Below are 57,671 nucleotides of genomic sequence, written 5' to 3' on the forward strand. Positions count from 1 at the left end.
CTAGCAGGAGAGCCTTTACAACGCTATGCGCTTGCTCCCGCTCAACATTATCATTTGGAGCATCCGCAACCCTCAGGAGGTGTCGTTCCTTTTGATAGTTACCTGCTGGATGTAGAACGGTTATCTGCAGTCATGCAACGCCTGATAGAGCGCCATGAACTCTTTAGAAGTGTGTTGGTCCAAACGCATATCGGATGTGAATGGGAAACGTTGTCCATGAAGGAGCGCATGGACATTCCAATGATAGATTTATCGAACTACGATGCAGAGATGCAAAATCGTATACTCTCACATATATTGCCTGCATTCTTTATGAACCCTTATGAAACAACCGGAGACTTGTTATATCGTATTGCGCTTGTTCGCCTCAATTTACGGGATCATTTGCTGCTGCTCCCTTGTTCACATCTCATCTATGATAACATGAGCGGAGAGGTCGTTAAGAGTGAGTTGTACCGTGCATATGATGACATAAGCAATGTAAAAGGGCAGCTAGCAGGAAGCTACCGTGATTATGTGAGTCAGGTCCGCAAAGGACCTCAGGGCATGGGCGATCAAGAGATTGTTGACAAATTTCGCTTGTCCGCATTCGCTACTGCTTCGGATGCTATATTCCTCGCAGTCGATGGGCGCAGCTACACAACGGGCACAGATGTGACAGTTGAATTTGCGAATTGGAATGATTCCGACGCGGTCGAATACATGTGGGACTTGGCTATACGACTGGCCAATCGCTTTTTCCGCAGATATTTGCAAGTGGACGAAGTTCCTGTTCTTCTCGTCAATTATGGCCGGGCATATGAGGACAAGCAATATTTTGATATTATAGGTGAATTTATTGACCAAATTCCAGTACTGCTTACAGATGCGGATGAACAGGGGGATGAGATCAGGAAAACTATACAGTTGGCCGTGTCCCATAATCTGAATTTTTTAAATCTCATATACAATGGCGAAATGACATCGTTGTATCCGCAGTCCAATCGGTATCTAAAGCATAGCCTGAATAAACTGCCTATTGTCTTCAATTACCTTGGCGAAGCGTCGGAAACATATCAACTGTTTAAAAATGTGCTGCCAGAAGAGAGGGACTTTCATCGGGATTCGATCATTTTCTTCACTGTTCAGCATCTAGAGAACGTACTGCAAATATCACTTGAACTTCCTTTTGAAGAAAATCCAGAAACCGTTAAAGCGATGTTGGAAACTGAGCTAGCGAACTTACTAGTAACAGACGGAAGTGGAATAATGTTCACCTGATTCTCACTTTAGGCATTAAAACAAGCTCCGAGTTCAAAATACGGAAACTGCCCCAAAGCTTTCAAATGGCTTTGGGGCAATCTAAACAAACCACAAAAGCCGCAAGTCTCCAATAACCCCGGAGATTTACGGCTTTTGTGGTTTGAGATATGAACTCGGTGAACCTATGACTCATGCAATTGCGCTGACTTCTGGTGCCGCCGACTTATGAACACCAAAGACAATGCAATTACCGTGAGGATAATCCCAAGCATTTGAAATCCCTTGAAGCTAAATGTACCTCCCATTACGATAGCTATCAATAATGAAGAGATAATGGTTCCCAGATATCTTGATGTGTTAAATAATCCGGATGCTACACCGATTATTTCTTTTGGAGAACTTTGGAACAGAGCTGCTTGCATACCTACATTGTTCAAACCGTTGCTAATACCGAATGCAGCTAAAGCCAAACACACGCTGATAACCGGTGAAGTTGGATTCAATGTCACGAGCCACACTGACCCCAATGTCATCAGAATTGCGGACACCAGCAATGCCGGTCTGGGTCCTGATTTATCGATCCATTGTCCTGCAATTGGAGAAGTAATTAGCGAGCACAAGCCTAAGCTTAGCATGAGAATGCCTGTTTGGAACTCACTGACATGACGTACCATTTGCAAGTAGGACGGAAGCCCGAAAAAGAGCGAGTAATATAGTACATTAACGAGCATGAATTCGACATTAACCCAAGTCATCGCAGGGTACTTGGCAAATGTACGTAAAGGAATGAAGGGTGATGTCGCCTTTAACTCATTTCGTACGAATATCCCCAGCGCAACGAGACCTATCAGCCCGACAATGACATTCCCTAATGAGATATGTCCAGATGATTTTGCTGAGAGTAATCCAACGAGCAGGGCAACCAGACCCAATGTGAAGAGCAGAATCCCTGTTGCATCAATCAAATCAAACCATTTACGAAAAGACATGTTGCGTGCTACGGATATTGGCAGTTCGTCCTTAGGAATATTCCTCCAAGCCAATACAAAGCTTGCCACCACAAACGGAATATTGATGAAAAAGATAGCAGGCCAATTCCACCAATGAATCAAGACCCCGCCAATAAAGGGGCCAATTGCTGCCGCTCCAGATAGGAATATGGACAAAACAGACAACGCAGTTGCTTGTTTCTCTGTAATATGAATTCGAACAATAGCCATTCCAACTCCAACCATCATGCTTGTTCCGATGGATTGCACAATGCGGAACATGATGAGCCACCCGAAATTTGGTGATAATGGAGCTAATAATGATGCAATGAAGGCTACAACAAGCCCGGTAAGAAATATTTTCCTACGACCGAATAAATCGCTGGCTTTTCCCATAACAGGTTGAGCGATGCTACTTGCAATGTAGAAAGAAAAAATAATCCAGGAAACACCTGTAAAGTCAAGATGGAACACATTTTGTAGACTTGGAATAGCAACAGAAACCATCGAAGAATTTAATGGGTTCAATAGTATCCCTAGACCAACTGAAATCATTAACCACCAGCTGCGAACGCTCATTTCTGGTCCCCCCATAGCGAATTAATGTCATCGTACTTGAAATCGATTATTTATTCCAACGCATTTGATGTTATAATCTCATTGACTTGAGGGAATGAATGGAGGGCATAATGGAACTTCTTCAACTGCAATATTTTCTGACGGTAGCTCGTTTGGAACATGTGACCGAGGCTGCACGAAGTCTACACGTTACTCAATCGTCGCTGAGCAAAACGATTCAGCGTCTGGAGGAAGATCTGGGGGTTCCTCTATTCGATCGAACAGGGAGGAAACTGCGATTAAATGAGTTCGGAAGCAGATTCCTTCACCGTGCAGAGAGGGCTTTATTTGAATTGGAGCAGGGGAAGCAGGAGCTTAGCGATTTATCCAGCCCGGAATATGGCACTCTCGAATTGGCGGTGACCACCGCGAGCACATTACCCAATATCCTGCGAGAGTTTCGGAAAAAGCGACCCTATATTCAGTTTCATGTGCAAATGCTGACCACACAGGAAATGGTAACGCTTCTTCATAGAGGCGAGGTCGATTTTTGCTTGTCCTCACCTCCAATAGAGGGGGATAACATCGAATGCCAGATCGTGTTTATCGACCCAATCCTTGTAGCTGTTCCAAAGGGGCATCGGCTGGCAGAACGAAGCAGTGTAACGTTGACAGATCTAAGGGATGAATGGTTTGTCGGTGTAAAGAAAGGCTACGGTACTCGCGATTTAGTGGACTCTGTATGCAAATCGGAAGGATTTGTACCTAAATATGTGTATGAGGGGGATGAACCTGCAAGGCTTAGTACGCTTGTGGAAGCTGAAATTGGCATAGCCTTCATACCAAGCACGGCAAGGAATTCACGGGAACATCTTAGATATCTCCAAGTAGAAAATCACGAATTGGTACGGGAGATCGCTTTATTATGGCACAGGAGTCGGTATATTTCGCGGGCTGCTCTGGAATTCCGTGAGGTAGTTGTAGAATATTTCGGAGCGATATCCCAACAGACAATTTAATCCCAAATATAAGCGAAATAAAAACATTAACAGAAGCGGTAGCGTAGGACATGTTAACCAAACGTCCTAAGCGACCGCTTATTCTTTTATTCAACTGCAAAATTTGTAATTTCGATTTGTACGCTGCCATACACACGCCCAGCTATAGAAGGAGTTCTTGGATTGTACTAACCCATTTTTCTCAGCTGGCGAAACTGCTCCGGTGTGATGCCGGTATGCTCCCGAAACCTCTTGATAAAATAGCTGCTTTGATGAAAACCAGATTCCAGTGCAATCTGCTTTACAGTGAGTGCCGTGGATACAAGGAGCTGTTTAGCCAGCGTTATTCGGCATTGGAGCAAATATTGAGCTGGGGTGCTGCCCATGATCTGATGGAAGAGCCGGCTAAAATGAAAGGAGCTATAACCTGACGTCGCAGCCATTGTCTTCAAATCGAGCAAGTTCTGACAATGCATACGAATATATTCCGCCGTATGACGAATCCTCTCGTGGACGGTACCGCCGGGAGAGGTACCAAAAATTTGGTGGGAATGGTGGATGATCTCCAGCAGAATTTCATAAAGCAGGGAAGAGATCCGTACATCATAGTCGTGACGGTAAGCTTGAGCAAGTTGCAACATTTCTTCCATCAGCGGTTTTAAACGTTCTGGCCGGTGGAGCGAGAACAGATACGGTTCGTGGATGCTTCGACCTTGTAATAGCGAATCTACATCTTGCCCGTCAAAATGAATCCATCGGACATCCCAGGGATCCTCGGGTTTAGTTCGATATTGCTGCGTCGTGTGCTTGCCGAAAAGAAAGCCCATTCCTGGGGTAAGCTCGATTTCCTTCCCATCATGCACAATAGCGCCTTTGCCTGCAAAAATGATATGTAAATTGTATTCTTTCAGTAATCCTGCATTCCTTTGCTCCCCATGATTGGGGAAGTTCTTGTAACGCCCTAACGATTCGGGAAACAGCATACCTTTATTTAGAATGGGCGAAGGAAGATAACAATCTATTTTAATCATGTATCTATCTCCTTGAGTAAGTTAGCAAAAAAGTAATTTAATTAGCAAAATCGAGTTATTCTAATCCTTTTATTCCTATATTACAATAGATACAATTATCAGAGAATCACATTTTTGTACTATTACTTCTACTGAAGGAGAATTGGAGCATGCCGAAATCCTTATCTTTAGATCGCTTTCATTTGGGAGCTTGTTATTATCCTGAACACTGGGACGAATCGTTGTGGTCGGACGATCTTATAAGAATGAAGGAACTGGGATTCAGCATCATTCGGATTGGAGAATTTGCTTGGTCGATCTTCGAGCCGGAGGAAGGAAAGTTCGAATTCACGCTGTTTGACCGTTTCTTGGAGCAGGCAGACGCGAACGGGATTCAAGTGATCATGGGCACACCAACAGCTACGCCACCAGCATGGCTTACTTATAAGTATCCCGAGGTGCTGAACGTATCTATGGAGGGGGTCACGTTCCAACATGGTCAGCGTCGGCATTATAACTACAGTAGTCCCATTTATTTAGAGCTTTGCGCACGTATTACAAGAGAGATGGCACAACATTACAAAGATCATCCGGCCATCATTGGGTGGCAAATTGATAATGAGCTGAACTGCGAGATAAACGTCTTCTATGCCGAGGCAGATCATCAGGCTTTCCGGCGCTGGCTAGAGGCAAAATACGGTACATTGGAGCAGCTCAACAAGGCCTGGGGTGCTGTATTCTGGAATCAAACTTATGACAGCTGGAAGCAGGTTCATCTAACTCGTCCAACCGTATCCGGGTCAACAAATCCTCATCAGGCTTTGGACGAGAAACGATTTATATCCGATAACACCATTTCGTTTGCCAAGCTACAAGTGGACATACTTCGGTCAGTGGCGCCTAATCAGTGGGTGACAACCAACGGTGTATTCGGGCATTTGGATAGCCATAGGATGACGGATCAACTACTTGATTTTTTCTCGTACGATTCTTACCCTCAATTCAGTACCATTTATCCAGACCAAGGGGAGAAGCCATTGCTGGATCGCAAGTGGGGACTTTCTTTAAGTAACGTCAGAGGGATGTCACCAAATTTCTGCGTGATGGAGCAGCAATCAGGTCCGGGAGGATGGGTGAACAGAATGGAGATGCCATCTCCACGCCCGGGGCAGATGCGATTGTGGACCTACCAAAGCATTGCACACGGGGCAGACATGATTTTGTATTTCCGCTGGAGAACGGCAACATTTGGTACGGAAATGTACTGGCATGGAATTAATGATTATCACAATCAGCCGAATCGTCGGGTCGCAGAAGCAGGCCGCGTCGGAAAGGAGCTGCAAAAGGTTGGAGGGCGGATTCTTGGCAAACGCTACGTGGCAGAGGTTGCTCTACTTCGCGATTATGATAACGAGTGGGATGGCGAGTTGGATAAATGGTATGGTCCCTTGACAAAGCAAAGTGAGCTCGGCTGGTACAAGGCACTGCAGTATGAACATATACCTTCGGATATGGTCACAATCCGTCCGGGTATGGAATCAGAACAGCTGCGGGAACTGGCCAATTACAAGGTGCTGGTATACACGCATCCGGCGATCCTACGAAACAGTACGGCAACTATGTTACAGAAATATGTAGAGGATGGGGGCATCCTGATCTTCGGCTGCCGCACCGGTTATAAGAACGAGTTCGGTCACTGCCGTATACAGCCACTCCCAGGCCCTGCAGCCGCAATGAGCGGCGTTCACGTAGAGGACTTTACGATGATAAATGGGACGGCATCACCTGTATCGGTGCGATTTAAGGATCAAGCTCTTGATTTTTGTGCTCCAGGCTTCAACGATATAATGAGTGTTCATGCTGACACGGTAGAAGTACTCGCGGAGTACGCATCAAGCTACTATGAAGGGAAACCGGCCTTGACCGTCAACCGTGTCGGCGAGGGACTGGTCTACTATTGGGGCGCAGCTTTTGACTTACCGATAGCAGCTGAGCTTCTAAGACAGCTGCCGGTGGCATCTCCGCTTGCGGGCTGGTGTCAAGCTCCTTCGACGGTAGAAGTCGCTATTCGCGCGGATGTACAAGAAGAGCTGGTATTTCTACTGAATTACAGCGGAGAAACGGCTCAGATTAAACTGAGTGTTGAGACGGAGGAGCTCCTTTCCGGTAGCAGGCTTACGGGTACCGTACCTTTGGAGCCGTATGGAGTATGGTTATTAAAGAAAGTTTAAAATGAAGAGAGCATCAGCCGCTGGTTCTTAATCCGAAGATCAGTGGCTTTTTATTGCATAAAGCAAGGGAATAACGTGTGCTTTTTTGTACAGGGTTCGGCTCAATAATCGCTGTCTTTCCTATGGGTTCTTGAACCAGAGAAATCGAACATGATCGGTATTTAATACAAAATTAATAATTTAATACAATATTATTGACGCTTTTTATATTGGTGTGATGTGAAAGACATGCTCGTCTGGTCGGAAATGGCGTCGACCTTTGAGTTCAATGATTAGGCGGTTAGGCGCTTTACGAAGGAATGGCTGGAAATCGTACCGCAGCAGTACAATCATCCAAGTATCATAACTTGGGTCCCGTTCAATGAATCGTGTGGCATATCGACCATTGAACATGATGTAAGGCAGCAGCAGTTCACGCAAACCATTTATCATCTGACGAAGACGATTGATCCGTATCGTCCGGTGGTTACCAATGACGGTTGGGAGCATAGGGTCTCGGATATTTTTAACTCTTCATGATTATGTGGAAACGGGCGAAGAGTTTTTGGGGCGATATCAGGACAAGGAAAGCATCGTAAACAACAGCATTTCCTTTATTCAGTCGAAGCTTTTATCGAACGTTTCCGTGCAATCACCGGAGCAATTAAAGCGACCCCCTATCTCTCGGGCTATTGCTATACACAGGTAACCGATGTACAGCAGGAAGTCAACGGGTTGTTGACGGAAGACCGAAAACCGAAAACCGAAGGTTCCGCTTGAAGTGATTCGGGAAATAAATCTGGCTTGAAGCGATAATTAAGATAATAGAATTTGCAGAACGGCTGTATGCTGTCTCTTCCGTTGGAGAATAAGGAATACGGCATCTTCAGCATACTTTTCGCATATGGGCTTTTTAGTAGAAAACTGGATTTAACTATTTTGGTTTTTTGTTCCCCACTCACATAACCCTTCCAAAACAGGTAATAGCGTTTCTGCTTTATCAGTGAGACTGTACTCAACTTTAGGAGGAATTTGAGGATATTCTTTTCGATTTACCAGACCATCCGCTTCCAATTCTTTTAGTTGTGAACTCAATGTTTTATAAGTAATAGCCCCTATCTGTCTTTTCAGATCATTAAAGCGAACGGTCCGGTTTTCGGCTAGGAGATAAATAATAACCATTTTCCATTTACCACCAATCAATGAGACTGTATAACCAAAAGGTGTATCTTGAATATTTTTAACTTTACCTTTAAATTCAGCCATACTCATGGTTACAATATCCTTTCGGGTAGTACCTATCAAAATAGTGCGTACTACGTTTTTATTTGTGTTCAGTTTATACTAACCTTACTTTTGAAGTAAAGGAGAGAATAACATGACTAAAAAAACAATACGCCTGTTAATGCCACAATGGCAAGGGGGAAACAATCCTAATTACTCTTTTGGAGCCGAACTGCTTGCTTGGCTAGCTCCGGATAATGATCAACCCCTTATTCATGTTCCAGTTCAAGCTTATGATGGAACTCCACTTGAAAACGAAAACGGTATGAATGGGAGAACACAGCTACTTGAACAATTAGAGGCTGCTCAGCATATCATTGATGCTCATAAGCCAGATCGCATTGTAATGTTTGGTGGTGACTGCTTAGTGGAACAAGCTCCATTTGCCTATTTAAACGAACGATATGGTGGGGAATTAGGTTTAATTTGGATCGATGCTCACAGTGATTTAGTTAGATATGTAGGCTATGATAACGGACATACATTACCGCTCGGAAATCTGTTGGGAGAAGGAGATGAGGAATTCGCAAAGCATGTGAAAATCCCTCTAAAACCAGAAAATGTTTTTATCGCAGGATTAGCAACTCCTACAGAGCAAGAAATAGAAGTGATTTCAGAAGCGTTTCAAAGATTAGGTATAGCACCAACAGAACCAGATACAGAAGTGATTCAAAGACTAGGGATTAGAACTGCAGAAGCCCAAGAGTTAACGAACAGTACTGAATCTATAAAAGAGTGGATTAAAGAAAGTGGCATTAAGCATCTGGCTATTCACCTTGATTTAGATGTGCTTGACCCAAAAGCATTTCGTTCTTTATTATTCGCCAACCCTGAAGCACCTTATAATTATTCTCCTGCGGGAACAATGCAAATGCCCCAACTACTTAATCTGATTAGAGAACTATCTGAAGAAACAGATGTAGTTGGCTTAGGTATAACGGAGCATATGCCGTGGGATTCTATTAATTTAAAAAATCTGCTTGGAGAGATACCTATATTAAATAAGTAAGTTCATACACGGATTATAAGAGAACAATGATCTGCTTACAGTTTGTCTGGTTCTACTCCGCTTGTACTTTTCGGAAGCTGCACATTAGGCGAATATCCCCTATAATGGATCTTAAAAATAATTACAGAAGCGTCTTATTATGTAAAAGTACGTTGAAATCGGTTACCCAATATATGAAGAAATGCCTGTTTATCCAGGATTGCCAGAAGTGAGGTTAGAGCCTAGAGAGCGTTTGGACAAAGGGGATGACTGGAATGGAGTGTGTTAAGTATAGGCTATTTTGTTCACTATGGCTTGGTTAACATCATCAGCACTGCAAGGAGAGACAACAATATATACGCATAAGAAGTCGCCATTTTGGCGGCTTTTTTGTTTTGGATAAAATTTATAGTAAGCCTTCAAAGGTGCCTATAATCTTTATAATGATGGTTTGACACTGAATTAGTGGGAAATGTGGGAAGGCGGTTCACTTGCATCATTTGCTGAATAATTGATCATCAGCTCATAGTCTCTTTAAAAAACGTTTCTTTTAGGGAGTTACAATAACAGCTAATTAAATAATTTACATGATTCAGGCGCATTGTTATGAGTTTTTCAAATAGATTTTAAAACTTTTTATTAATCAAGGAATAGTGCTGGAGGACAAAAATATATATGCTTTAGGTCGCTTTGATGAATTTTATTGCTGGAGGACGATATAGAAAATCAATCGAAGCGAAATAAGTGATGTAACTCTATGAAAGCGGTTAAAGGAGGAGTCTTTATTAAGCCTCTGGGATGAAGATTTGAATAGAAAGCTATGAAGAGAGGAGGCGACCCAGAAAAGACAATTTAGGTAAATTAGTGAACTTCAAGATGAATAATGCAGGACTAATCAATCAGTTGTTTATTTATATGAATTGGAGGTTTTGAGATGAAAAAAACCATAACATGTTTGGTTTTGTTTGGTCTGCTTATTAGTCTGTTGCCGATCAAAAATGTGAGCGCTTCCGAAAACCTTGTTCTGACCAAATCGGCAACTGCAAGCTCCGTCGAAGATTCGACTAAGGCGGCTGATTTTGCGATTGACGGGAATTCACTAACTAGGTGGTCTTCACAATATTCAGATCCACAGTGGATAAGTGTAGATCTCGGCAATACTACCGAAATCAATGGGGTTACGCTTAACTGGGAAGCCGCTTATGCGAAGTCCTTCCAAGTTCAAACATCAACGGATAATGATCATTGGACTACCGTCTATTCCACTACGACTGGAGAGGGAGGAATCGAGAAGATATCTTTCGAAGCAACAAACGCAAGGTATGTAAGAATGAACGGCATCGAAAGGGCTACTAGCTACGGATATTCTCTCTGGGAATTCGAAGTGCATTCAGCCGACGAACCGGAGGATAACACACCTCCAACAGCGCCCTCCGGTCTGACTAGTTCCTCTATATCTGATACGACGGTAAGCTTAGAGTGGACGGAATCTACAGACAATGTAGGGGTTGCCGAATACGACATCTACAACGGATCAAAGCTAATAGGCTCCAGTGCGTCAACGTCCTTTATCGTTACTGGCTTAACAGCTAACATGGCGTACAGCTTTTATGTGAAAGCCAGAGATGCTGCTGGGAACGCGTCGGCTGCAAGCAATGTGATTGATGTGAACACTAGCGCAGCCGACACAAGTATTGTTTCAGGTGAAATTTATAAACTAACAGCACAGCATAGCGGAAAAAACCTAGAGGTAGCAGGAAACTCCACTGCCGATGGAGCCAAGGTGCAGCAGTGGACGGACAGCGGCAGACCCCAGCAGAAATGGAAAGTGATCGACGTTGGCGACGGATACTACAAACTGATTGTGCAATCCAGCGGTAAAGCATTAACAGTAGCTGGAGGTTCTCTCGAAGATGGTGCTAATGTGCAGCAATGGACAGACAACGACTTATCTAATCAAAAGTGGAAGATTATTAGCGTCGGCGGCGGATATTATAAGTTGCTCGTTAAATCTAGCGGAAAAGCGCTGGATGTAATCGGGGGTTATACTAATGATGGGGCAAATGTACAGCAATGGGTGGATAATGGAAATGATCAGCAGAAATGGAAGTTTACGCTTGTCGAATCAACCGCTGATACGACAGCACCAACGGCACCAGCGAACCTGAAAAGCTTTTCCAAAACAAACACTTCGGTAAGTCTTATATGGGATGCTTCAACAGACGATGTAGGTGTTACCAGCTACGATGTGTATAATGGAACAACATTAGTCGATTCAACCGACACGACAAGTTATACGGTGACAGGACTTACCGCCAATACAACGTATAGCTTCACAGTAAAAGCCAGGGATACGGCAGGGAATGTTTCAACAGCAAGCAATATCACAAATGTGACGACAAATGCTACCTCTGAGAATACAGGCTTTTATATTAACGGAACAACGCTGTACGATGCCAACGGAAATCCGTTCGTAATGAGAGGAATCAATCACGCTTATACATGGTATAAGGGTCAAGAGTCAGCAGCGATCCCTGCCATTGCGAGAACGGGAGCGAACACCATCAGAATCGTACTGTCGGATGGTCAGCAATGGACAAAAGACAATCTGTCTGAGCTACAGAATTTAATCACTTTGTCAGAGCAAAACAAATTGGTTGTTGTCCTTGAAGTACATGATGGTACAGGGTCTGATAGCGCTACTGTATTGAATAATATTGCGAATTACTGGATTGAAATGAAAGGTGCACTCATTGGAAAAGAAAGCACCGTTATCCTCAATATTGCGAACGAATGGTATGGAACATGGGATGGCGGAGGCTGGGCGCAAGGCTATAAGTCTGTTATACCCAAGCTTAGAAATGCCGGCATCAAAAACACAATCATGGTTGACGGAGCAGGATGGGGACAGTATCCGCAATCTATTTTTGACTACGGAACAGAAGTCTTTAATGCAGATCCGCTTAAAAATACGATGTTCTCTATTCATATGTATGAATATGCCGGTGGAAATGCTGCTACAGTAAAAAGCAACATGGATAATGTACTAAATAAAAACCTGGCTCTTGTGATTGGCGAATTCGGCATCAAGCATACGAGCGGTGATGTTGATGAGGCTACCATTATGAGTTACGCTGAGCAAAAGGGGGTAGGTTATCTAGCATGGTCTTGGAAAGGAAACAGCGCGGGTCTCGATTATTTGGATATGGCTACTGACTGGGAAGGAACAAGTTTTACGGAACAAGGTCGTATTATTATTGAAGGTCCCAATGGTATTAGGGCGACATCGAAATTAAGCACAGTTTATAGTGGTTCAGCCGACAAATAGCCTTCTACCGCTCCTTCCAATCTTGCGGGCGCAGTTATATGTACTAAATCCTCTTATCGGCCGATTCCACATGCAGCTACATTTCTCGCTTCCAAGAAGGCTAGTTGGCTTATCCAGATTACACCCTGAGTTATTCCAAAAATCCAGCGAATTTAGTTTTATGAATGAACAGAGCTGAGAAATGACAACTTAAGAAAGTAGTATACATCACAATTTCCAAAGGAGGATATCTGTTATGGCTCACCAGAAGAAAAGGAAAGAAGCAGCCTGGAAGTCACGAAAGCAAGAACAGCATCCCCATGGTAAAGTCAAATCGCTCAAGGAGTTGTCCAGCGAATAGGATTGAGGAGTATACTGCGTAAAAGAGAAGAGCTGTCGATGAAATTCATCGACAGCTTCTTTTTGCAATAATTTCGCTTACACAAAGAATTCCCTTAATGCTGCAACTGGATTTACTAGCAACCATCCAGCTATTGCTTGTAAGCTTTTCAGATTGAGGGACTTGCAAAAAATGTATCTTGATGACAGACAGTTAGGATTGGGTGGGGATCAAGCAACGCAATGATCTTTCGGACATTTTAAGCTCGATAGAAGATACGTCTTCAAACATCAAATTGCTATGTGCTACATTCATCTTCACCAATTTTAGACCAGTAACTTATAGCGTTCTAGTATAGAAGGTATCTTCTTAAATTCGTTTTTCAGAAGGGTGCCAGTTCCGGCTAAAAATTGAAGCATCTCCTGACTAGGAGATGCTTCTTCTACGTTATGATTGGGTAGTCTGAGATAAGCTGATTTATCAGGATACGATTGAATTCAGGAGACCCTGCTTCACCTGATCCGACAGTGGCATAAGTGGCAGGCGCAATTGCTCGGCGGCAATAATCTCTTGCTGGGTAAGCCACCACTTGATCGCGGCCGGGGCTGGCTCTGCAAATACATGCTGGATCAGCGGTTCCAGTAGCTTAAAACTGTCTCGCGACCCGTTCATGTCGCCAGCTACAAAACGTTGGTACGTATCCACATACTTCTGGATATTGAGATGAGCGGATGCAAGCATACCGCCGGCAGCTCCCTGACATAGCATGGCATGGAAATAGGCATCCTCTCCGCAGAGGACAGGCTTAGTCTCGTACTGGGTCAATTTTAAGAGCAGATCAAGACCGCCCGTGCTGTCCTTGAGCCCAATTACGCCATCTAGGTCCAGCACCTTGCGTACTGTATCTATTGTCATGCGACTGCCCGTGCGAACCGGAATCTCATATACAAGCACAGGCAGGCCTACACGAGATACGACACGGAAATGCTCCAAGATCCCTTCCTGCGTCGGTCGGTTGTAATACGGAGTGACCACCATGGCTGCATCCGCTCCTAATTCAACCGCCATTTCCGTCCGATGCACCGTTGAATAGGTATCGTTCGTTCCTGTGCCAATGACGATCGGAATGGTTTTGTTCATGCTCTTCAGAACATCCTGCGTCACCTGTACCATTTGCTTTACTTCATCCCAGGATACGGTTGGCGACTCTCCTGTCGTACCATTAACAACCAGACCCTGAATGTCATGGCCTGCAAGATAGGTAACATACTTCCGGTACGAATCGATGTCCAACTTATAGTCACGCGTAAAAGGTGTAATCAGCGGTATGAAAATCCCATGAATATGTTGTTCGTTCATCATCATCAGTTATCCCTTCCCGTTGAATTAAATCTAATGTAACATAGGAGACAGCATCGGAGTTATCTATAATAAGCGATGATTCTAATCAAAATTTTCGATGGGGTGGCCAGAATGGATTTCATTTATCTTCAGACATTTCGGGAAGTGGCTATTCGTGAAAGCTTTACGAGAGCAGCAGAAGTGCTCGGTTACGCACAATCCAGCGTCACGACCCAGATTCAGAAGCTGGAGAAAACGTATCAAGTCAAATTGTTCGAACGCTACAGCAACAACAAGATTCGTCTTACCTCTGCCGGGGAAGAACTGTTCAAGCTTGCTGGACAAATGCTGGAGCTTTTCGAGCAATCGAAAGAAAAATTGGCCAAGCAGGGCGGCGGCTCTATGACGATCGGTACTATGGATTCCATCGCTTCGTATTTTCTGCCGCCGTTTATGCAGGCGACTCGCAAAGAATACCCTGATTTGAACATACGATTGCATACGGATCGCGAAGAGATGATTTTGCACCAGGTCAGGGAAGGGGAGGCCGATGTTGGACTGATTCTCGCGGACGATTCAAGCAATCCGGCCTTGCAGTGGATTACGATTCGAGAAGAACCGCTTGTGCTGATTGTCCATCCGAACCATCCGCTTATCGCTAAAGAGCGAATCGGCCTGGATGATCTGGTGGATGCGGAGTGGATTATGCCCGAGCATACGTGCAACTACAGACAACTGCTGGAAAGAGTGCTTCGAGCAAATGGAATCACCTATCGCGTAAGCCTGGAGCTGGGTAATCCGGAAGCGATCAAACGGAGCATCAAGACTGGAGAGGGTATATCCATACTACCTCTAATGGCTGCGCTGGAGGAGATTGAACGGGAAGAGCTGAAGGTGTTACCCTTTGAGCATGCCGAACTCAAGCTGGAAATTCAGCTTGTTCTTCATCCCAAGAAGTGGGTGTCCAACGCATTGAGCTTTTTTATGGAGAGCATGAGAATGTAGATTTTCCTCCACATCAAAAATTAATATACAGTACGAGCGCTTCCTAGTGGAAACCAGAAGCGCTCACAGTTTATTCAAATCATCCACGTTTTTTTTTGAAAAATAAGCAATCAAAATGTGCATTAATTAATTTGAAAAGCGGTATCACTATGAAGAATAGCGTATGGCTCCGATGACTACGTGGTCAGGTAATGCCGGTTTTACGATATAGACGAAGAAGTAGCTTACTATAACAAACGAGTAAATGACGTAATCTTACTTTGAAGAGTCTGAAATCATGCTTAGAGTTGACAAATGAAACAAACATGTTAGTATATATGCGTGTGCATGCATTTTGTTGTTGTATTTCCTAATATAACTCAGAGAGGAGTCTTTCTCACATGAAAGATTTATTTAGTCCCTATACAATTAAAGGTTTGGAATTGAAAAATCGCGTAGTTATGCCTCCAATGTGCCAATACTCGGTTGACAAAAAGGACGGGGTTGCCACAGATTGGCATTATATGCACTACGTTAGCCGTGCAGTAGGCGGAGCTGGTTTTATCATAATTGAAATGACAGATGTAGAGCCGGATGGTCGTATCTCCGATTTTGATCTTGGTTTATGGTCAGATGAGCAGATTCCTGCTCTCAAACGGATTGTAGATGCTTGTCATAGCTACGGTGCCAAAGTGGGAATCCAGATCGCGCATGCCGGACGCAAGGCGGAAGATGCTGAAGTTCCTGTAGCACCATCTGCTATTGCATTTGATGAAAATTCAAAACAACCTCGCGCGCTTACAACAGAAGAGGTTAAAGGCCTGGTTGAGAAATTTCGTGCTGCTGTAGCTCGCGCTGTCAAGGCTGGATTCGACAGCATTGAAATTCATGGTGCACATGGCTATTTGATTCATCAATTTCATTCGCCGCTTACGAACAAACGGGAAGATGAATATGGTAAAGACCTTACCCTTTTTGGTCGGGAAATCATCCAGGCAGCGAAGGGTGAAATGCCAGAAGATATGCCGCTCTTGATGCGTATTTCTGCCAAAGAATACGTAGAAGGTGGATATGGTATTAAGGAAAGCATTGCTTTTGCCAAGGAATATCAAAAGGCAGGAGTAGATATGTTTGATATTTCATCTGGCGGTGAGGGACCTATAGCTGCATGGGGCAGACCAGGAACTCACGCAGCGTATCAAGTCCCCTTAGCAAAAGAGATCAAAGAAGCTTTGGATATTCCGGTGATGGCCGTTGGAAGACTAGAAGATCCAATATTGGCGAATGCAGTTATCGGAAATGAAGAGGCCGATCTGGTTGCTGTGGGTAGAGGGATGTTGAGAAATCCTTATTGGTCACTGGAAGCCGCATCAAAATTGAAAAAAGAAACTGCAATCCCTACACAGTATACTACAGGGTTCTAAAACTGACTGTATGCATTACTGGTTCATCCTGCTTGGGTCAGCAAAATTCGAGACAGAAGAAAGTCGGGGCTTGATTATATTCATGTGACAGAATATGAGGCTTGGCAACCAGCCTTTCCAGACAGTAGTAGACAATCTCTTGCTGAGCTTGCCAAGAAGTATGGAAACATTACAGTGATGGCTAATGGACACCTGGAAGACCCATCTAAAGCAAGTCAGATGATCGAAAATTGTACAGCCGATATTATTACGTTGGGCAAAGGTGCTCTTGCTAATCATAATTGGCCTGTCAAAGTTAAAATGGTGGTGAACCGCTAGCTATATTTGACCAGGAAAAGATTTTAAGACCGAATGCAACGATAAAAGACTTTGAATGGTCGATTAAGCGAAAAAAGTACGTCCTTTAGACCTTCTGTAAAGTACTCTATCAAGGTACTCTACAGAAGGTCTAATTCAATGAACTATGCGACCACAGAGAGCATGTCAGAGGAAGATACATAAGATGAGATTCGGTTTTAGCTCTTAGGTGTTGTGATATGTGGCACTATAAGATGGTTATTCATACCATGGACGTTACAATGCAATGTAGCTTCCAATGTTAGAAGTGAAGGTTGGTAAAAGCCCTGCAAACCACTCCTCGAGTTTTTGGCATGTCCATTGAACTTTTTGTGTGGAAAATTTGGTGAAAATACAAGCTGGTTACGGAGGATTTTTTGTATTCCATATTTTCTCTAATTGACTTTGTAACCCGACATTATTATTATCTTATACTATAAGATTAATTATCTCATACTATAAGGTATTAGCGAGAAGGTGTTGTGACCATTGGATTATAAAGCATTAGCGACAGAACTATTCGAGTATATCGTCAAATCGCGGAAACCAGCATTAGAGGAACGAGGGCACTTCTCACGTGGCGAAATGGGGATTCTCATTTGTCTGAATTTTAATAAGGACGGGGTTACCTCTGGCCACTTGAGCGAATACTTGTCCGTCAGTACGGGACGAGTAGCAACGGCACTGAAGAGCCTAGAGAAGAAAGGACTAGTTGTACGGCGTACTGATGTCAACGACAAACGCAAGGTGATTGTATTCATTACGGATTCAGGCAAGCAATTTATGATTGATAGGCATAATGAAGGAATCGCATGGACCGAGAATGTTCTTCGAAAGTTAGACGAACAGGATGCCAAAGAACTGATCCGGCTCATTAAGCTTATTGTCTCTAGAAGCTGAATTTCTATGCAGACGCAGGAGCACCATACTTCACCAGACATCAAAGACTATCAGATAAAAGGAGAGCAACAGAATGCTAAAGATATTCAAATATCTCAAAAAAAATGAATGGATGCTCGTGCTTTGCAGCCTTGCTTTCATCGTTGTGCAGGTATGGCTCGATCTGAAGCTACCTGATTATATGGCGGAAATTACGACCAAGCTGCAAACAGAAGGAACACCTATGTCCGAACTGCTGATTCCCGGCAGTTACATGTTGTTTTGTGCCGTCGGCAGTATGATTGCATCTATTATTGTCGGCTATTTTGCGGCAAAGGTCGCGGCAGGGCTGGCCATGCGTCTGCGTGCGATGGTCTTTGACAAGGCCTTATCTTTTTCCATGGAAGAGATGAACAGCTTTTCAACAGCCAGCCTTATCACCCGCTCCACGAACGATGTTACCCAAATTCAAACGGTGGTTGCGCTGGGGCTGCAGGTGATCATCAAGGCGCCGATTCTGGCCGTGTGGGCCATTGCAAAGATTGCGGATAAAAACTGGCAGTGGACCGCCTCTACAGGAGTGGCTGTGGCTGTCCTGATCCTGATGCTGAGTGTCATTGTTATTTTCGCTCTTCCGAGTTTCCAAAAAATCCAACGTCTCACCGATAATCTGAACAGGGTAACACGTGAGCATCTGACCGGGCTTCGGGTGGTGCGCGCTTATAATGCAGATCAGTATCAGGAGGAGAAGTTCGGGCAGGCTAATGCCGAATTGACGAATACAAACCTGTTTGCGAACCGGTTGATGGCAATGGTTGGCCCGGGTATGACCTTTATTATGTCGGGTCTGAGTGTCTCGATCTATTGGGTTGGCACTTACCTGATTAATGGAGCGGCCGTGCCGGACCGCATTACGCTATTCTCTAATATGGTCGTATTCTCCTCTTATGCGGTGCAGGTGGTCATGGCCTTTATGATGGTAAGTATGATTTTCTTCCTGATGCCTCGAGCTTCGATTTCTGCCAAACGGATCATGGAGGTTTTGAATACCGAATCCAGTATCGTTAACGGGCATGAGACGACTGGAGAAGAAAGCGTTATGGGGCAAGTGGAATTCCGTAATGTCAGCTTCAAATATCCGGACGCGGAGGAGGCCGTGCTTCGCAATATTAGCTTTACGGCGAAACGAGGCGAGACGGTTGCCTTTATTGGCGCTACAGGCAGCGGCAAAACCAGCGTGATCAATCTAATTCCCCGCTTCTATGATGTGACCGAGGGAGAGGTACTCGTGGACGGTGTGAATGTCAGGAACTATAATCAGCAGGCACTCCATAACAAAATCGGATATGTTCCCCAGAGAGCTGTACTGTTCAACGGTACGGTGGTATCCAACGTTTCGTATGGTGTTAACGGAAGAGCAGGAGCTTCAGAGAAACTCGTCAAAGAAGCCGTTGGTATTGCTCAAGGAACGGAGTTTGTTGAAAAAATGGATGGTCAGTATCAGGGTAGAATTTCGCAAGGTGGAGCGAACGTGTCCGGTGGTCAAAAGCAACGGCTGTCGATTGCGCGTGCCATCTACCGACAGCCGGAAATTTATATTTTCGATGATTCCTTCTCGGCACTAGATTACAGAACAGATCGGATTCTGCGCTCCGCTCTCAAAAAAGAAACCGGCCACGCTACGACACTTATTGTTGGTCAGCGCATAGGCACTATCAAAGACGCTGACCGAATTATCGTGCTGGACCAGGGGGAGATTGTAGGGAGTGGCACGCATGAAGAGCTGATGACGAACTGCAGCACCTATCAGGAGATCGCATATTCGCAGCTTTCGAAGGAGGAACTCATACATGGATAAGAATGAACACACCGTCGACAGCCAGCAAATGAAAATGAATCAGCCAGGTCCCATGGGCAAAGATCCCGCGGGGGGCAGGGATGGTGGTGAAAAAGCAAATAATTTTAAAAAGACCATCAGCCAGCTTGCATCCTACAGCAAGGCCTATGTGCCTATGATTATACTCGCTATGGTACTGGCCCTGGTCGGCTCTACCCTCAACGTGATTGGCCCAGATAAGCTCAGTGATATTGCCAACCTGATTCAGGAAGGAATCGTAACCGGGATTGATGTAAGTGCTGTTCAGAAGATTGTTTTTGTATTATCGCTTTTATATGGATTTGGTCTTATTTTTAACTATTTTCAGGGCTTCATTACAGCAACCGTCTCACAGCGTCTTACAAAGAAGATGCGAACAGAGCTGTCTCGAAAAATCGATCATATGCCTTTGAAGTATTTTGACTCTACGAGTTACGGTAATGTGCTTAGCCGCGTAACAAACGATGTCGATACCATCGGACAAACGCTAAACAACAGTCTCGGCACGCTTGTCAGTGCGCTGGCCACTTTCGTGGGAGCCTTGATTATGATGCTGTATACGAACTGGATCATGACCGTTACCGGAATTGTAGCTACGCTGATCGGCTTTAGCCTGATGAGCGTGATTATGAAGCATTCACAGAAATATTTTGTAGCACAGCAAGCGGAGCTTGGCCAGATCAACGGTCATATCGAAGAAACCTATGCTGGTCATAACGTAGTCAAGGTCTATAACGGGGAACAAGCAGCCAAGGAAGTGTTTCATGGCATTAACAGCCGCTTATATACAAATGCATGGAAGTCCCAGTTCATGTCTGGTCTGATGATGCCAGTCATGATGTTCATTGGAAATTTTGGTTATGTCGCGGTCTGTGTTGTGGGAGCTTTGCTGGTCAACCAACAGACTATAACCATCGGAACTATTGTCGCCTTCATGGTGTATATTCGTCTGTTTACACAGCCCTTGTCGCAGCTGGCACAGGCTGCAACCAATCTGCAATCGGCGGCCGCTGCCAGTGAACGTGTATTCGAATTTCTGGGTGAAGAAGAATTGGCAGATGAGCGTCACAAGACCACGAAGCTGGAAACCGCCAAAGGGGACGTCGAATTCAAACATGTCCGTTTCGGCTATAATGCAGACCGTATGATTATCAAGGACTTCTCTATGAAAGCTGAAGCTGGTCAGAAAATTGCCATTGTCGGTCCGACAGGCGCTGGTAAGACCACGCTCGTGAATTTACTCATGCGGTTTTATGAGCTGAACGATGGAGAAATCTACATTGACGGAACTCCGATTAGCCAATTAACGCGTGAGAATATTCATGAATTATTCTGTATGGTGCTTCAGGATACCTGGCTGTTCGAAGGAACGATTCGTGACAATATCGTCTTTTCCAAAGATCATGTTACTGATGAGCAGGTAGAAGCTGCATGTAGAGCGGTGGGACTGCACAGTTTCATTAAAACACTGCCGCAGGGATATGATACAGTTCTGGATGACAAAGCCAATCTCTCTGCCGGTCAAAAGCAATTGATTACCATTGCAAGGGCGATGATTGAAGATTCACCTATGCTCATTCTGGATGAGGCCACAAGCTCGGTCGATACGCGTACGGAATTGCTGATTCAACAAGCGATGGACCAGCTGACTGTGGGGAAAACCTCCTTTGTGATTGCTCACCGACTTTCGACGATCAAAAATGCGGATCTGATTCTGGTCATGAAGGACGGTGACATTATCGAAATGGGTAACCATGAGGAATTGCTAGCAAAAGGCGGCTTCTATGCCGATCTATACAATAGTCAGTTTGAACATGCGTCCTAAAAAGTAACTGCTTGAAAGTATAATGAATATCCATATAGTTCCAACTTAATTAACATCATCATGTGGACATTATAAGGTATGAGAGCCAGAATTTCTTAATCATAATTGTGGAGGCAGATCAATGAACCAGCGTTTTCGAATCACCCGTTCCATGCAGGAAAATCCTGTGGAGCAATCCATTTCCCTGGAGGAGTGCAAAGATTACTTTGCATCCCAGCCAAACTTTTCGTATTCACGGGAGCTTATCATACAAGGTGCTGAGAGCACCATGTCGATCGAGGGAGATTTTTTCATGTGGAAGTATGCTGACGTAGAAATACCTTTTCGTCATTACATGGGGGATGTGTACGTGGCTATTTCCAATGAGGCTGTCGTGCCTAAGATGATTGAAATTGCAACAGATTTACAAGCAGATGTAGTGGATGGGTGAAGAACGATTCTTATTGCAGCAAAGTAGGCGTAGAAGCCAAGCTCTGATTATCCGGTTCAGTTCTCGCACCAGTTTGAATCGGTTAATGTGGACAGCCGCGGGAATCCCTTGTCATCTAAAAGACGTGATATACGATTGCTTGTCTGGATATCTGGTGAGTGGTTGCAAAGGATTTGTTCCATGTCTGATCACAGGGCAGAAGCTCAATCGGTTGTGATGCGCTCGGCAACAAAAACGATTCGATTCGTACACAGTATACATCACACAACAAATGTTTCTGGTACGTTCGCTGTGGCAGCATTCACTTCATTCTTAAGGGTCAAGTCGCCAAAACATAAAAATAGCAAGTCTCTTGCAACATGGAGACTTGCTATTTTTATGTTTTAGGTTCATTGAATTTTGCAAAAAAAATAGTTCCATAGTTATGATTTTTCTAAAAATTTATACTTTTAAAGGAAGATCAAAACGTTTCTATTAAATAAAAAACAAAGTTTCTAGCTTAAATTAGAGAAAAATTTAATCTGAACTGAAATTTCAGAAGAAAATTAAAGAAAATTTTGCATGTGAATTAGTTCAAAAGAGCTATGAAAAGTCACTATCTATTTAAAAAGTGAAGAGTTATTAATTTTGAATCACTTCAGCTTGATATGAATAAATTCCATTATATAGGTGATTAAAGAACATTGCTGAAAAAGTTGAAATTTGTCGGATGATGTCAGAATTGATTTGTTACATTTGTGTTAATGATGTGTAACGTAAAATTTGTTTTGATACAAGGGTTTTGGACTTTTTTGCAAGTCTACGTCATTTTGATTTTATCAATTTATAAAATCAAAAATTTTGTCTTGAATCACGTTAACGGGTCATGATCGGTATTCAATTTAATAAAAAAGTGAAATTCTTGTATTTGAAGATATAAAAATAATAGAATAATATGGGTTATTTATGGATTTCATGAAATCTATCAATTTGGAACTTTTGTCCCATGCTAATCGGTTTTAAAGTTTGTATATTTAAAATAGCTAGAAAGTATTGGGAGGAAAAAAGGGATATAAGGATTTATTGTGAAATTTTGGGCAATAAGAGGATTTGAGAAATTTATATGGCGACTCCGATCATGTCTTAGTTTTTAAAAATCGTGATCTATCTGACTGAGAAGATCCAGTTATTTTCGCCCGATATGAGGACTTTGCTTAATGGCTTGCAGAACATAGAAGTTGTTCAACAGAAGCTCCATGGACATCAAGCAGGACAACATGCCCTCACTGCTTCCCGAAATGGCTTCATAAGTACATAAGCTGTTCTCTTTTTTAGACAATGTATGGGGGCACTGATTGTAATTGAAACAGCATGGCAGTTGTATAGGCCAAACTGTAAGTTTCCCTGTCCGTAGCATCATATCCAGTAAATCCGTCCCACATCTCCTGTATTGCAAAAGACAACTTCATTATTTTTAAGGTATGTGAAACGTATCCTTAGCAGCCTGGGAACCCCGTTGGCCCGTCCGATGACCATCATTTTTCATCCATGTACAAAATCAGGAAGTCATAAGCGCAGTCGTGAATCACGCTCCTAACCACGCTGCAGCAGCTCATGCATCTCACAGCATCGATACCCTCCAGCCAAGATTCGACAGCACACATCACGATACACTACGTTGTTAATACTGCGGCAACCATTCTACAACCCACCACCAAGATGTACTCTCAGCATAATTCAAAAATATTCTCATTCCATGCACATTTTCATACATCCAGAGTCAGAGTTATTTGTATGTCCGCACAACTAAAAAAAGCTTGCACTGCGAAAGTGTGAGCGATGAAAAAGAAGATGTGCTTGTTTCGATTCAAATTCAGCCCTTTGAAGGCACCCATATCTCAATGGTATATCAGGAGTGATCGCTTTTGCCGACTACCATTGGCAATTTAATGCCGGAGAAAAGACACGCATGACTAGTTCCTTGACAAGGGCGGTCATTTATGAGGAGTTACTTTACCCATATCTATTTCGCGAGGAGAGATACGTATGACTCAGCACAATGTTCAACTGTTTGCATTAAGCCAACCACAGCAACGTATTTGGTACACGGAGCTTGTGTATCCCAATCGCAACACGTCTACGATTATTACTACTGTTAAAATCAAGGGAACGGTTCGCATAGATGCATTGCAGCAGGCAATGAACCGGGTTATTGCACGAAATGATTCTTTTCGTATCAAAATCACGGTTCGGGACGGTATTCCCTATCAATATGTTGAGCCGTTTGCTACTCAAAGCATAGAAACGCTTCAGGTTACCCCGGAGGAAGCTGAGCTATGGGTCAGCCATCACAACGCACAGCCGTTCCCCTTACTGGATTCGCAGCTGTATCGGTTTACTATTTTGCAGCTGGGGGCAGAAGACACCTGGTTTAGTTTCAAGATGCATCATATTATTTCGGATGGCGTTACCATGGAGCAGGCCATTAATGAAATTACGGGGAATTATATGAATATTGTGCATGGTACAGGTTCAGATGCGCCGGCCCCAGCGAACTCATATCTCGATTTTATTCAGACAGAGCAAAGCTATGAGCAATCAGAACGCTATCAAAAGGATAAGATGTACTGGACGGAGAAATTTGCCAATTTGCCGGAGGTTACAGGTTTAAAATCGTACAATCCGCTCACAGTAAGCACGGCTGCACGCCGGGAGACCTATACACTGGAGCACGAATTATATCGTGGTGTCACGGCTTTTTGCGAGGCGCATAACATCAGTATTTTTACATTTTTCCTGGCTGCTCTGTATATTTATTTACATAAAACGACAGGTGAACAAGATTTAACGGTTGGTACATTGTATGCTAACCGTACATTGAAGAAGGAAAAAAATACAATGGGCATGTTCGTCAGCACTGTGGCTACACGTTTGCAAGTTGAGCCGGAATCCGAGCTGCTTACTTTCCTACAGGGTGTTGGCAAGGAGCAGTCGTCCATTTTGCGGCATCAGCGTTATCCGTATAACCAAATCATACAGGATTTGCGTGAACAACAAAGCGGCACGGATATTGGCCGCCTGTTTGGCGTTACCATTCAGTACCGTACGCTGAGCTTCTCTCGTTTTGATGAAGCTGTTCAGCAGGTGCATACCGATTTCTGCGGAGATACAGTGAGTGACTTTGATATTGCCATGATTGATATGCTGGATGACGATAAACTTGTATTGCAACTGGATTATCGGACCGAGCTGTTCAGCGAGCAGGAAATCGCCCGAATTATTCGTCAATTCTTGAGTGTGGTAGAGCATATGGTGAAAGGGCCACAGCAGCGGATTCAGGAGTTGTCACTGATGAGTGACAAAGAGCGGGCACAAATTATGAATGTATTTAATGCGACCACAGTTCCCTTTCCAGACGATGTGGGGATTCATGAGTTATTCGAGAAACAGGCAGAATGTACACCAGATCAGACAGCGGTTATGTTTGGAAGTCAGAGTCTGACTTATCGGGAACTGAATGAACGGTCGAACTCATTGGCACGAATGCTTCAAGCACAGGGAGTAGGACCTGACAAGCTGGTCGGCCTGATGATGCAGCGCTCCGTGGAAATGATCGTAGGCCTGCTGGCTGTTCTAAAAGCAGGCGGTGCTTATGTGCCGATCGATCCTGAATTTCCGTCATCTCGTATTCAATACATGCTGGAAGACAGCAAGGCTGCAGTGCTTCTGACCAGTCGTGATCTGTTGGAAGAGCATCATTGCAATGCCAATGCAATATTTCTTGAGGATGCAGCATTGTATCAGGGAGAAAGCAACAACCTGGAGACGATTGCTCGCCCAGAGCATTTGGCTTACGTCATCTATACCTCTGGATCGACCGGAAATCCAAAAGGAGTTATGCTCCAGCATCGTTCGGTACTGAACTTTATTACCGGGATGCATGAAATCATTGACTTTGAAGCTGGCAAAACCATTTTGTCACTCACGACCATTTCATTCGATATTTTCGTCTTGGAAACCATCTTGCCACTGTTGGCTGGAATGACGGTTGTGCTTGGCGACCATCAGCATCAGGTGGACCCTCAGGCGCTGGGTGAGTTGATTGCTCATCATTCTATAGACATGTTGCAAATGACACCATCCCGGCTACAGATGCTGCTGGATCATGAAGCTGGTTCCCACGCGCTGCGAGGCGTGAAGGAAATCATGGTGGGAGGTGAAGCCCTTCCGTCCAAGCTGCTCGCAGCACTGCAAGAAATAAATGGTCCCCGTATTTATAACATGTACGGACCTACAGAAACGACGGTTTGGTCGACCGTACAGGAACTGACTCATGCTCAAGAAATTAATATAGGACGTCCGATCGCGAATACCCAAATCTATATCATGAATGCGAGCGGGGAATTGCAGCCAGTCGGTATGCCGGGCGAGTTATGTATTGCGGGGGAAGGATTGGCCCGTGGGTATTGGAATCTCGAAGATCTGACGGCAGAGAAATTTGTGGAAAATCCGTTTGCCGGAGGCAAAGAGGGCTATGAACGGATGTACCGTACAGGCGATTTGGCGAGATGGACACTGGATGGCAATATTGAATATTTGGGACGAATGGATCACCAGGTTAAAATCCGTGGCTACCGGATCGAACTGGGCGAGATCGAATCGCAGCTATTGCAGGTGGAATCGGTACGAGAAGCGGCCGTCGTGGCCCGTACGGACGAAACAACGGGCCAAAAACAAATGGTGGCATACTATGTGGCTAGTCAAGCACTGGAAGCCAGTGAACTGAGAAGTGAGCTGGGGCGGGAGCTACCAAGCTATATGGTGCCGTCGTATTTCATCCGGTTGGAGCAGATGCCGTTGACACCGAATGGTAAAATTGACCGCAAGTCCCTGCCAGCACCAGAAGGCAGCCAGCAAAGCGGAGCGGCATATGAAGCGCCGCACACTGAGCCAGAACGGGCACTCGTAGCAATCTGGCAATCCATCTTGGGCGTGCAAACCGTTGGTATTTTGGACAATTTCTTTGATCTAGGCGGCGATTCCATCAAGGCGATTCAGATCGTATCCCGTGCGTTTCAGGCAGGCTACAAGCTGGATATGAAGGATTTACTTCGGTGTCCAACCATCGCAGCCGTAGAGCCGCATATGGCAAGTCGTATGGCAGATCAAGGAGAAGTGAGCGGGGAAACGGCATTGCTTCCGATCCATCATTGGTTTTTTGAACAGAAGCAAGTAGACGCGCATCACTTTAATCAGGCGGTTATGCTGTACCGGGAGCAGGGCTTTGACGAAGCTGCTTTGCGTCAGGCGCTTATCCAGTTGACGGAGCACCACGATGTATTGCGGATGGTGTTCAGGAAGACCGAGCAAGGCTATCAAGCGTGGAACCGTGGAATACAGGAAGGCGAGCTGTATCATCTGGACGTACAGGACTTTAGGGCTTTGACGGATGAAGCCCTCCTGAGTGCGAAGATTGAAAAGAAAGCAACTGAAATTCAAAGCTACATTAACCTGTCCGAAGGTCCGCTGGTAAAGCTGGGTCTGTTCCGTTGCACTGATGGAGACCATTTGTTGGTGGCGATCCACCATTTGGTGGTCGACGGCGCCTCATGGCGTATTTTGCTGGAGGATCTGGCATCCGGCTATGAGCAGGCTTTACGGGGCGAGGCTGTCCACTTGCCTAATAAAACGGATTCCTTCCGCCTTTGGGCAGATCAGCTGTCAGCTTATGCGAACAGCACCGCGTTAGAGAAGGAACGTGCATATTGGGAGCAGGTGGAGGAAGCGGGGAAGAGTCTGACATCCTTGCCTAAGGATTACACTCGTAAATCTAAGGCTAAACCACAGTTTCGCGATGATCGGACACTAACTGTTGCGTTGACGGTTGAAGAAACAGAACAATTCCTGAAACAAGCCCATCGGGCCTACCATACGGAAGCAAATGACCTGTTGCTGACAGCGCTGGGCACCGCTATTCAGGAGTGGGCAGGCATTCGTCAGGTGCTTGTCAACCTGGAGAGTCACGGCCGGGAAGCGATTTTGCCGGATGTAGATATTACGCGCACGGTCGGTTGGTTCACCAGTCAATTCCCGGTTGTGCTGGATATGGGCGAGGAACGGAATGTGGGACGACGTGTCAAGAACGTCAAAGAAGGACTGCGCCGTTTGCCGCATAAAGGGATTGGATACGGGATGTTGAGATATCTGGCGGACGGGGAAGGAAACGCAGCTTTTGTTGCCGAGCCGGAAATCAGCTTTAACTATCTTGGCCAATTTGATCAGGATTTAAAAAATAATGCATTCCGCATGTCTCCCTATTCCGTCGGAGCTTCCATAAGTGATACGTTGACCAAGCGGTATGCTCTGGATATCAACGGCATGATCACGGACGGTGCTTTGGAACTGACGATCAGCTACAGCAACAAAATGTTTATGAAAAAATCGATTAAAAAGCTGGCTGATCTGCTGCAGGAGAGCTTGCGTGAGATCTTGGCTCACTGTGTGGCCAAAGAGCTGCCAGAGTTGACACCAAGCGACTTGTCCTTCCAGGGACTGACGGCTGTAGAGCTGGATCATATTGTGGAGCAGACGGCTGCTGTCGGAGAACTGGAAAACATTTATTCGTTAACGCCGATGCAAAAAGGCATCCTGTTCCACGGCTTAATGGAGCCGCAATCCGGAGCATTTTTTGAGCAGGCGACATTTGATTTGCAAGGCCGCTTTCAAGTGGAGGCTTTTGCCGAAAGCCTCAATCAGCTGGTGGAGCGCCATCAAATATTCAGAACGAATTTTTATAGTGGCTGGAATGAGCAGCCTTTACAGGTGGTGTACCGCCATAAAGCGGCTAAATTCCGTTTTGAAGATATACGCTTGATGGGACAAGAAGAGCAGGACGCATACATTGCTGATTTTGCTGAGCGCGACAAAGCCGAAGGCTTTCATTTCAGCTCAGGTGAGCTGATGCGTGTGTCTGTATTGCGCACAGACGAGGAGTCGTATCGCTTCTGGTGGAGCTTCCATCATATTTTGATGGACGGCTGGTGCTTGTTCCTGGTTGTCGGGGAAGCATTTCATACGTACTTTGCCATCCTCGAAGACCGTAAGCCGGAGCTTGCCCCGGTAACACCCTATAGTGAATATATCGAATGGCTGGATCGGCAGGACAACGCAGAGGCTGAACGGTTCTGGCGTGATTATTTTGCGGGCTTTGAGCAGCAGACCGTATTGCCGCAGGTCAAACAACTGGACGGTCACGCTAAAGCATATGAAGCGGACAAGCTTTCGTTTACACTGGGCCGCGAAGTAACAGAACGGATGAACAAGCTCGTCAAGCAGAAGCAAGTGACGGTCAATACCCTTATGCAAGCAGCGTGGGGCGTTGTGCTGCAGCGGTATAACAACAGCCGGGATGTGGTATTTGGCAGTGTCGTATCCGGCAGATCGGCAGATATTCCAGGCATCGACAAAATGATTGGGTTGTTCATTAACACGGTTCCTGTACGGATTCACAGTGAGAAAGAGATGACGTTTGCTGGACTGATGAAGCAGATCCAGGAGCAGGCACTGGCTTCCCGTGCCTATGAAACCTATCCGTTGTATGAAATTCAGGCCCTAACAGAGCAGAAACAGGACCTGGTGAACCATATTATGGTGTTTGAAAACTACCCGGTGGAACAGCGCATGGAGCAAATGGGCAGTCGTGGCACGAATGGCTTTACGATTGCAAATGCTTCCATGTCAGAGCAAACGAACTATGATTTCAACATTACGGTTGTGCCGGGCGATGAAATTCATGTCCATTTGGAGTACAACGCGCGAGTATTGGAACGCACAGCTGTAGAGCAAATCCGCGAGCATTTGTTGCATATGATTGAAGAAGCGATTAACAGACCAGATGCGCTGGTAGATGAGCTTGAGCTGGTGACTGCTGCGGAAAAAGCAAAAATCATCGATGGTTTTGGATCCGTGGGCGTATCCGCATGGAGTGATGAAAAGCAATCAGAAGGGTTGTTTCACGCCTATGTGGAAGAACAAGCGCAGCTTGTGCCGAATCATGTGGCAGTGGTATACGAGGAGCGGCAGCTTACGTATCGCGAGCTGAACGAGCGTGGGAACCAACTTGCTCGTAGATTACGGAATGAAGGCATTGGGCGTGAATCCATTGTTGGTATTTTGAGCGAGCGCTCGGTGGACATGATGGTCGGCGTACTGGCGGTGTGGAAGGCCGGCGGTGCATACGTGCCACTGGATGCAGATTATCCTTCAGAACGGATCCGTTTTATGCTCGAGGACAGCGGTGCGACGGTGCTGCTGACTCAAACCGGCTTGCAGGAGCGCGCACAAGCATGGCTGAATGAAAGCCAATGGGCTTTGGACGATGGAAAAGCTAAGGGTGAGCTGGAGACGGCGGTTAGCGTTGAAACAATGGAAAGAGACAGCCTGAATGAAGGCTTAAGCTTGAAATCAAATTCGGAGTCTGACAGCGAAGCAGCATCCGAATCCGCAGTGGACTTGCGTCTGCATACTGTACTGGCACTGGACGATGAGTCGCTGTACACCGGGGATGCCACGGATGTTGAACCTATCAATGAACCGCAGGATCTGGCGTATGTGATCTACACGTCCGGTACAACCGGACGTCCGAAGGGCGTCATGATCGAGCATCACAGTTTGGTAAACACAGCCGCGGCATACCGCCGGGATTACCGTCTGAACCAGTTCCCGGTACGACTGTTACAACTGGCAAGTTTCTCCTTCGACGTGTTCGTCGGCGATATCGCGCGGGCACTTTATAACGGTGGCACGATGGTTATCTGTCCAAAAGACGACCGGATTGATCCAAGCCGTCTGTACGGCTGGATTCACGATTATCAGATTACGGTGTTCGAATCGACCCCGGCCTTGATCGTACCGTTCATGCAGCATGTGCATGAACAGGGCCTTGACATGAGCAGTCTGGAACTGCTGATCACCAGCTCGGATAGCTGCAGCGTGACGGATTATCGGGTGCTGCAAGAACGGTTTGGCGCAGATATTCGCATTATGAACAGCTATGGCGTCACGGAAGCGGCGATTGACTCCAGCTTCTACGACGAAGAACTGTCAAAGCTGCCAAGTAGCGGCAGTGTGCCGATTGGTCAGGCATGGCTGAACGCACGCTTCTACATCGTGGACAGCCAGCTGAATCCGGTGCCGATCGGTGTGCTGGGTGAGCTGTGCATTGGCGGTGCTGGCGTGGCACGAGGCTACCTGAACCGTGCAGACCTGACGGCCGAGAAGTTCGTAGCGAATCCGTATGTAGCCGGTGAACGATTGTACCGCACAGGTGACCTGGCGCGGTGGATGCCAGACGGCAATGTGGACTTTATCGGCCGGATGGATTATCAAGTGAAAATTCGGGGCTACCGGATCGAGCTGGGCGAGATTGAAACGGCAATCCAGCGGGTACCGGGTGTGCGTCAAGCGGTAGTCATCGACCGGACGGATGAGCGTGGACACAAGTACTTGTGCGGGTACATCACAGGAGAAGCCGAGCTGCGGATCGAGGAAGTACAGGCCGAGCTGGAAGCAGGACTGCCAGCACATATGGTACCTGCACGCTTGATGCGTCTGGAGACCTTGCCACTGACCCACAATGGAAAAATCGACCGCAAGGCCTTGCCGGAGCCGGAAGGAAGCATCCATACCGGCGCAGCCTATGTGGCTCCACGTACTGCGGTAGAACAGGTATTAGCTTCAGTGTGGGCTGGAGTGCTGGGTGTCGAAACGGTAGGCACGCAGGATAACTTCTTTGAACTGGGTGGCGATTCGATCAAGGCCTTGCAAGTATCGTCCCGATTGCTGCAAGCAGGCTACCGAATGAACATGAAGGATCTCTTCAGCAATCCGACGGTAGCGGCGCTCAGTCCTTTGCTTCGTACAGATGGCAAGATTGCCAGTCAGGAAGAAGCAGTAGGCAAGGTAGATCTGACACCCATTCAGCGATGGTTCTTCGAGCAGCAGCCGGCTGATCTGCACCACAGCAACCAGGCGATGATGCTGTATCGAACTGGGCGCTTTGACGTCGACGCGCTGCGCCGTACGATGGAACGTATGGTCCAGCATCATGACGCATTGCGCACGGTATTCCGTGAGACGGAGCAAGGCTATGCAGCTTGGAACCGCAGTGTAGAGGAAGGCGAGCTATACACGCTGGACATTGTAGATTTTAGCGGAGTTGAAGACGAATCCACCGCTGTCAAAGCCAAGGCGAGTGAAGTTCAAGCCAGCGTTCATTTGAGCGAGGGTCCGCTTGTGAAGCTCGGTCTGTTCCATTGCGCTGAGGGCGACCACTTGCTAATCGTCATTCATCATTTGGTTGTGGACGGCGTATCGTGGCGTATTTTGCTGGAGGACTTGGCATCAGGTTATGAGCAGGCCGTTGCAGGTAAAACAGGCAAAGCTATTCTCCTGCCGCATAAAACAGATTCATTCCAGGTATGGGCCAAACAGCTGTCAGCCTACGCAAATCGTGCGACGATGGAGCGGGAGCTTGCATACTGGCAGCATATCGAACAAGCAGAAGCAAGCCTTGTGAAGCCTTTGCCGAAGGATTTTGCAAATGATAAAGCCTTGCTCGGAGACAGTGAGGTTGTGACGGTTCGCTGGACGAAGCAGGAAACTGAGCAACTGCTCAAACAAGCTCATCGCGCATACAACACGGAAATGAATGACCTGTTGCTGGCTGCGCTCGGAAAAGCCGTATATGACTGGTCTGGTTCCGAACGAGTGCTGGTCAACCTGGAGGGCCATGGACGGGAAGCCATTGTACCGGATGTGGATATTACGCGGACGGTCGGCTGGTTTACGAGCCAGTTCCCGGTTGTACTGGATGGAAGTCTGGGACAGGGCGGAAATACCGCTCGTCTGATCAAACGGATCAAGGAAGGGCTGCGTCATATTCCGCAAAAGGGCATCGGCTATGGTATTTTACGCTACCTGTCGGATCTAAATGTGCTGGAGAAAGCAGGCGTGCAGTTACAGGTTCAGCCTGAGATCAGTTTTAACTATCTGGGCCAATTCGATCAGGATTATAAAGGCAATGATCTACAGCCTTCCGCCTATTCTATTGGTGTGCCTGTCAGCACGAACGCGACTATGGATTTTGCACTGGATATCAATGGAGTAATCGAGGATGGCGAGTTGATGTTCACGATTCGCTACGGTACTACGCAATTCCACCAAGAAACGATTGCACGGCTGGGAGAGCTGCTGGCATCCAGCTTGCGTGAAGTCATTCATCATTGTGTCGCCCAAGAAAGAACGGTGTTGACCCCAAGTGATGTCCTGTTAAATCATGTAACGCTGGATGAGCTGGAGCAATTGGTGAAAGATACACAAGATCTGGGCGAACTAGAAAATGTGTATGCCTTGACGCCGATGCAAAAGGGGATGCTCTTCTTCAGCCTGATGGATGAGAATTCGGCGGCTTATTTTGAGCAGGCATCCTTTGAATTGAACGGACGGTTTGATGTGGTTACTTTCGGTAAGAGCTTGGATCTGCTCGTACAGCGTCATGAGGCATTGCGGACGAACTTTATCAGTTCATGGAAGGATGAGCCTGTACAGGTCGTCTTCCGCAACCGTAGCGGAGAATTATATTATGAAAACTTGCGCGGACTAGAAAAAGAGGAACGAGAAGCTCGTGTTGAAGCTTTTGCCATCGAGGATAAAGCGAAAGGATTCAATCTCGCAGAGGATGCACTCATTCGTGTCTCCATTTTGCAAACTGGGGATGAAACGTACCACTTTGTTTGGAGCTTCCATCACATTTTGATGGATGGCTGGTGCTTGTCCTTTATGACACAGGAGGTATTCGGTAGCTATCTGGCACTGCGAGCGGGTCATGAGCCAGCGCTGGAGCCTGTCACGCCGTTTAGTCGATTTATTGAATGGCTGGAACGTCAGGACCGTGAGGCAGCCTTGCAATATTGGCGTGGGTATCTGGCGGACTATGAGCAGCAAATTACGCTTCCCCAGCAAAAAGCACAGCCGAAATCGATGCACACCGGGGAATATGTCGCTGAAGATCTGGATTGCGAATTCCAGCCAGAGTTGGTTGCGCAGATCGAACGGATGGCAAAACAAAATCAGGTCACGATCAATACGCTGATTCAAACCGTATGGGGCGTTCTGTTGCAAAAATATAACAACAGTACGGATGTCGTGTTCGGCAGCGTTGTGTCCGGTCGTCCAGGGGATATTCCAGGTGTGGAGCACATGATCGGGCTATTTATTAATACAATTCCAGTGCGTGTGCAGTCTGAACCAGGTGAAAGTTTTGTCGAGCTGATGAAACGAACACAGCGGCAGGCGCTGGCTTCCAATGCCTACGATGCGTTCCCGCTATATGAAATTCAAGCACTAACCGGGCAGAAGCAGGATTTAATCAATCATATTATGATATTTGAAAATTATCCGGTGGAGCAGCAGGTAGAGCAGTTGGGCAGTGATGGACAGGATAAATTTACAATTTCGAACGTGGTGTCTACAGAGGAAACCAACTACGATCTGAACGTCGTCGTGATGCCGGGAGAAGGCATCAAGATTCGTTTTATGTATAACACGCTCAGCTTTGATCAAGCAGGTATTGAGCGTTTGTATAGACATTTTGCACGTTTGCTGGAGCAAATTTCGCTCAACCCGCATGTTCGGCTGGAAGAGCTGGAACTACTCACAGCAGCAGAAAAACAACAGATTACAGCGGCCTTTAATGACACCGCTTGTGCATTTCCGTCCCATCAGACGATCCATCAGCTGTTCGAGGACCAGGTGGAGTGTACGCCGGATCAGGTAGCATTGGTGTTTGGACATCAGCGTCTGACGTATCGGGAGCTGAATGAACGTGCCAATTCATTGGCACGAATGCTTCGAGCCCAGGGAGTAGGACCGGACAAGCTGGTCGGTCTGATGGTACAGCGCTCCGTGGAAATGATCGTAGGTCTGCTGGCTGTGCTAAAAGCAGGCGGTGCTTATGTGCCAATTGATCCCGAATTTCCGTCCTCTCGTATTGCATACATGCTGGAAGACAGCGAGGCTGCAGTGCTTCTAACCCGTCGTGATCTGGCAGAAGAGCACCATTGCCATCCCAATACCCTGTTTCTTGAGGATGCAGCATTGTATCAGGGAGAGAGCGGCAACCTGGAGACGATTGCCCGCCCAGAGCATTTGGCTTATGTCATCTATACGTCGGGTTCGACTGGAAATCCGAAAGGAGTTATGCTCCAGCATCGCTCGGTCCTCAACTTTATTACTGGGATGCGCGAAGCCATTGATTTTGAAGCGAGCCAAACCATGTTGTCACTCACGACCATTTCATTCGATATTTTCGTATTGGAAACCATCCTCCCCCTGTTGGGTGGAATGACGGTTGTGCTTGGTGACAGCCAGCATCAGGTGAATCCTCAGGCGCTGGGTGAGTTGATTGCTCATCATCATATTGAGATGTTGCAAATGACCCCATCTCGGCTGCAAATGCTGTTGGGTCATGAAGCAGGTTCCCGCGCGCTGCAAAGCGTAAAGGCAATTATGGTCGGGGGCGAAGCACTTCCATCCAAGCTGCTCGCAGCATTGCAAGAAATAAACGGTCCCCGTATTTATAACATGTACGGACCTACAGAAACGACGGTGTGGTCGACCGTGCAGGAACTGACCCATGCTCAAGAGATTAATATCGGACGTCCTATCGCGAATACCCAAATCTATATCATGAATGCGAGTGGGGAATTGCAGCCCGTCGGTGTGCCGGGCGAGTTATGTATTGCAGGGGAAGGATTGGCCCGTGGGTATTGGAAACGTGAAGAACTGACGGCCGAGAAATTTGTAAATAATCCGTTTGCTGGGGGCAAGACAGGCCATGAGCGGATGTATCGTACAGGCGATTTGGCGAGATGGATGCCAGACGGCAACATTGAATATTTGGGGCGGATGGACCATCAGGTGAAAATCCGGGGCTACCGAATCGAACTGGGCGAGATCGAATCGCAGCTGTTGCAGGTGGAGTCGGTACAAGAAGCGGTCATCATGGCTCGTGGGGACGAAACGGGTCAAACACAGCTCGTGGCGTACTACGTGGCGAGTCAAGAACTGGGAGCCGGTGAGCTGAGACATGAGCTGGGACAAGAACTGCCAAGCTATATGATGCCGTCGTATTTCATTCAGTTGGAGCAGATGCCGCTGACACCGAACGGTAAAATCGACCGCAAGTCCCTGCCAGCACCGGAAGGCAATCTGCACAGCGGTGCGGATTATGTAGCGCCGCGCACTGCACCGGAACGAGCGCTTGTAGCGGTCTGGCAGTCCGTCCTGGGCGTGCCAACCGTCGGTATGTTGGACAATTTCTTTGATCTGGGTGGCGATTCGATCAAGGCGATTCAAATCGTATCGCGTGCGTTCCAGGCAGGCTACAAGCTGGACATGAAGGATTTGTTCCGCTATCCCATCGTCGCAACCCTGGCACCGCATATGCATGAGGTCAGTCGTATGGCAGATCAGGGAGAAGCAAGCGGAGAAACGGCGTTGCTTCCGATCCAGCACGAGTTCTTTGCACAGGAGCAAGTGGATGCGCATCATTTTAATCAGGCGGTGATGCTGCACCGGGAGCAGGGGTTTGACGAGTCGGCTCTGCGTCAGGCGCTTGGCAAACTAACAGAGCATCATGATGCTCTGCGGATGGTGTTCAGCAAGACCGAGCAAGGCTATCAAGCATGGAATCGCGGAATACAGGAAGGTGAGCTGTATCATCTGGATGTGGTGGACTTTACGAACTTGACGGATACAGCCACGCTCAGCGCAGTCATTGAGGCGAAAGCCAGTGAAATTCAAAGGAGTATCCAGCTTCAAGAAGGACCGCTGTTAAAGGCTGGTTTGTTCCACTGTGCAGATGGGGATCATCTGCTGATGGTGATTCACCATTTGGTGGTGGACGGGGTATCTTGGCGTATTTTGTTTGAGGATTTGACTACTGCCTATGAACAGGCCATCCATGAAGAGGTGCTTCAGTTACCGGACAAAACGGATTCCTTCCGTTCCTGGTCACAAAAACTTTCCGAGTATGCGAATAGCGCAGCCATGGACAGTGAATACGCCTACTGGGAACAATTGAATGGATCCGCTTTGTCTGACCAAGTATGTTTGCCTGAGGATCAAGCGCAGGCTGACTCATTTACTTTGGCTGACACCGATACAGTGGTCTTCCAGCTTACGGAAGAAGAGACAGAGAGATTATTGAAGCAAGCACACCGTGCGTATAACACGGAAATGAACGATCTGCTTCTGACGGCTTTGGGCATGATGCTGTATACGTGGACGGGTCATGAACGCAGTCTGATTCATTTAGAGGGACACGGACGTGAGAACATTTTGCCGGATACGGACATTTCTCGTACGGTAGGTTGGTTTATGAGTCCATATCCGGTATGGCTGGACATGGGCAGTGATCCTACTTTATCGGGACGTATCAAACAGGTCAAAGAGAGTCTGCGTGATATTCCGAATCAAGGAATGGGCTACGGAATCTGGAGATATTTGAGTGAATCTGGCCAAGCCATGGGTCAGCAAGCAGATGCACTGAATCTCGCTCAACATCAAGCTTTTGCCGAGCCGCAAGTGAGCTTCAATTACCTCGGACAGCTGGATCAGGACTTGCAAAACAGCGATATCCGTATGTCTCCTTACTCGATGGGATCGGTCGTTAGTGACCGGACGAAAATGAAATATGCGCTCGATGTGAGCGGGATCGTAACGAACGGCATCCTGGAACTGGATATTCGGTATAACAGCAAAGCCTACCGCAAGGACACCGTCCAAATGCTGGCTAATCTGTTGAAATCCAATCTGCTTGAAATGATTGAGCATTGTGTCACACGGGAGCGGACCGAATTGACTCCAAGTGATGTGCTGTTTAAAGGCCTGACAATGGAGCAATTAGATACGATTAAGGAGCAGACCCAGACGGTTGGGGAATTGGAAAATGTATATCCGTTAACCCCCATGCAAAAGGGTATGCTGTTCCACAGTTTGATGAATGCAGAAACAGGCGTGTATTTTGAGCAGGCGACCTTTGATCTGGAGGGCAACTTTGCGCCATCTATATTCGAGGAAAGCTTGAAGCTGCTGGTTAGCCGGCATGCTATATTACGGACGAATTTCTATAGCGGCTGGCATGGTCAACCGTTGCAGATTGTCTATCGTCATAAAAATCCAAGCTTCCGCTATGAGGATGTCAGAGGGCGTGAACACGCTGTAGCTGAGTTTGTGGCCCAGGATAAAGCTCAAAACTTTGATTTAAGCAAGGATGCGCTCATGCGCGTAACCGTCTTCCGCACGGATGATAGCTCATACCGTTTTGTATGGAGCTTCCATCATATCGTAATGGACGGCTGGTGCCTGTCGCTGATGACGGACGAAGTATTTGGTGCATATGTTGCCTTGCTGGAGAACAAGCAGCCAGAGCTCGCACCTGTCAAGCCGTATAGTGACTATATCGAATGGTTGCAAGATCAGGATGCACAGGAAGCGACCCGTTATTGGAGTGACTATTTGGCAGGCTTTGAGCAGCAAACCTTGTTGCCTGGTGAGAATGCGCAAGCTTCTGTAGCCGCACGGGATGAAGAACCAGACGGAAGTGGTGGAAGTTCAAATTCTGGCTATGTTTCGGAAAAGCTGCCATTTATGTTGGGTAAAGAACGAAGTGCCGCATTAAAGCAAATGGCCAAGCAACAACATGTCACGATTAACACATTGCTGCAAAGTGTGTGGGGCGTTATTTTACAGCAATACAATAATCATCAGGATGTCGTGTTTGGTGGTGTGGTATCCGGTCGTCCAGCAGACATTCCGGGTGTTGAGAACATGATTGGATTGTTTATCAATACCATACCGGTTCGGATTCAAAGTGAACGGAATGCTACATTTGCTGAAGTATTGCAGCGCACACAGGAACAGGCTTTGGCCTCGGGTGTCTATGACACATTCCCGCTATACGATATCCAGGCACGGACTGAACAAAAACAAGACCTGATCAATCACATCATGGTCTTTGAAAACTACCCCATCGGGCAGCAGATGAAGCAGATGGGCGGCTCCGGTGAGACCAAGGCACAAACTGGCTTCTTGATTGCCAATGTGGCACTTACAGAGCAAACCAACTACGATTTCAACCTGATTGTCGTGCCTGACGAAGATATCTCTATCCTACTTGAATACAATGCGCTGGTGTATAACCGGTCTGCAATGGAGCGTATCCAGGGTCATATCGACCATGTCATCGGACAAATCGTGGACAACCCGCATATCCGTGTGAATGAGCTGGCATTGGTGACCCCGCAAGAACAGGCACAGATCGTTCAGGTCTGGGGCGATACGGCGGTAGCCTATCCGCAGGATCAAACGCTTAGTTCATTGTTCGAGCAGCAGGTAGCGAGCACACCGGAGCAAGTGGCAGTGCTGTGTGGAGCGGAATCGTTGACCTACGCTGAGCTGAATGAGCGCGCGAACCGTTTGGCTCGGACGCTGCGTGCCGGAGGTGTTGAACCGGATCAGCCCGTGGGCATTTTGGTTCAGCGTTCGCTGGACATGATCGTAGGCATTTATGCGATCCTCAAGGCAGGCGGAGCTTATGTACCCATCGATCCGGAATATCCGGCAGACCGCATCCGCTTTATGCTGGAGGACTCGGGCGCGAAGCTGGTGCTGACGCAATCGCATTTGGCGGAGCAAGCATCGCTGAGTTTCGACGGCCAGGTGCTGGTGCTGGATCGTCAGGAGCAGGATGGCCAAGACATTTACCACAAAGACGGTTCGAATTTGGAGCCACTGGCCGGGCCGCATCATGTAGCCTATGTCATCTATACCTCCGGCTCCACAGGAAAACCGAAGGGCGTGATGGTGGAGCATCATTCTGTGCTGAACCGGATTTTGTGGATGCATGATCGTTACGGCTTGAGTGCGGAGGATACGATCCTGCAAAAGACGGCCTTCACGTTCGATGTGTCGGTGTGGGAGCTGTTCTGGTGGTCGATGGTCGGCTCGAAGGTAAGCTTGCTGTCCGTGGGCGGGGAAAAGAACCCGGAAGACATCGTCGACACGATTGCCCGCGATGGCGTGAGCACGATGCACTTTGTACCTGCCATGCTGCATGCGTTCCTGGAGTATGTGGAGCAGCAGCCACGGGAAGTGATGCAAGCGAAACTGGCAACGCTGCGCCATGTCTTTGCCAGTGGTGAAGCATTGCCACCACAGCATGTGGCCCGGTTCCAACAGCTTGTGTCGAGCCTGGCGGGAGCGAAGCTGATCAACCTGTATGGACCAACCGAAGCGACGGTGGACGTATCGTACTTCGATTGCGAGCCGGATGGGGAATATGCGGTTATCCCGATCGGGAAACCGATTCAAAACATTCGTCTGTACATCGTGAAGGAAGGCACGGAGCAATTGCAGCCGATTGGGGTGCCAGGGGAACTGTGCATCGGTGGTGTCGGTGTAGCACGGGGGTATCTGAACCGTCCGGAGCTGACGGCCGAGAAATTTGTAGCCGATCCGTTTTCGGGTGGTGAAGCAGGATACGAACGGATGTATCGCACCGGCGATTTGGCGAGATGGATGCCGGACGGCAACATTGAATATCTGGGCCGGATCGACCATCAGGTGAAAATCCGGGGCTACCGAATTGAACTGGGCGAGGTCGAAACGCAGCTACTCCAAGTGGAATCGGTACGAGAAGCGGTGGTCATGGCTCGTACGGATGAAACGGGTCAAAAACAAATGGTCGCCTACTATGTCGCGGGGCAAGGGCTAGGAGCCAGCGAGCTGAGAAGTGAGCTGGGCCGGGAGCTGCCAAGCTATATGGTGCCGTCCTACTTTGTACAGCTGGAGCAAATGCCGCTGAGTCCCAACGGCAAAATCGACCGCAAGGCCTTGCCGGCACCGGAAGGCAGCCTGCAAACCGGAACCGATTATGCTGAGCCGCGTACCGCGCAAGAACGCGCACTGGTAGCGGTCTGGCAGTCCGTACTGGGACTGCAGACGGTCGGTATTTTGGACAATTTCTTTGATCTGGGCGGCGATTCGATCAAGGCCATTCAAATTGCATCCCGTGCGTTCCAGGCCGGCTATAAGCTGGACATGAAGGATTTGTTCCAGTATCCAACGGTTGCGACACTGGCACCGCATATGCATGAGGTCAGCCGTATGGCAGATCAAGGAGAAGTAAGCGGGGAAACGGCGCTACTTCCGATCCAGCATTGGTTCTTTGCGCAGGAGCGCGAGCGCCCGCAGCACTTTAATCAGGCGGTCATGCTCTATCGTGCCGAGGGCTTTGATGAGACGGCGATTCGCCAAGTCATGGATCACATTGTGAAGCATCATGATGCGCTTCGTACGGTTTTCCGTCAGGATTCCTCTGGTTATACGGCTTGGACACGCGGTGTAGATGAAGGCGCGTTGTATACGCTGGAAACCGAAGACTACCGTGAACAAGTAGCCTATGCGGAAGCGCTGGAAGCGAAGGTAACGGAAATTCAAAGCAGCATGGACCTGTCCGCAGGACCTTTAGTCAAACTCGGATGGTTCCGCACAGCCGAAGGCGACCATCTGCTAATCGCCATTCACCACTTGGTGGTGGACGGAGTGTCGTGGCGGATTCTGTTCGAAGATTTCTCGACAGGCTACGAGCAGGCGAGCAAGGGTGAGCCTGTACGATTGCCCTATAAAACGGATTCCTTCCAAGCATGGGCACGGGAGTTGTTCTCTTACGCCAACCGTCCTGAGGCTGCCTCGGATGAAGTTTATTGGAAGCAGCTGGAACAGGCTAAAGCGGAAGCCGCACCGCTGCCTAAGGATTTTGCCTACGAGGGCTCCTTAAACGCAGACAGCGAAGTGCTGACGGTAGAGTGGACCGAAGCTGAAACGCAGCAGCTGTTAAAGCAGGTCCATCGCGCCTATAACACCGAGGTCAATGATTTGCTGCTGACCGCGCTGGGACTGGCGGTGCACAATTGGACAGGCGCAGGACAGGTACTGGTGAACCTGGAGGGCCATGGCCGGGAAGCGATCCTGCAAGAGGTGGATATTACACGTACCGTAGGTTGGTTTACGAGCTTGTATCCAGTGCTGCTGGAGACCGGCAAGGAAATGACACTGGCTCAGCGGATTAAAGAAACCAAGGAAGGCTTGCGCCGGATTCCGCATAAAGGGCTAACCTATGGCACTTGGCGCTACTTGTCCCCTACGTTCGGATCAGGTGAAGCGTGTGCGATTGCAGAACCGGAAATCAGCTTTAACTACTTGGGGCAGGTGGATCAGGATCTGCAAAACAGTGGAATCACGTTATCGTCTTATAATGCAGGGGAGACAGAGGATGTCCATTCCCGCTTGCCGTACACGCTGGATTTAAACGCAATGATCTCGGAAGGTACGCTGCGTTTGACGATGACTTACAGCCGTAAGCAGTATCGTAAAGAAACGCTGGAACGTGTGGCAGGACTGCTGCAATTCGCTTTGCAAGAGGTGATTACGCATTGCGTTGCTCAGGAACAGCCGGAACTGACCCCGAGTGATGTATCCTTCAAAGGTCTGACGACTAGAGAACTGGTACAAATTGCGGAACAGGCGGCACACACCGGTGAGCTGGAAAATGTATACGCACTGACGCCGATGCAGAAGGGGATGCTCTTTTACAATCTGATGGATTCGCAATCGGGAGCATATTTTGAACAGGCCTCCTTTGATCTGCGAGGACATTTTAATATCGCTGCATTTGCGGCCAGTTTGAATGTATTGGTGCAGCGGCATACGGTACTGCGCACGAACTTCTACAGCGGCTGGAAGGATGAACCGCTACAGGTCGTGTACCGCAATAAGCATAGTGAACTCTATGTGGAAGATTTGCGAGATATGGAGCAAGAGCAGCAAAACGAATACATCCTCGAATATACGCGCCAAGACAAGCAAAGAGGCTTTGATCTGGCACAAGATGCTTTGATGCGTGTCGCCATTTTGCGCACAGGTGAGGATGCGTACCGTTTTGTATGGAGCTTCCATCATATCGTCATGGACGGCTGGTGCTTGTCGCTGGTGACAAACGAAGTGTTTGCGAGTTATTTTGCGATACTGGCCCATAAGCAGCCTGAACTGGCACCTGTAACGCCGTACAGTCAATATATCGAATGGCTGGAACAGCAGGATCGTCAGGCCGCATCCGGTTACTGGAGCAAGGTTCTGGAAGGATACGAGGAACAGTCCCGCCTGCCACAGGCTAAAATTCAGGGTAAAACGGGGTATCAGTCGGAGCGTTTAGATTTTGATTTGGGCGCCGAGCTAACGGCAGGTATTCAGCGCATAGCCAAGCGTTATCAGGTGACGATGAATACGTTGATGCAGACCGTTTGGGGCATTTTGCTGCAAAAGTATAATGGCACCGATGATGTGGTGTTTGGCAGCGTGGTATCTGGACGTCCGGCAGAGATTCCGAATGTGGAGCATATCATTGGTCTGTTTATCAATACGATTCCTATACGTATCAGTAGCCATGTGGACAGTGTGTTCTCCGACGTGATGAGGCAAACCCAGGAGCAATCGATTGCTTCCCATGCCTATGATACGTACCCGTTGTATGAAATTCAGGGGCTGTCGGAGCTTAAGCAGGATTTGATCAATCATATTCTTATTTTTGAGAACTATCCGGTAGAGGAGCAATTGGAGCAATTAGGCAGCGGTGATGAGTCCAGCTTCACGATCACCGGAGCCGAGTCTGTCGAGCAGACCAACTATGACTTTAACCTGGTAGTGCTGCCGGGCAACACGATTCACTTGAGCTTTGGGTATAATGCCTTGGCCTTTGAACGGGAAAGTGTAGAGCAAATCCGAGGTCATCTGGTACAGCTGCTGGAGCAGGTGACAGCGAATCCGGACATCCGTGTACATGAGCTGGATATGGTTACCATGCAGGAGCGTGAGCAAATCGTCGAGGCTTGGGGTAATACAGCGGCAGCCTATCCAAGCGAGCAAACGATCCATGGCTTGTTCGAGGCGCAAACCGCGCAGACGCCGGAGCAGACAGCCTTGTTCTTTGAAGGAGAAACGCTGACTTATCGCGAGCTGAATGAACGCGCCAATCGCCTGGCTCGTACCTTGCGCAGTCAAGGCGTGACGAAAGATCGTTTGGTGGGTCTGATGACTGAGCGGTCGGTGGATATGATCGTGGGCATCTTCGGGATTTTAAAAGCCGGAGGCGCATATGTATCTATCGATCCAACCTATCCGGAAGAGCGTATCCGCTATATGCTGGACGACTCGCGGGCGAAGCTGCTGTTGACACAAAGTCATCTGGTGGACAAAGCAGTTATCGATGGTCAAGTGCTGGTATTGGATGGAGCGCAAACGGTGTATCACGAGGATGGTTCTAACCTGGAGGCGGGGTCCGGCCCGAATGATTTGGCGTATGTGATTTATACGTCAGGTACAACCGGGCAGCCAAAGGGCGTCATGCTGGAGCATCACGGGCTGTGCAATCTGAAAACGTATTTTGATCAGACGCTTCGGATGAGCACATCGGATCATGCGTTGCTGTTCGCTAGCTATTCGTTTGATGCGGCTTGCTGGGAAATCTTCCAGGCGCTGTTCTGCGGAGCCACGTTATATGTGCCAACGACAGAGACGATTTTGAACTACGAGCGGTTTGAGCAATATATGGCGGATCACCAAATCACCGTGGCTGCTTTACCGCCGACCTATGCGGTGTATCTGGGGCCACAGCGGATGCCTAACCTGCGTATTCTGTTTACGGCGGGTTCTGCATCTTCCACAGAACTGGTATACAAGTGGAAGGATCAAGTCGCGTACTACAACGGCTACGGTCCAACCGAAAACTCGGTGGCGACATCCATCTGGCCCGTATCCGAGGATGAGAGAGCAGGACAACTCATTTCCATCGGGCGGCCTGTGCCGAATCACCGGGTATACATGGTGGATGTGCATGGACATTTGGCTCCGGTAGGCGTAGCAGGTGAGCTGTGCGTGTCTGGTCCAGGTCTGGCGCGTGGCTATCTGGATCGTCCAGAGCTGACGGCGGAGAAGTTTGTATCGAATCCGTTTGCGGCTGGCGAAGCAGGCTATGAACGAATGTACCGTACGGGTGACTTGGCGAGATGGATGCCAGACGGCAACATCGAATATTTGGGCCGGATCGACCATCAGGTGAAAATCCGGGGTTACCGGATCGAACTGGGCGAAGTCGAGGCACAAATTTTGAAAGTGGAAGACGTGCAAGAGGTCATCGTACTGGCCCAGGCAGACGAGCAGGGACAAAACCAACTGGTGGCGTACTATGTCGCTGAAAGAGACGTAAGCGCTGGGGAGCTGCGCAGCTTACTGGGTGAGGAGCTGCCCAACTACATGATGCCTTCGTACTTCATCCAGCTGGAGCAGATGCCGCTGACACCCAACGGTAAAATCGACCGCAAGGCCTTGCCGGCAACGGAGGACAGCTTGCAAAGCGGAGCGAATTATGTAGAACCACGTACAGCGCTGGAGCAGACGTTAGTGTCCATTTGGCAGGCTGTATTAGGAGCGAAGAGAGTCGGCATTCTGGATAATTTCTTTGATCTGGGTGGCGATTCGATCAAGGCAATCCAGGTATCGTCCCGCTTGCTGCAAGCGGGCTACAAGCTGGAGATGAAGGATTTGTTCCAATATCCGTCCATTTCACTGCTGAGCAGTCATGTACACAAAGTTAGCCGCACAGCCGATCAGCGGGTGGTCTCGGGAGCAGTTAAATTGAGCCCAATACAGCAATGGTTCTTTGGACAATCCTCAGCAGAGCCACATTATTTCAACCAATCGGTGATGCTGTATAGAGCACAAGGATTCGATGAAGCCGCATTGCATCAAACGGTGGCCCAGGTAACTGAGCATCATGATGCGCTACGTATGGTCTTCCGTCAGACGGAACAGGGCTATGAAGCGTGGAATCGCGGTGTGAACGAAGGCGAGCTGTACAGTCTGGACGTTGTTGATTTGACAGGCGTCGAAGACACGGCAGAGGTGGCGATGGCGATTGAAACGAAAGCCAATGCCATCCAAAGCTCTATTCGTCTAGATGAAGGACCGCTGGTGAAGCTGGGACTTTTCCGCTGCATGGATGGAGATCATTTACTGATTGCCATTCACCATTTGGTCGTAGACGGGATTTCGTGGCGGATTGTGTTTGAGGATTTTGCCACTGGGTATGAGCAGGCCGTGCGGGGAGAAGCGATTCGCTTACCATATAAAACGGATTCGTTCTCCGCTTGGGCAGAGCGTTTGTCTCAATATGCGAATAGTCCGGCTATCGAAAATGAACGCGAGTATTGGCAGCATCTTGCCCAAACGGAAGTTGCATCGTTGCCTAAGGATCAAGAGAGAGCGGAGGGACAACATTCTCTAATCAGAGACACTGCGACGGTGAGCGTAGCTTGGAGCCAGCAGGAAACACGACTGCTGCTTCAGGAATCACATCGGGCGTATAACACAGAGGTCAATGATCTGCTGTTAACCGCACTCGGCACAGCGCTATATAACTGGAGCGGTCAGGAGCGTGTGCTGGTCAATCTGGAGGGCCATGGCCGGGAAGCCATTGTTCCCGATATCGACATCACCCGTACCGTGGGCTGGTTTACGAGTCAGTACCCGGTACTGCTGGGTGTGGATGGAAAGGCGGAAGTAGGGCAGCGCATCAAGCGGGTGAAGGAAGATCTGCGTCATGTGCCGCATAAGGGCATTGGCTACGGCATTTTGAAATATATGTCTCAGCATGATGTCCACCCTTCCTTAACCTTGCAGCCTGAAATTAGCTTTAACTATTTGGGACAATTTGATCAGGACTTGGAAAATGGGGATATCACGCTGTCTTCACATCCAGGTGGAGAGCCGTTGAGTGAACGCACCGTACTGGAGCATCCGCTGAATGTGAACGGCATGATTACAGCAGGCGTGTTGACACTGGAAATTCGCTATGACAGCAAAGTATATCATCAGCAAAATGTAGAAAACTTTGCACAGTTGCTGCAGGAAAGCCTGCAGGAAGTGATCGCTCATTGTGTCTCCCAAGAGCGGGGTGAGCTAACTCCAAGCGATGTGTTGTTCAAGGGCTTGACACTGGAGCAGCTGGAGCAATTGACGGAGCAAACGGCTTCTGTGGGCGAGCTTGAAAATGTGTATGCTCTCTCTCCAATGCAGAAGGGGATGCTGTTCCATAGTCTGATGGAGCCGGACTCAGGCGCATACTTCCAGCAAGCGTCGTTTGATCAAAAAGGCAGCTTTGATGTAGCTATTTTCCGCAAGAGTCTGGATGTACTGATACAGCGTCATGAAGCACTACGGACGAATTTCCATCGGTTTGAGACAGGGAACGGTCAGGAGCCATTGCAAATCGTGTTCCGTCACAAGGATAGCGACCTTTCCTTCAAGGATATTCGCGAAATGCCGAAAGCGGAGCAAGAGGCGTATATCCAGGCGTTTAAGCAGGAGGACCAAGCTAGGGGCTTTAATCTGGGTACCGATGCACTTATGCGTGTACAGGTGTTGCAGACCGATGAAGAAACGTATCACCTGATATGGAGTTTCCATCACATTGTCATGGATGGCTGGTGCTTATCGCTCGTTACAGGCGAAGTGTTTGGTACGTACTTTGCGCTGCTGGAGCAGAAGCAGCCGGAGCTTGCAGCGATTACACCGTATAGCCAATATATCGAATGGCTGGGACGTCAGGATGAACGTGCGGCAAAAGAGTATTGGAGCAGCTATTTGGCGGGTTTTGAACAGCAGACGTTGTTACCTGGATCGGATACTTCATCGAAAGACCAAGCGGCTAATACTGTATTCGCTACAGCAAGTGAAACCAGCGAATATATTTCTGAAAAAATAACGGTAGATCTGGATCCAACGCGGAGCGAAGCCATGTACCGGATTGCAAAGCAGCAGCAGGTCACGATCAATATGCTGATGCAGAGCGTGTGGGGCCTTATTTTACAGAAATATAACAACAATGAGGATGTTATTTTCGGCAGTGTCGTATCTGGACGTCCGACGGATATTGCGGGTGTAGAGCATATGATCGGTCTGTTCATTAATACGATCCCGGTGCGGATTCAAAGTGAGCGAAATGCCACGTTTGTGGACATCATGCGGAAAACGCAGGAGCAGGCACTGGCCTCAGGAGCCTATGACAGCTTCCCGCTGTATGAAATTCAGGCGCTGACCGAGCAGAAGCAAAATCTGATTAACCACATTATGGTATTTGAGAACTATCCGGTCGAGGAGCAAGTTGAACAGTTGGGTGAAGTTCGTCCATCCGCTTTTGAAATTACGAATGTAGAGGTTGTCGAACAAACGAATTATGATCTGGACTTGATTGTGATGCCAGATGAAACCTTCCGTATCATGTTTAGATATAACGCCAATGTATACGATCGGTCTACGATCGAGCGGATGCAGGGACATGTACTGCATGTCATCGAGCAAATTATCGATAATCCGCATATCCGTGTGAATGAGCTGGAATTGGTGACAGCGGAAGAGCAGGCGCAAATCGTTCAGGTCTGGGGGGATACGGCGGCAGCTTATCCGCAGGATCAAACGCTAAGCGCACTGTTCGAGCAGCAGGCAGCGAATACACCGGATCAGGTGGCGGTGCTGTGTGGAGCGGAATCGTTGACCTATGCTGAGCTGAACAAGCGAGCCAACCGTTTGGCCCGGACGTTGCGTGCAGAAGGAGTTGGGCCGGATCAGCCTGTAGGCATACTGGCTCACCGTTCTCTGGACATGATCGTAGGTATTTATGCGATCCTCAAAGCAGGCGGAGCCTACGTGCCAATTGATCCAGAATATCCGGCCGACCGCATCCGCTTCATGCTGGAGGATTCGGGAGCGAAGCTGGTGCTGACGCAATCGCATCTGGCGGAGCAAGCATCCTTGAGCTTCGACGGCAAGGTGCTGGTGCTGGATCGTCATGAGCAGGCTGGCCAAGACATTTACCACGAAGACGGCTCGAATCTGGAGCCACTGGTCGGGCCGCATCATGTAGCCTATGTCATCTATACGTCCGGCTCCACGGGAAAACCGAAGGGCGTTATGGTTGAGCACCATTCCGTTCTGAACCGGATTTTGTGGATGCATGATCGGTACGGCTTGAGTGCGGAAGATACGATCCTGCAAAAGACTGCCTTCACCTTCGACGTGTCGGTGTGGGAGCTGTTCTGGTGGTCGCTGGTCGGCTCGAAGGTGAGCCTGCTGTCCGTGGGCGGAGAAAAGAACCCGGAAGACATCGTCGACGCCATTGCCCGCGATGGCGTGAGCACGATGCACTTTGTACCTGCCATGCTGCATGCGTTCCTGGAGTATGTGGAGCAGCAGCCACGGGAAGTGATGCAAGTGAAACTGGCAACGCTGCGCCATGTCTTTGCCAGTGGTGAAGCGTTGCCGCCACAACATGTGGCGAGGTTCGAACGACTCGTGTCGAGCCTGGCCGGAGCGAAGCTGGTCAACCTGTATGGCCCAACCGAAGCGACGGTGGACGTATCGTACTTCGATTGCGAGCCGTCAGAGGAATATGCAGTGATTCCAATCGGGAAACCGATTCAAAACATTCGTCTGTACATCGTGAAGGAAGGCACGGAGCAATTGCAGCCGATTGGGGTTGCAGGAGAGCTGTGCATTGGCGGTGTCGGCGTAGCCCGCGGTTACTTGAACCGACCGAAACTGACGGCGGAGAAATTTGTGAAAGATCCGTTTGCCAGTGGGGAAGCCGGGTATGAGCGGATATACCGCACCGGCGATTTGGCGAGATGGATGCCAGACGGGAACATTGAATATCTGGGCCGGATCGACCATCAGGTGAAGATCCGGGGTTACCGGATTGAGCTGGGCGAGGTCGAATCGCAGCTGCTCAAAGTGGAATCGGTACGAGAAGCCGTGGTCACGGCGCGTGCGGATGAAACGGGCCAAAAACAAATGGTGGCGTACTATGTCGCCAGACAAGAGATCGGTGTCAGTGAGCTGAGAAGTGAGTTGGGCCGGGAGCTACCAAGCTACATGGTGCCGTCGTACTTTGTACAGCTGGAGCAGATGCCGCTGAGTCCAAATGGAAAAATTGACCGCAAAGCCCTACCAGCACCGGAAGGCAGCCTGCAAACCGGAGCCGATTATGTCGCACCGCGGACGTGGGTGGAAGTGAAACTGGCACACATTTGGCAGGATGTGCTGGGCCTCACGCAGGTCGGTGTGAAGGAAAACTTCTTCGAGATTGGCGGACACTCGCTGCGGGCGACGACACTGGCCTCGAAGATTCACAAGGAGCTGAACAAGCCGCTTCCACTGCGCAGTATTTTTGAAGCACCAACGATTGAGCAACTGGCAACGGTGTTAGAAAATCTGGACCAAGTAACATATGCGTCCATTCCGGTAACGGAAGAGCGTAGCTTCTATCCGTTATCTTCGGCGCAAAAACGACTGTATGTGCTGCATCAGTTCGACCCGAATGATGTGAACTACAACATGCCGTCGGTGCTGCAAGTGAGCGGTCCGCTGAACATCAAACGAGTAGAAGACGTGTTCCGTCAACTGATCGATCGCCATGCGACCTTGCGTACCCGCTTTGAGCTGATCGACAGCGAGCCAATGCAATGGATTGAGGATACCGTGCCGTTCGAGGTGGAATATACGAAGGTACAAGCAGAGGGTGCGACTACGGATACAGACACGACGGTCAGCCAGGAAGCACAAGACCGGGTACGACAGTTTGTCCGTCCGTTCGATCTGAAAGCTGCGCCGCTGCTGCGGGTAGGCTTGGTGGATCTGGGCGTTCAAGGAGTAGAGCAGGAATCCCAGCATTTGCTTATGCTCGATATGCACCATATTGTCTCGGATGGGGTGTCCATGGAAGTCCTGACCGATGAGTTTGTCCACTTGTATGGCGGTGAAGAACTGTCGCCATTGCGGATTCAGTACAAAGACTATGCCGTATGGCAGCAAAGCGAAACCCATCAGGAGTGGATGCAGCGTCAGGAAGCGTACTGGCTGGGCACCTTCCGGGGCGGAGTGCCTGTACTGGATCTGTCAACCGACTTTGCCCGTCCGGCGGTGCAGAGTACGGCAGGGGATACGATCGAATTTGCATTGGAGCGTGAGGTTAGTGAACGCCTGAAAGAACTGGCTTCGCAAACAGGCTCTACCCTGTATATGGTGCTGCTGGCGGCGTACACCACACTCTTGCACAAATACACAGGCCAAGAGGACATTGTCGTCGGCACGCCGATTGCAGGACGACCGCATGCGGAGCTCAGTAACCTGGTGGGTGTCTTCATTAACACGCTGGCGATCCGCAATTATCCGTCCAGCGACAAATCGTTCCTCGATTATCTGCAAGAGGTGAAGGAGCATGCGCTCAGTGCTTATGAGCATCAGGACTATCCTTTTGAAGAACTGGTTGAAAAACTGAATTTGACGCGGGATACGAGCCGGAATGCACTGTTTGACACGATGTTTGAGCTGAAAACCTTGGAGCAACAGGAGTTACTGCTGGAAGGTCTGACCTTGAGCTCCTATCCACTGGACAATCAGACGGCCAAATTTGATCTGACTTTAGATGCAGTGGAGCAGCCAGAAGGCATTCTGTGCAGTCTGGAATATAGCACGGCGTTGTACAAGCCTGAGACCATTGCGCGATTGGCACAGCATTTTGCGGAAATCGTTCGAGCTATTGCATATCATCCACAACAACCCCTGGCAACTTTGAATATGGTAACCGTTGAGGAAAAGGAGCAACTCATCTACGGTTTTGGAGAAGTGGGAGTAACGGATGGTGCTTCAGTTGAAGTAGGAGCCCTGTTCCATACCTATGTGGAAGAACAGGCACAACTTGTACCAGATCATGTAGCGGTGGTGTACGAGGAGCAACAGCTGACGTACCGGAAACTGAACGAGCGTGCGAACCAATTAGCGCGTAAATTGCGAAATGAAGGCATTGGACGCGAGTCGATTGTTGGCATTTTGAGTGAACGCTCGGTGGACATGCTGGTCGGCGTATTGGCGGTGTGGAAAGCGGGAGGCGCCTATGTGCCGCTGGATGCAGACTATCCATCCGAACGCATTCGTTTCATGCTGGAGGACAGTGGTGCGACGGTATTGTTGACCCAAATCGGCTTACAGGAGCAAGCACAGACATGGCTCGGGGAAAGCCGACAGGCCTTGGTCGGAGGGCAGACTGAGGGTGAGTTAGAAACAGCGGCTGGTGCTGAAACGATGGAAAGAGACAGCCTAAATGAAAACTTAGGCTTGAAATCAGATTCGAAGTCTGACAGCGAAGCAGCATCCGAACCGGCAACAGTGCTGCGTCTGCGTACTGTATTGGCACTAGATGATGAGTCACTGTACACCGGGGATGCCACGAATATCGAGCCGATCAACGAGCCACACGATCTGGCGTATGTGATCTACACGTCTGGGACAACCGGACGTCCGAAAGGTGTCATGATCGAGCATCGCAGCCTGGTGAATACGGCTGCGGCGTATCGCCGGGATTATCGTCTGAGCGAGTTCCCAGTCCGACTGCTGCAGCTGGCGAGCTTCTCGTTCGACGTATTCGTCGGGGACATTGCGCGGACGCTCTATAACGGCGGCACGATGGTCATTTGTCCGAAAGACGACCGGATTGATTTCAGCCGTCTGCACGTATGGATTCACGATTATCAGATTACCGTGTTCGAATCGACTCCGGCCCTGATCGTACCGTTTATGCAGCATGTGCATGAACAGGGGCTGGTCATGAGCAGTCTGGAATTGCTGATTACCAGCTCGGATAGCTGCAGCGTGACAGATTATCGGGTGCTGCAAGAACGATTTGGCGCAGATATTCGCATTATAAACAGCTACGGCGTCACCGAAGCGGCGATTGACTCCAGCTTCTACGACGAAGAGCTGTCGAAGCTGCCAAGCAGCGGCCATGTGCCGATTGGTCAGGCGTGGCTGAACGCACGCTTCTACATCGTGGACAGCCAGCTGAATCCGGTGCCGATCGGTGTACTGGGCGAGCTGTGCATTGGCGGAGCCGGGGTGGCACGGGGATATCTGAATCGTGCAGACCTGACGGCCGAGAAATTCGTAGCGAATCCGTATGTAGCGGGTGAACGGTTGTACCGCACAGGCGATTTGGCGCGGTGGATGCCGGATGGTAATGTGGACTTTATCGGCCGAATGGATGATCAGGTCAAAATTCGGGGCTTCCGGATTGAACTGGGCGAGGTAGAAGCGCAGCTGCTGACCGTGGCTGGCATTGAGAAAGCGATCGTCACCGCCTGGGAAAACGAAGACGGAGACAAGGATTTGTGTGCGTATGTTGTAGCCTCGGAGGCGCTGAATTTGCCGGAGCTGCGCAGCACACTGCAGCCCAAACTGCCGAGCTATATGATCCCGACCTATGTCGTACAACTGGAGCAATTCCCGCTGACACCAAACGGGAAAATTGACCGCAAAGCGTTGCCAGCACCGGAAGTGCGCCTCGAAGGAGGCACGGCGTATGTTGCGCCGCGGACATGGCTGGAAGAGCAGCTGGTACGTATTTGGCAAAGCGTTCTGAATCATCATCAAATAGGCATCCAGGATAACTTCTTTGAAGTGGGAGGACATTCTCTGCGCGCTACCACCCTGATGGCGAAAATCCATCAGGAGCTGAATCACAAGCTGGCGTTGCGAGATATTTTCCAATATCCGACGATTGAGCAACTGGTGCAGGTGATGGGTGAAGATCAGACCCAGCAAACGTATGTATCTATTCCTGTGGCGGAGGAGCGTGAATATTATCCTGTTTCCTCGGCGCAAAAACGGATGTACGTGCTGAGTCACCTGGAAGGTGGAGAGGTTAGCTACAACATGCCAGGAGCGTTGATTATCGAAGGTTCCTTGGATAAAAAACGACTGGAACAAGCCTTCCGCCAGCTGATTGCCCGTCATGAAGCCCTGCGAACCCGATTCGAGATGGTGGATGGTGAGGTGATTCAACGGATTGAATCGGGCGTCGCATTCAGCGTGGAGCATGTGCAGGCAAGCGAAGAAGAGACCCAGCAGTATGCACTAGACTTTGTGCGCGCATTTGATCTCGCACAAGCACCATTGCTGCGAGTTCAGCTGGTGGAAACCGGACCGGAGCGACACGTCATGCTCTATGACATGCACCATATTATTTCGGATGGCGTCACGGAAGGAATTATTGTGCAGGAGTTCTCTCAATTGTATGAAGGCAAGGAACTGCCGCCACTGAGCATCCAGTACAAGGATTACGCGGTTTGGCAGCATGCCGATATGCAAAGTGAGCGTCTTCGTGAGCAGGAAAGCTACTGGCTGAACACGATGGCTGGTGACATTCCAGCACTGGATATGCCAACGGATTTTGCAAGACCCGCCGTACAGCGTCTGGAAGGAGCTCGATTGGAATTTGCGATCAGCCTGGAGGACAGCGAGCAGTTGAAACAGCTGGCCGCGCAAACCGGCTCCACCTTGTACATGGTATTGCTGGCCGCGTATAGCACGCTTTTGCATAAATATTCGGGACAGGAAGACATTATCGTCGGCACGCCGATTGCCGGAAGACCACATGCGGAACTGGAGAGCTTGGTAGGCGTATTCCTCAACACGCTGGCAATCCGCAATTATCCGTCTGGTGACAAAACGTTCCTGGACTACTTGCAAGAGGTCAAAGAGCATGCGCTTAGTGCGTATGAGCATCAGGAGTATCCGTTTGAAGAGCTGGTTGAACAGCTGAATTTAACGCGGGATACGAGCCGAAATGCGCTATTTGACACGATGTTTGAGTTGAAAACATTTGAGCAGCAGGAGTTCGAGCTGGAGGGTCTGACCTTTAAAACGTATCCGACGGACAATCATACGGCCAAATTTGATCTGACCTTGGATGCCGTGGAGCAGCCAGAAGGCATTCTGTGCAGTCTGGAATACAGCACGGCGCTGTACAAGCCTGAGACCATTGCGCGCTTGGCACAGCATTTTACCGAACTTGTACGTGCGATTACTCTTCATCCGCAGCAATCACTGGCAGCTTTGGAAATGGTAACCGTCGAGGAAAAAGCACAAATTATCTACGGTTTTGGAGATGTGGGAGTATCGGATGTTGCTGCTGTTGAAGTAGGAGCCTTGTTCCATACCTATGTGGAAGAACAAGCGCAGCTTGTACCAGATCACGTGGCGGTGGTGTACGAGGAACAACAGCTTACGTACCGTAAACTGAACGAGCGTGCGAACCAATTGGCGCGGAGATTGCGGAATGAAGGCATTGGACGCGAGTCGATGGTCGGCATTTTGAGTGAACGTTCGGTGGACATGCTGGTCGGTGTATTGGCAGTGTGGAAAGCTGGAGGCGCCTATGTGCCGCTCGATGCAGACTATCCGTCCGAACGGATTCGTTTCATGCTGGAGGATAGCAGCGCGACGGTGCTGCTGACCCAGACGGGCTTGCAAGAGCGCGCACAGGTGTGGCTGAAGGAAAGCAGACAGGTCTTGGCCGAAGGGCAGACTAAGGGCGAGTTGGAAACAGCGGCTGGCGCGAAAACGATGGAATCAGGTACGCTCCATGGAACCCTGAATGGAACAGCAGATTCGCCATCTGATAGCGAAGCAGCATCCGAACCGGTAACGGGACTGCGTCTGCACACCGTACTGGCATTGGACGATGAGTCGCTGTACACCGCGGATGCCACGGATATCGAACCGATCAACGAACCGCAGGATTTGGCGTATGTGATCTACACCTCCGGGACAACAGGACGTCCGAAGGGCGTCATGATCGAGCATCGCAGCTTGGTGAATACCGCCGCGGCGTATCGTCGGGATTATCGCCTGAACCAGTTCCCGGTACGTTTGCTGCAGCTGGCAAGCTTCTCCTTCGACGTGTTCGTCGGCGATATTGCCCGGACGCTCTATAACGGCGGAACGATGGTCATCTGTCCGAAAGACGACCGGATTGACCCAAACCGTCTGTATGGCTGGATTCACGACTATCAGATTACGGTGTTCGAATCGACACCGGCCTTGATCGTACCGTTTATGCAGCATGTATATGAGCAGGGACTGGACATGAGTAGTCTGGAATTGCTGATTACCAGCTCGGATAGCTGCAGCGTGACGGATTATCGGGTGTTGCAAGAACGATTTGGCGCAGATATTCGCGTTATGAACAGCTACGGCGTTACGGAAGCGGCGATCGACTCTAGCTTCTACGACGAAGAACTGTTGAAGCTGCCGGACAGTGGCCATGTGCCGATTGGTCAGGCGTGGCTGAATGCACGGTTTTACATCTTGGACAGCCAGCTGAATCCGGTGCCGATCGGCGTACTGGGCGAGTTGTGCATCGGTGGAATTGGGGTAGCACGGGGATACCTGAACCGTGCGGACCTGACGGCCGAGAAATTCGTAGCCAATCCGTTCGTGCCAGGTGAACGATTATACCGTACAGGTGACTTGGCGCGATGGATGCCGGACGGCAATGTGGACTTTATCGGCCGGATGGACTATCAAGTGAAAATCCGGGGCTATCGGATCGAGCTGGGCGAGATCGAAACGGCGATCCAGCGGGTGCCGGGTGTACGTCAAGCGGTAGTCATCGACCGGACGGATGAGCGTGGACACAAGTACTTGTGCGGATACATCACCGGAGGAGCTGAGCTGCGGATCGAGGAGGTACAGGCCGAACTGGAAGCCGGACTGCCAGCGCACATGGTGCCTGCACGTTTGATGCGACTGGAGACGATCCCCCTGACCATCAACGGCAAAATCGACCGCAAGGCCTTGCCGGAACCGGAAGGAAGCATCCATACGGGTGCAGCCTATGTGGCACCGCGTACCACGGTGGAGCAAGTACTGGCTGCGGTATGGGCCGGGGTGCTCGGCGTGGAAGCGGTAGGTGCGCAGGATAACTTCTTTGAGCTGGGTGGCGATTCGATTAAGGCCTTGCAAGTATCCTCCCGATTGCTGCAAGCAGGTTATCGACTGGAGATGAAAGACCTGTTCAGTCATCCAACCGTGTCTGCATTGGCACTGAAAGTTCAATCGGTGACCCGATTGGCGGATCAGAGCGAAGTGGTGGGCGCTGTGAAACTGACACCGGTGCAACACTGGTTCTTTGAGCAGAACCTGACGGATGCTCATCATCATAACCAGTCCATCATGCTGCATAGCAAGGATGGTTTTGATGAACCGGCCCTGCGCACGGCGATGGATCAAATCGTTAGCCATCACGACGCACTGCGTATCATTTTCCGTCCTACGGAGCACGGATATGAAGCTTGGAACCGTGCGGTTGGTGAGGGCGAGCTGTATACGCTGGATCGGGCCGACTTCAGAAATGAGACTGAGGTGTCAGCGGCGATCGAGGCTAAAGTGAATGAAATTCAAGCGGGTATTCAGTTAAGCGAAGGACCGCTAGTGAAGCTGGGGCTGTTCCATTGCCCAGATGGAGATCATTTGCTGATTGCGATTCATCACTTAGTGGTGGATACCGTATCTTGGCGCATTTTGTTCGAGGATATTACGACCGCCTATGAGCAGGCATTGAACGGACAAGCGGCTCGTCTTCCGCACAAAACGGATTCGTTCC

Annotated in this window: 18 protein-coding genes and 1 pseudogene (2 of these 19 cut by a window edge); 15 read left to right on the top strand and 4 right to left on the bottom strand. The window is 48.6% G+C overall.

The window, feature by feature from the left end; translation table 11 throughout:
* On the top strand, positions 1-1,260 hold the end of the coding sequence (locus tag MKY35_RS12185) for a non-ribosomal peptide synthase/polyketide synthase (protein ID WP_342446503.1). The gene continues 20,010 nt to the left of window position 1, outside the view; 1,260 of the gene's 21,270 nt are visible here — the last part of the coding sequence; its start codon lies beyond the left edge, outside the window; its stop codon occupies positions 1,258-1,260.
* Positions 1,261-1,424: 164 nt separating this feature from the next.
* Here the strand turns inward: MKY35_RS12185 and MKY35_RS12190 are convergent, their stop codons facing one another.
* Positions 1,425-2,810 (bottom strand): MFS transporter, encoded by a 1,386-nt coding sequence (locus tag MKY35_RS12190; protein ID WP_342446504.1) that lies wholly within the window; start codon positions 2,808-2,810, stop codon positions 1,425-1,427.
* A gap of 110 nt (positions 2,811-2,920) precedes the next feature.
* Between MKY35_RS12190 and MKY35_RS12195 the strand changes: the two genes are divergently transcribed.
* Complete coding sequence (locus tag MKY35_RS12195; protein ID WP_342446505.1) at positions 2,921-3,808, top strand: LysR family transcriptional regulator; 888 nt, start codon at positions 2,921-2,923, stop codon at positions 3,806-3,808.
* 167 nt (positions 3,809-3,975) lie between these two features.
* Here the strand turns inward: MKY35_RS12195 and MKY35_RS12200 are convergent, their stop codons facing one another.
* Positions 3,976-4,818, bottom strand: a complete 843-nt coding sequence (locus MKY35_RS12200) for an AraC family transcriptional regulator (protein WP_342446506.1) — start codon at positions 4,816-4,818, stop codon at positions 3,976-3,978.
* Between the two features lie 149 nt (positions 4,819-4,967).
* On the opposite strand from MKY35_RS12200, the gene MKY35_RS12205 reads away from it, so the two are divergent.
* The gene (locus tag MKY35_RS12205; RefSeq protein ID WP_342446507.1) at positions 4,968-7,028 is read left to right on the top strand and encodes a beta-galactosidase; all 2,061 of its coding nucleotides are present in this window, start codon (positions 4,968-4,970) and stop codon (positions 7,026-7,028) included.
* Positions 7,029-7,226: 198 nt separating this feature from the next.
* Positions 7,227-7,815 (top strand): annotated as a pseudogene (locus MKY35_RS12210) (glycoside hydrolase family 2 TIM barrel-domain containing protein); the annotation flags it as partial.
* Between the two features lie 122 nt (positions 7,816-7,937).
* Here the strand turns inward: MKY35_RS12210 and MKY35_RS12215 are convergent.
* On the bottom strand, positions 7,938-8,279 hold the full coding sequence (locus MKY35_RS12215; protein WP_029518466.1) for a helix-turn-helix domain-containing protein: 342 nt from the start codon (positions 8,277-8,279) through the stop codon (positions 7,938-7,940).
* A 106-nt stretch (positions 8,280-8,385) separates the two neighbouring features.
* Here MKY35_RS12215 and MKY35_RS12220 point away from each other — a divergent pair, with 106 nt between their 5' ends.
* From MKY35_RS12220 to MKY35_RS12230, 3 genes are all read left to right on the top strand, one after another.
* A complete protein-coding gene (locus MKY35_RS12220; RefSeq protein ID WP_342446508.1) occupies positions 8,386-9,300 on the top strand; it encodes an arginase family protein in 915 nt (304 codons plus the stop codon).
* Between the two features lie 913 nt (positions 9,301-10,213).
* Positions 10,214-12,607 carry a cellulase family glycosylhydrolase gene (locus MKY35_RS12225; RefSeq protein WP_342446509.1) on the top strand — a complete coding sequence of 798 codons (2,394 nt, stop codon included), beginning with the start codon at positions 10,214-10,216 and terminating at the stop codon, positions 12,605-12,607.
* Between the two features lie 235 nt (positions 12,608-12,842).
* The gene (locus tag MKY35_RS12230) at positions 12,843-12,947 is read left to right on the top strand and encodes a DUF6254 family protein (RefSeq protein ID WP_023988604.1); all 105 of its coding nucleotides are present in this window, start codon (positions 12,843-12,845) and stop codon (positions 12,945-12,947) included.
* A gap of 459 nt (positions 12,948-13,406) precedes the next feature.
* Here the strand turns inward: MKY35_RS12230 and dapA are convergent, their stop codons facing one another.
* On the bottom strand, positions 13,407-14,288 hold the full coding sequence (gene dapA, locus MKY35_RS12235) for a 4-hydroxy-tetrahydrodipicolinate synthase (RefSeq protein ID WP_342446644.1): 882 nt from the start codon (positions 14,286-14,288) through the stop codon (positions 13,407-13,409).
* Between the two features lie 111 nt (positions 14,289-14,399).
* On the opposite strand from dapA, the gene MKY35_RS12240 reads away from it, so the two are divergent.
* From MKY35_RS12240 to MKY35_RS12275, 8 genes are all read left to right on the top strand, one after another.
* Positions 14,400-15,272: a LysR family transcriptional regulator gene (locus MKY35_RS12240; RefSeq protein ID WP_069011343.1), complete on the top strand. Its 873-nt coding sequence runs from the start codon at positions 14,400-14,402 to the stop codon at positions 15,270-15,272.
* A 380-nt stretch (positions 15,273-15,652) separates the two neighbouring features.
* Positions 15,653-16,675 (top strand): NADH:flavin oxidoreductase/NADH oxidase, encoded by a 1,023-nt coding sequence (locus MKY35_RS12245; RefSeq protein WP_342446510.1) that lies wholly within the window; start codon positions 15,653-15,655, stop codon positions 16,673-16,675.
* 84 nt (positions 16,676-16,759) lie between these two features.
* Entirely contained in the window at positions 16,760-16,993 is a 234-nt protein-coding gene (locus tag MKY35_RS12250) for a hypothetical protein (protein WP_342446511.1), read from the top strand.
* A gap of 507 nt (positions 16,994-17,500) precedes the next feature.
* Positions 17,501-17,911, top strand: coding sequence for a MarR family transcriptional regulator (locus MKY35_RS12255; RefSeq protein WP_342446512.1), 411 nt, complete (start codon positions 17,501-17,503; stop codon positions 17,909-17,911).
* Between the two features lie 73 nt (positions 17,912-17,984).
* A complete protein-coding gene (locus tag MKY35_RS12260) occupies positions 17,985-19,748 on the top strand; it encodes an ABC transporter ATP-binding protein (protein ID WP_342446513.1) in 1,764 nt (587 codons plus the stop codon).
* The gene (locus MKY35_RS12265; RefSeq protein ID WP_342446514.1) at positions 19,741-21,591 is read left to right on the top strand and encodes an ABC transporter ATP-binding protein; all 1,851 of its coding nucleotides are present in this window, start codon (positions 19,741-19,743) and stop codon (positions 21,589-21,591) included. The genes MKY35_RS12260 and MKY35_RS12265 overlap by 8 nt, the downstream gene beginning before the upstream one ends.
* A gap of 121 nt (positions 21,592-21,712) precedes the next feature.
* Positions 21,713-22,021, top strand: a complete 309-nt coding sequence (locus tag MKY35_RS12270) for a hypothetical protein (protein WP_342446515.1) — start codon at positions 21,713-21,715, stop codon at positions 22,019-22,021.
* A 2,025-nt stretch (positions 22,022-24,046) separates the two neighbouring features.
* A protein-coding gene (locus MKY35_RS12275) for a non-ribosomal peptide synthase/polyketide synthase (RefSeq protein WP_342446516.1) crosses the window boundary here: on the top strand, positions 24,047-57,671 show its 5' portion. It continues 8,678 nt past the right edge of the window; 33,625 of the gene's 42,303 nt are visible here — the first part of the coding sequence; it begins with the start codon at positions 24,047-24,049; its stop codon lies off the right edge, out of view.

Source organism: Paenibacillus sp. FSL L8-0638, from assembly GCF_038593075.1.
In the GTDB taxonomy this organism is placed as follows: Bacteria; Bacillota; Bacilli; order Paenibacillales; family Paenibacillaceae; genus Paenibacillus; species Paenibacillus polymyxa_D.

Coding starts and splice junctions, on each gene's coding strand:
- MKY35_RS12190 (WP_342446504.1), bottom strand. CDS start 2,810: ATGAGCGTTCGCAGCTGGTGGTTAATGATTTCAGTTGGTCTAGGGATA.
- MKY35_RS12195 (WP_342446505.1), top strand. CDS start 2,921: ATGGAACTTCTTCAACTGCAATATTTTCTGACGGTAGCTCGTTTGGAA.
- MKY35_RS12200 (WP_342446506.1), bottom strand. CDS start 4,818: ATGATTAAAATAGATTGTTATCTTCCTTCGCCCATTCTAAATAAAGGT.
- MKY35_RS12205 (WP_342446507.1), top strand. CDS start 4,968: ATGCCGAAATCCTTATCTTTAGATCGCTTTCATTTGGGAGCTTGTTAT.
- MKY35_RS12215 (WP_029518466.1), bottom strand. CDS start 8,279: ATGAGTATGGCTGAATTTAAAGGTAAAGTTAAAAATATTCAAGATACA.
- MKY35_RS12220 (WP_342446508.1), top strand. CDS start 8,386: ATGACTAAAAAAACAATACGCCTGTTAATGCCACAATGGCAAGGGGGA.
- MKY35_RS12225 (WP_342446509.1), top strand. CDS start 10,214: ATGAAAAAAACCATAACATGTTTGGTTTTGTTTGGTCTGCTTATTAGT.
- MKY35_RS12230 (WP_023988604.1), top strand. CDS start 12,843: ATGGCTCACCAGAAGAAAAGGAAAGAAGCAGCCTGGAAGTCACGAAAG.
- dapA (WP_342446644.1), bottom strand. CDS start 14,288: ATGATGAACGAACAACATATTCATGGGATTTTCATACCGCTGATTACA.
- MKY35_RS12240 (WP_069011343.1), top strand. CDS start 14,400: ATGGATTTCATTTATCTTCAGACATTTCGGGAAGTGGCTATTCGTGAA.
- MKY35_RS12245 (WP_342446510.1), top strand. CDS start 15,653: ATGAAAGATTTATTTAGTCCCTATACAATTAAAGGTTTGGAATTGAAA.
- MKY35_RS12260 (WP_342446513.1), top strand. CDS start 17,985: ATGCTAAAGATATTCAAATATCTCAAAAAAAATGAATGGATGCTCGTG.
- MKY35_RS12265 (WP_342446514.1), top strand. CDS start 19,741: ATGGATAAGAATGAACACACCGTCGACAGCCAGCAAATGAAAATGAAT.
- MKY35_RS12270 (WP_342446515.1), top strand. CDS start 21,713: ATGAACCAGCGTTTTCGAATCACCCGTTCCATGCAGGAAAATCCTGTG.